Origin of the sequence: Novosphingobium sp. TCA1 (assembly GCF_009811895.1) — a bacterium.
GTDB lineage: Bacteria > Pseudomonadota > Alphaproteobacteria > Sphingomonadales > Sphingomonadaceae > Novosphingobium > Novosphingobium panipatense_A.
The window spans coordinates 54,165-103,973 of record NZ_BLJH01000021.1; the positions used below are offsets into that span (position 1 = coordinate 54,165).

Here is a 49,809-nt window from a genome sequence, read left to right on the forward strand (position 1 = left end):
TCGTAGATGTCCTGCGGGGATTTCGTCGTCATTTTCCCGAGACCCGTACATTGGGACGGCGCGCTAAAGACGCCGTCAATGGGAAGAAATCAGGAAAGGGTTACCACAGGATTAAAATTCGGACGAGACGGTTTCGCGGTGGCCGGTTTCGAACGGTTCGCCGAGCAGGGCAACCAGGCGCCGGGCCACGGTTTCCGGTGGCTTGACCGAAGCCGGTGCTTCGCCCGGATAGGCGCGGGCGCGCATGGCCGTGCGAGTGGCGCCGGGATTGACCACGGCGACGCGCACTTTCGAGGTGTTGCGCGTTTCCTCGGCATAGCAGTCGAGCAGCATGTCGCCGGCGGCCTTGGTGGCGGCATAGGCGCCCCAGAACGCGCGCGGCTTTTCCGCGACGGTGCTGGTCATGCCGATCACGCGCGCATTCTCGCTCTTGCGCAGCAGGCCGTCGAAATTGGCGATCAGGGCCTGGGTGGCGAGGACATTGGTGGTCAGCGCCTTGTTGAAGGCGCGCTGGTCGATATCGGCCACGCTGGTCAGCTCGGTCAGGATCGCCGCATTGACGACCAGGATATCGAGCTTGCCCCAGCGCTGCGACACGGCCGTGGCAAGGCGGGCGATGCCGTCCGGCTCGACCAGATCGACCGGCGCGATCGTGGCCGAACCGCCGGACTGGTAGATCTGGTCCTCGATCGCCTCTAGCGCCTTGGTGTCGCGTCCGGTCAGCAGGACATGGGCGCCCTCTGCGGCCAGGGCGATGGCGGTGGCCGCGCCGATGCCCCGGCTGGAACCGGTTACGAGCGCGACCTGACCTTCGAACGGCTTTGCGCCTGCACTTTCGTTCACGCTGCGTTGAGCTCCCCGGCGAAACGATCGGTGAAATCGGTCAGCTTGGTGGGGTACTCGCCGGAGAAGCAGGCGTCGCAGAACTGCGGGCGCTTGTTGTTGCGCTTTTCCTCGCCCACCGCGCGGTAGAGACCGTCGATGGAAACGAAGGCCAGGCTGTCGGCCTTGATGAAGTCCGCCATGGCCTGGATGTCCATGTTGGCGGCCAGCAGCTTCGAACGCTCGGGCGTATCGACGCCGTAGAAGCACGAATGCTCGGTCGGCGGGCTGGCGATGCGCATGTGTACTTCGGCAGCGCCTGCGTCGCGCATCATCTCGACGATCTTAAGCGAGGTGGTGCCGCGCACGATCGAATCGTCGATCAGGATGATGCGCTTGCCTTCCACGATGGCGCGGTTGGCGTTGTGCTTGCGCTTGACGTCCGCATGGCGGGCCGCGTCACCCGGCTGGATGAAGGTGCGGCCGACATAGTGCGAACGGATGATGCCGAGTTCGAAGGGAATGCCCGATTGCTGGGCGTAGCCGATGGCAGCGGGCACGCCGCTGTCGGGAACCGGGATCACCACGTCGGCATCGGCCGGCGCTTCCTTGGCCAGTTCCATGCCGATCTGCTTGCGCACGCCGTAGACCGAGCGACCGTCCATCACCGAGTCGGGACGGCTGAAGTAGACGTGCTCGAAGATGCAGGGGCGCGGCGCGGGATTGCCGAAGGGGCGGTGGCTGGAGATCGTGCCCTTGTGGTCGACCTGAACCATTTCGCCCGGCTCGATCGAGCGGATGAACTCGGCGCCGATCACGTCGAACGCCACGGTTTCCGAAGCGAACACGGTGGCGTCACCGATGCGGCCCATCACCAGCGGACGGATGCCCAGCGGATCGCGGCAGGCGATCATGCCTTCCGCGGTCATGCAGATCAGCGAGTAGGCGCCTTCCACCATGCGCAGCGCATCGACGAAACGGTCGAGCAGGGTGGGATAGCGGCTGGTGGCGACGAGGTGGATGATCACCTCGGTATCGGAGGTCGACTGGAAGATCGAACCCTTCGACACGAGATCGCGCTTCAGCGTCATCGCGTTGGAAATGTTGCCGTTGTGGGCGATCGAGAAGCCGCCGTCGGCAAGGTCCGCGAAGAGCGGCTGCACGTTGCGCAGGCCCGAGCCGCCGGTCGTCGCATAGCGGACGTGGCCGGAAGCCATGGTGCCGGGCAGGGTGTCCAGCTCACGCTGGGAGAACACCTGCGCCACATGGCCGAGGCCGCGGTAGGAGTGGAACTCCGATCCGCTGAAGCTGGTGATGCCCACGGCTTCCTGCCCGCGATGCTGCAGGGAGTGAAGCCCGGCCGCAGCGATATTCGCCGCGTCCTTGGAACCGATTACGCCGAAAACGCCGCACTCTTCGCGCAGCTTGTCCCCATCGGCGTCACGAAAGGGATGTGTCATGTTCATGGATGTCGTCCGGGCTGCCGTCGCGCCAAATCGCCCGCGCATTTGGAGCGTGTTGGCTCCAAATGCAAGGCCCGCGAGTGACGGCAGCCGCGAAACGAGGCGATAGCCCGCGCAGACTGCGGCGTTGCGCCTGTTCGATGACGGCCTGATGACGATCGCACGGGAGCCGAATCGCGCCTCGGGCGTTCATGCCTGCCCGTTCAACCTGTTCATTCTGGCGACACGCACCTTGCGCCATCAGCTTGCCAGCTTTCCGACATGTGCTTAATGCCGGGCACTCTGCCCGATCTCAGACGGACCCGTCGCTTGATCCTATCCCCTTTCGAATGGACCATCGCCAAGCGCTACATGCTGCCCGGAAAGGGCGAGCGCTTCATTGCCCTCGTTGCCGGCATAAGTCTGGTGGCGGTCATGCTGGGCGTCGCCGCGCTGGTGATCGTCATGAGCGTGATGAATGGCTTCCGCGCAGAACTGTTCGACAAGATCGTCGGGCTCAACGGCCATGCCATCATTCAGGCCTATGGCGGCCGTCTCGACGATTGGGAGAACGTGCTGAAGGATGTCCGCGCGACGCCGGGCGTCACCCATGCTTCGCCGCTGATCGAGCAGCCGTTGATGACCACCTTCAACGGCCGGGTCGAAGGCATCCTGGTGCGCGGCAATACGAATGAGGACCTCGCGCGGCTCAAGGACAAGGTGAAGGCCGGCAACCTGGGCGAGCTTGCGGTCGGCAGCGACAATGTGGCGATCGGATCGCAATTGGCGCAGAACCTCGGCGCGCAAGTGGGCGATACCATCACGGTGATCAATCCGCTCGGCCGCTCGACGCCCTTCGGCACCGTTCCGCGCCAGATCGCCTACCGGGTCGCCGCCATCTTCGAGATCGGCATCTACGATTATGACAAGGCCTATGTCGTCATGCCGGTGAAGGATGCGCAGACGCTCATGCTGACCGGCGACACCATCGGCATGATCGAGGTGACCACCAGCAATCCCGACAAGGTGGGCGAGATTCTCGCGCCGCTCGAACGCCAGCTAAAGGGTCGGGCCATCCTCACCGACTGGAAGACCATCAATGCCTCTTTGTTCGAGGCGCTGGCGGTCGAGCGGGTGGCAATGTTCGTGGTGCTCTCGATCATCGTGCTGGTCGCGGTGTTCAACATCCTCTCCTCGCTGATCATGCTGGTTCGGGCGAAGACGCGCGACATCGCGATCCTGCGCACGATGGGCGCGACGCGGCGCTCGCTGCTCAAGGTCTTCGTGACTACGGGCTTCTGCATTGGCGCCCTTGGCACGGTGGCAGGGGTCTTGCTGGGCATGGTGTTCCTCTACTTCCGCCAGCCCATCGTCCATTTCGTGGAGATCGTGACCGGCCAGAACCTCTGGGATCCCTCGATCCGCTTCCTGACCGAGCTGCCTTCGCGGCCCGATCCGGTGGAAATCGCGGTGATTTGCGTCATGGCCCTGATCTTCAGTTTCCTCGCCACGCTCTATCCCGCCTTCAAGGCGGCGAGCACCGATCCCGTGCAGGTGCTGCGCTATGAATGATCCAGTAGTTCGCCTCGACAAGCTGACCCGCAGCTTCGAGCAGGGCGGTGTCCGCATCGACGTGCTGCGCGGTGTCGATCTCAATGTGCAGCCCGGAGAGATCGTTGCGCTGCTGGGGCCTTCAGGTTCGGGCAAGTCGACCATGCTCCAGGCCATCGGCCTCCTCGAAGGCGGCTTCGGCGGTCGTATCGAGATTGCCGGTATCGATGCCTCGAAGCTCGGCAAGGACCGCCGCGCGGCGGTGCGGCGCGATCACATCGGCTTCGTCTACCAGTTCCACCACCTCCTGCCCGACTTCAACGCGATCGAGAACGTGGTGCTGCCGCAGCTCATCACCGGCAAGTCGCGCGAGGAATGCGAGGTCCGCGCGACCGAACTGCTGGGCGCGCTCGGCCTCGGCCAGCGGCTCGATCACCGGCCGAGCAAGCTGTCGGGGGGCGAGCAGCAGCGCGTGGCAGTTGCCCGCGCGCTTGCGAACAAGCCGCGGCTGGTCCTGGCCGACGAGCCGACCGGCAATCTCGACGAGAAGACCGCCGACAAGGTCTTCGCGCAGTTCCTTGAACTGGTACGCGGCCAGGGCAGTGCGGCGCTGGTGGCTACCCACAACGAGCGTCTGGCTGCGGCGATGGACCGCGTGGTAAGACTGCACGACGGGGTGCTGGCCTAAATAACGACCGGGGGAACATCGCCGGGTTCCGGCGCGTTTTACCAGTCGAGGCAAGACGCGCGAAAGGAGCAATATATGAGCGACTTTCCCACCACCATCCAAGGCATTCCGGCTGGCGAGAGCCCCGGATGGAACGACGGTGCGGAACTGCACAAGGCCGCCGACGGCGGCGGTCTTTTCAATGTGTTCAAGGCGATACGCCGCGACACGGTGGCCAACCTGATCCGTTATGTCATGCACCTGCCGGAAACGGAACAGGGCAACTATTCCGTTCAGAAGGACGGTGACAGGCTGCTGGAAATAGGGGACATACGCCGTCTTTATCGAAGGACGGACTTCCCCCATGGCGTCACCAGCTGATCCCCGGACAATTGCCGATTTCGAAGCCATAACACCCGGCGGCGAGGCGATAAGCCTCGCCGACCGGCTCGGCAAAGTTCTTCTGGTGGTCAACACCGCCAGCAAGTGCGGTTTCACGCCGCAATATGCGGGTCTCGAGGCGCTCTGGCAGAAATACCGCGCGCGCGGGTTCGAGGTGATCGCCTTCCCCTGCAACCAGTTCGGCGCACAGGAGCCGGGCTCGGCCGACGAGATCGCATCGTTCTGCGAGGTGAACTTCGGCCTCTCGTTCCCGCTCATGGGCAAAGTCGACGTAAATGGCGAACAGGCGCCGCCGCTCTGGTCATGGCTGAAGAGCGAGGCGCCGGGCGTGCTCGGCAGCAAGTCGGTGAAATGGAACTTCACCAAGTTCCTGATCGGCCGTGACGGCAAGGTCGTGCGTCGCTATGCCCCGACCGACAAGCCGGGGAACCTGGAAAAGGACATCGAGGCGCTGCTCTGAGCGGGCAGCGCCCGATGCCTGATTTCGCTCAGTAGTAGAACGCGCCGTAGATCACGTCCACCACGCGGCGATTGGTCCTCTGCACGAGCAGCAGATCGGGGCCGTAGCGCACCCAGTAATAGCCCGGCGGGGGCGGGCCTACCCCGATCATCGCATAGTCCTGGAACAGGTAGGGCGCCGACAGGAAGATCGCGGGCAGGATCATCCGCACCGTCCAGCGGCGATAGCTGTAGCCCCGCGGATAGCGATAGGCAGGCGCGCGCATCGGCCGGAAAGTGCTGGGCCGACCGGCGCCGGGACGATGAGGCTGGGTGACGACCGGCGGGCGCGAATTGCCGGGTTGTCCGGGGCGGTTGTTGTTGCCCGGCTGGCCCGGCCTGTTGCTGTTTCCAGGCCTGTCGTTGTTGCCCGGCCTGTCGTTGTTGCCCGGCCTGTCGTTGTTCCCGGGCTGCCCGGGCCTGTTGCTCTGGCCTGGCTGCCCCGGGCGATTGTCGTTCCCGGGGTGTCCGGGGGATGTCTGGTTGCCGCCGGGCCGGGTTGGCTGGGGTTGGGGGCGGTTGGCGCCCGAGCCGGCGTTGTTGCCGGGACCGGGCTGGGCGGATCCTCCCGAAGGCGGACGGGCCCCTTGGTTCTGCTGTCCGCCGGGGCGGTTCTGTTGAGCCATGGCGGCATATTCCAAAGGCAGAAGACCTTCGGGCGCCAGCAAAAGAGGAACGAGCGCTAGATAGGCGAACTTCATTCACACGTCTCCGTATCCGCCGGACTGGCATAAGACGAAAGCGCCAGGGAAGGCGCGGCTTGTGCATGAATTCAAGGGTTCTCGAAGATACCGGCAACCTGTGTCGGCAAGGACAGGAACGGGCGGACAATGGCGCGATTTCAGGTGCTTTTCAAGACTGTCGCCACGGCATGCGATGGGTCGCACTGGGCCGTCGCGCTGGGCCCTCGCACTGGGGCAACTTCCGCGACCGCCAATTTGGCGCTTTTCGGGAGATGGCGCCGTTTTGGAGCGGACGGCTTCCCTGTCCACCGGCTTATCCCCAGACCTGCCTTGATCCAAGGGTAGGGCAATGCCTAAATTCCGCCCATGCCCCATGCACCTTTCGTACCTCTGCGCATCTTTTCGAGTTTCACGATGCTGGACGGCGCGATCGACCCCAAGGCAGCGGCCAAGCTTGCCAGGGAGCGTCAGTTCCCCGCAGCCGCGATCTGCGATCGCAACGGTCTCTACGGCGCGCCCATGTATGCCCAGGCCTGCAAGGGCGCGGGCGTCCAGCCTATCGTCGGCACGTTCCTGGCGGTGGCCCGGCCGGGCGGCGCGGCGCAGGGACAGGACCTGCCGATCGACTGGCTCGCGCTGTTCGCCCAGAACGAGGCGGGCTGGCTCAACTTGTGCGATCTCGTCAGCCGCGCACATCTGGAGCGGCCGCTGGAACATGATCCGCACGTCTCCCTCGAATCGATCCGCGGCCATACCGACGGCCTGATCTGCCTGACCGGCGGCGGCGAGGGCGCGCTGGCCCGGCTCTATGCGGCAGGCAAGTTCGAAGCCGCCGAAAGCTATTGCGACAGCTTGCAGGCGCTGTTCGGCGACCGCCTCTATATCGAGATCACCCGTACCGGCGATCCGGTGGAGGACGAGAGCGAGGAAGACCTGATCGCGCTGGCTTATGCGCGCGATATTCCGCTGGTGGGCACCAACCCGGCGCAATATGCCGAGGCGAAGTTCCATGCGGCGCACGATGCCATGCTCTGCATCGCCAATTCCACGCAAGTCGATGCGCCGGAACGGCCGCGTTCGTCGTCGGAGCGCTGGGTCAAGCCGGTCGAGACGATGCAGGAACTCTTCGCGGACCTGCCCGAGGCGCTGGCCAATACGCTCGTCGTCGCGCAGCGCTGCGCCTACATGCCGCCCCGCCGCAAGCCGCTGCTGCCCAGCCTTGCCGGTGACCTTGAGGGCGAGGCGCGGATGCTGGCGGACAATTCGCGCGCCGGTCTCGCCCGCCGCCTCGCGCCGTATTGGCCGGAGGTGACGGAGGACGAACTCGATGCCGCCATGGCGCTGGAGGGCGAGGCACGGGAAGCCGCCTACAGGGATCTTGCCGAACGCGGCGTGACCGAGGATTTCCTCGACTATGCCCGGCGCCTCGATTTCGAGGTGCAGATCATCGCCGGCATGGGCTTCCCCGGCTACTTCCTGATCGTGGCCGACTTCATCAAGTGGGCCAAGGACAACGACATCCCGGTGGGGCCGGGCCGTGGTTCGGGCGCAGGCTCGCTGGTCGCCTGGGCGCTGACCATCACCGACCTCGATCCGCTCAAGCTGGGTCTGCTGTTCGAACGCTTCCTCAACCCGGAACGCGTCTCGATGCCCGACTTCGATATCGACTTCTGCGAAACGCGGCGCGGCGAAGTGATCCGTTACGTCCAGCGCAAGTACGGTCATGACCACGTCGCGCAGATCATCACGTTCGGCAAGATGAAGGCCCGCGCCGTGCTGCGCGACTGCGGGCGCATTCTGCAGATGGGCTACGGCCGCGTCGACGGGCTCTGCAAGATGGTGCCCAACCATCCGACCGACCCCTGGACGCTGACCGAGGCGCTGCACGGCCGCAAGAAGCACGGCGTCACCACCGATTCCCCGGTGGCCGAATTCCGCCGCGAATACGATGTCGACCACGAGGTGAAACGCCTTGTGGACCTTGCCGTGCAGCTGGAAGGCCTGCCGCGCAACTCCTCCACCCACGCGGCGGGCGTGGTCATCGGCGACCGTCCGCTGGCGCAGCTGGTGCCGCTCTACCGCGATCCGCGTTCCGACATGCCGGTGACGCAGTTCGACATGAAGTCGGTGGAAGACACCGGCCTCGTCAAATTCGACTTCCTCGGCCTGAAGACGCTGTCGGTGCTGAAGAAGGCCTGCGACCTGCTGGAGCGGCGCGGGATATCGATCAACCTCTCCACGCTCGCCTGGGACGATGCGGCGGTCTACGATCTGCTGAAGCGCGGCGATACGGTCGGCGTTTTTCAGCTGGAATCGGAAGGCATGCGCCGCACGCTGGCAGCGGTTAAGCCGACCAACTTCGGTGACATCATCGCGCTCGTCTCGCTCTACCGTCCGGGCCCGATGGACAACATTCCGCTGTTCGGCCGCCGCAAGAACGGGCTGGAATCCATCGAATACCCGCACGACAAGCTGGCTGGCATTCTGGGCGAGACTTACGGGATCTTCGTCTACCAGGAACAGGTCATGCAGGCCGCGCAGATCCTGGCCGGCTACTCGCTGGGTGACGCCGACCTTCTGCGCCGCGCCATGGGCAAGAAGGTCCAGGCGGAAATGGACAAGCAGCGCCAGCGCTTCGTCGATGGCTGCAAGGACGTTTCGGGCATCGATGCGGCCAAAGCCAACGAGCTGTTCGACTTGATCGACAAGTTCGCCGGGTACGGCTTCAACAAGTCGCACGCCGCCGCCTACGCCCTGCTCGCCTACCACACGGCGTGGTTCAAGGCACATTACCCGCACGAATTCTATGCCGCATCGATGTGCTTCGACATGCACCAGTCGGAAAAGCTGGCGATCTTCGTGGACGACGCGCGCCGCAACGGCATCCAGCTTGCTCCTCCCGACATCAACATGTCGGAAGCCGAGTTCTGCGTGGAGGAAACGCCGGACAGCCATGCCGTGCGCTATGCCCTCGCGGGGATCCGCAACGTCGGCGAAAAGGCCATGGAAGCGCTGGTTTCGGAGCGCGAGACCAATGGCAAGTTCGTCAGTCTGGACGATGTATTCCGCCGCGCTCCGGCCGGTTCGATGAACCGCCGCCAGCTCGAAAGCCTGGCAGCGGCAGGCGGGTTCGATGGGCTGGAGCCCAACCGCGCCAAAGTGCTGGCCAATGCCGATACCCTGTTGGCCGAGGCAGACCGCTCCTCGCGTGAGCGTAACTCGGACCAGAACAGCCTGTTCGGTGGCGACGATCATGTCGAGCAGGGCCTGCGTCTTGTCGAGGCCGAGTCGTGGAGCCGGACGGACAAGATGGCGAAGGAGCGGGAGACTTTCGGCTTCTACTTTGCCGCCCATCCGGTGGAACAGTACCGCGCAGTGGCTTCGGCCAATGGCGCCCGCACGTACTCCAGCCTCATGTCGGGCGGCGGGGCCGGACGCACCGGCGCGGTCATGGCGGCCATGGTCGAGAATGTGCAGAAACGTAAGACCAAGCGCGGCAAGGACTTCGTTATGGCCGATTTCTCGGACCAGTCGGGCAACTTTTCCGCCTCGTGCTTCGAGGAAAGTTTGGTCGAGAGTTTCGTGCGATGGTCGAAGGAGGACGCCTGCGTTCTGTTGACCGTGGAACTCGACAGTCCCAGCCCGGACGAGCCGCCCCGCGTGACGGTTCGCGGCGCGCGCCCGCTGAACGAAGTGAAGGCCGATGCGCGCATGTTCCTGTCGCTCGACATAGATCGGGTCGAGGCGGTGCAGGAACTGGCCATGCTGGTCCGGCCCGGTGCGCCCGGCTGCGGCGAAATCGTCGTGGCGCTGGATATCGGCGATGGACGCAAGCAGAAGGTGCGACTGGGGCGCGACTTTGCGCTGGACGGTGAATTTGCCGACCATCTGGAGAGTATTCCCGGCATCGCCAATGTCTCGCTGATCGCCCGGCGCGGCCCCGAAGGGCTTCGCCGCGCGGCCTGAGGAAGCGGTCCAGCAAACCGGCGCGAAGCGACTGCGCCCGGGCCTTGCGCGGTCCGTCGCGTCACGGCTTGCCATCCGCGCAAAACGGTCCATAAATTCCCGTAAAAGCGGGGAGATACCCGATGCTCGGGGCGATGCAGGAATGGGATCTGCGGGTGACGGGCTTGCTCGATCATGCCGCGCGTGAACATGGATCGCGCGAGATCGTGACGCAGTGGGCCGATGGCAGCCGCACTCGCACCGATTGGTCGGGTATCCGCCGCGATGCGCTGAAGATGGTGCAGGCCCTGCGAAGGCTGGATATCTATCCGGGAGACCGGGTGGCCACGCTGGCGATGAACCATGCCCGTCACCTTGCGGCCTGGTTCGGGGCTACGGGAGCCGGGGCTCAATCCGCGTCTTTTCGAAGAGCAACTCGTCTGGATCATCAACCATGCAGACGACCGCGTACTGCTCTACGACGCGGCGTTTCATCCGCTTGTCGAGCGGCTGCTGCCGCGTTGCCCCTCGGTTGCCCGGGCGATCTGCTTCGATTCCGGGGCATTCGCTTCCGGGTCATTCGGGGGCGGTTTCGACGACTGGATCGGCCGAGAGGATGGCGAGGCGCTCTGGACGCCCGGAGCGGAGCGCGAGGCCTGCATGCTCTGCTACACCAGCGGGACGACGGGCGATCCCAAGGGCGTGCTCTATTCGCATCGCTCCAATGTCCTTCACACCCTGGCGATGGTCGCGCCGTCCTGCCTCGATCTGGCGCCCCGTTCCTGCGTCCTGCCGGTCGTGCCGATGTTTCATGCCAACAACTGGGGCCTGCCTTGGGCGAGCGCGGCCGTGGGGGCGAAAATGGTCTGGAGCCAGACCAACGACCCGCAAGTGCTATGCGACCTCATGCGGGAAGAGGGCGTCTCTCACGTCGCGGGTGTGCCGACCGTCTGGTTCGCCCTGTTCTAGCACCTCGACCGGACGGGCGCGGCCATGCCGCCGATCCGACAGGCACTGTCGGGCGGCGCCGCCGTCCCTGCCAGCGTGGTCGAGCGCCTGATGCGCGCTGGGGTGCGCGTGGTCCAGGCCTGGGGCATGACGGAAACTTCGCCGATCGCCACCATGACTTACGAACCGGCCGATTGGGACGAGATGAGCTTCGAGGAGCAGGTGGCGGTAAAAAGCTTCCAGGGCCGCCCCGTCTACGGCAGCGAAGTTCGCGTCGTCGCGCTCGAAGGCGAAGCAGCGGATGACGGACCCGCCGCGTCCGGCGCCTTGCAGGTGCGCGGCGCCTGGACCGTTCGTCGCTACTTCGGCGCGGAAGAGGACTGCACCGACGGCGAGCAGTGGTTCGATACCGGCGACGTCGCCTCGCTCCTGCCGGACGGTTCCCTGCGCATTACCGATCGGACGAAGGACCTCATCAAATCCGGAGGGGAATGGATAAGCTCCGTCGAACTGGAGAACGCAGCCGTGGCGCATCCCGATGTGATGGAAGCCGCCGCGATCGGCATATTCCATCCGAAATGGGACGAACGGCCGCTGCTGGTCGTGGTCCGGCGGGAAGGCAGCGAACTGGGCGAGCGGGAACTGTTGGCGTTCCTGGCCGGGAAAGTCGCGCGATGGTGGCTGCCTGATGCCATCGAGTTCCTGGCGGACATTCCCCACACGGGCAGCGGAAAGATCAGCAAGAAAGACCTTCGCGACCGCTTCCGGGACTACCGGCTGCCGGTCTGAAGCGAGGTCACTCGGCACTGTCCTTGTGGACTCCGTTGGCGGCGTCTTGCGCGGCGTCGCCCACTTTGTCCGCCGCCGCGCCGACATTGTTGGCGGCTTCGGTGATGGCTTCGTCCTTCGCGGTTTCGCTCTGTGTGCCCTTGCTGAAGAGATAGATCCCGCCCGCCACGACGACCAACAGGATCAGCGCCATCACGATTCCCGTGGCGCCTCCCGAGGATCCGCGTTCGCGAATGATCGTGGTCGTGGTTGTCGGTGCTTCGGGTGCGCGCTCGCCGGGTTCATTTGCCATCACGACCTCCTGTCCTAGTTTATTGTTGGGCGCTTATCGTTAAGCATTTATCGTTCGGCAGGGAACGCGCCAGAATGCTTCCGGTTGCTGGACCGTATCAGCTTGTGACGCGGATCTGACCTGGCTCGGCAACGCGGACATGCACCTGATAGTAATATTTCTCCGTGGGTTTCCCATCGGCCATGAAGTTGATCCGCACTTGCTGGGCGACGCCCCGCACCAGAATTCGATGGCCGCGAAGTCGCTTGCGCACCTGGTCGGGATCGGCGGTGCCTACGAGGGCGAGTACGGCGGCAGGCGTCATGGCGACGGTCAGGCAGTTGCGATCGCGGTAATCGCGCTCGGAATTGAGATAGAACAGGCCATTCTGCTGTCCGACGCCGACCACCGGCATCTCGAATGTTCCGGCCACGCCTGCCTTGTCTCCGAGGTATGAGGCGTAAGTGACGGCTTCGACGGCGGAGAGACATCCCCGGTTGCAGGATGGCGGCTGGAAGGCGGGGGGCGGTGCGGCAGAGCGCATGGTCTGGATGTGAGAAGGGGCCGCAGGGGCAGCGACTTCTGCCAGAAAGGCCAGAGCTGCTAGCAACATGCGATCATTCTCCTCCTGCGTTTCGGATCAAGGCTATAGCAGTGACAATTGACCGTCCAGAGACGGCCGGCGGAAGCCGGAACAGTCCAGTGCGATGGCCGGCCGGGTAAATCCCATGCGTTTCATGGCCACCCGGAAGCGATGACGGAAGAGGTCCGCCCAGACGCCGCTCGGTCGCATGCGCGTGAAGAACCGGGGATCGTTGTCGCGCCCGCCGCGCATCGACTGGATCGTGGCCATGACCTTGCCCGCACGATCGGGGAAATGGGTCTCCAGCCACTCGCGAAACAGTGGAGCGACTTCGTGCGGCAGGCGGATCATGATCCATGTCGCGCGGTCGATGCCCTCGGCCTGCGCGGCGGCCAGGATCTCTTCGAGATAGGCGTCGGTTATCGAAGGAATGACCGGCGCAATCGAGACATGGGCCGGAACACCGGCCTGCGCGAGCCTGCCCAGGGCCGCGATGCGCTTGGCAGGTGCGGCGGCGCGGGGTTCGAGCAGGCGCGAGAGCTTCGGATCCATGCTCGTGACCGAGATGGCCACGGCAACGAGATTGTTGCGGGCCAGTTCCGAGATGAGGTCGATATCCCGGAGCACGCGATCCGACTTGGTGGTGATCGTCACCGGGTGCCGCGTTTCCAGGCAGACTTGCAGGATGCTGCGGGTGATCCGATAGCGGCCCTCGATGGGCTGATAGGGGTCGGTATTGGTGCCCATGGCTATGGTCGAGGCCCGGTAACTCGGCTTGGCGAGCGTCTCGCGCAGCAATCTGGCAGCGTCAGGCTTGGCGAAGAGCTTGGTTTCGAAATCCAGACCGGGCGAGAGATCGTGATAGGCATGGGTGGGGCGCGCGAAACAATAGATGCAGCCGTGCTCGCAGCCGCGATAGGCATTGATCGAACGGTCGAAGGGAATGTCCGGCGATGTGTTGAAGGACAGGATCGAGCGGGGATGTTCCTCGGTAACCGTGGTCGCCGGATGCCGGGCGGGCCCGTCGATCGTTTCCGCCGCGTCCAGCCAGTCTCCGTCCGTCTCCCGCTGGGGGAGATTGAAGCGGGTGCTGGCCCGGCCGCTGACGGCGCCTCTTCCCTTGTGGATTGCCATGCGAATCGTATGAACAAAAAGAGAACAAAATTCAAGCTGCGCGTTCGGCCAAGCGCTCTGGTTGATCTTGCCGATAGCAGGGCCTAGGCAAACCCGCACCGGGCCGGTCAGGCCGAGCGAAGGAGATCCGATGGCAGGCGCAGCGCGCAGGGTAGGGGCCGAAACGTCCGCAACGCGGGCGCGCATCGTCGAGGCGACCGTGGGATTGATCCGGGACGAAGGATATGCCGCTGCCAGCACCCGGCGCGTCGCGGCTCGGGCGGGGCTGAAGCCTTCGCTGGTTCACTACTATTTCCCGACGACCGACGACCTCCTGCTCGAAGTGTGCCGCCAGGGCGCGGCCGACAGCGACCGGATGATCGACGAGGCCCTGAATTCCGACGACCCGGTGCGGGCGCTCTGGGGCTTCTTCATCGATACCAGTCGTACGGCGATGTCGCTGGAATTCATGGCACTTGCCAATCATCGGCCTGCCGTCCGCGAAATGATGGCGGAACACAGCGCCGCCATGCGGCAGCGACAGGTCGATCTGCTTGGGCACTTGCTAGGCGACCGGATCAAGGCTGTTGAGGGCTTCGACCCGGCCGGCCTCTCGCTGATCCTGGCAGGGATAGGGCGCTGTCTGGTGATGGAAGAAGCACTTGGCGTGGAGGCCGGTCATGGCGAGGCCCGCGCCATTGTGGAATCGTGGCTTGATCGGTTGCTGCCCTCCGGCTGATCGACCAGGCAGCCCGGCTACCTGGCCGATGCGATTGATCGCTGCGGCAGTCCATGGTTCTTTGAACGCCTGTTCAGTTCGTGGTATTACTCTCCCTTGGACCGCTTGCGCGGCAGGCCATCAGACGGGAGAGTTCTAGAAATGTCGGTCGAAACCCAGACGAGGCTCAGGGCGGAAGAGATCAAGCCGAAAATCGGCAGCCGCGTCCTCAACAGCCGCGAGGAACTGCTGTCCGGTGACATCGCGGCAGAAATTCGCGAGCTGCTTGAGGCGCGGGGCGTTCTGGTTTTCCCGCAGGTGAACTTTACGGACGAGGAACAGGTCGCCTTCACCAAGACGCTCGGCACGTTCGCTCCCGAGCGCAAGGGCGGCGAGGAAGTGATCTCCAAGATCACCCTCGATGCCAAGGAAAACCCGATGGCCGCCGAGTACCTGAAGGGCTCGCTCTACTGGCATATCGATGGCACCCGCAACGACGTGCCGATCCTGGCTTCCCTGCTGTCCTGCCGGGTGCCGAGCCCGCGCGGCACGGGTAACACGGGCTTCGCGAACACTTACGCCGCCTTCGAGGAACTGCCGGCGGACAAGCAGGCCGAGTACGAGCAGTACCGCATGATCCACGGCCCCTGGGCCAGCCTGTTCTACTACGAGCCCGAGCCGAGCCTTGCCAAATTGCAGGGCTATGCGCAGATCGGCGAGCAGGAACTGCCCCTCGTGTGGAAGCACCAATCCGGCCGCAAGAGCTTGGTGATCGGCTGCACTTCGGCGCAAGTGGTCGGCAAGTCCGCGCTGGAGAGCGCGATGATCATCCATGGCCTGCGCGAATGGGCTACCGGACCGGAGTTCACCTATAGCCACGAATGGGAAGTGGGCGATCTGGTCATGTGGGACAATACCGGCACCATGCACCGGGCCGAGGCCTACGACCCGAACTGCGGCCGCATGATGCACCGCACGAAGCTCGAAGGCGAAGAGCCCTTCGAATAAGCGACGTTCCGCAAGGCGGCGTCGCCGCTTGAAGGGACAAGAAAAAACCCTCCGCCTGCGAAGGCGGAGGGTTTTTTGCACCCCGAGTTCGAAGACCCGGGGTTCGAGGCGAAGGGCTCAGGCCCAGGCAGCCATCTTGGTTTCGAGGTTCTTGACGATTTCCTCGAAGAACTGCTCGGTGGTCATCCAGTTCTGGTCCGGGCCGATCAGCAGCGCGAGATCCTTGGTCATCTTGCCGCTTTCGACGGTTTCGATGCAGACCTGCTCCAGCGTCTCGGCGAACTTCACCACTTCCGGGGTCTCGTCGAACTTGCCGCGATAGGCGATGCCGCGCGTCCAGGCGAAGATCGAGGCGATCGGGTTGGTCGAGGTCGCCTTGCCCTGCTGGTGCTGGCGGTAGTGACGGGTCACGGTGCCGTGGGCGGCTTCCGCTTCGACGGTCTTGCCGTCGGGCGAGAGCAGGACCGAGGTCATCAGGCCCAGCGAGCCGAAGCCCTGTGCAACGGTATCCGACTGCACGTCGCCGTCGTAGTTCTTGCAGGCCCAGACGAACTTGCCCGACCACTTGAGCGCCGAGGCGACCATGTCGTCGATCAGGCGGTGTTCGTAGACGATCTTGGCTTCGGCGAACTTTTCCTTGAAGCCTTCGGTGTCGAACACTTCCTGGAACAGATCCTTGAAGCGGCCGTCATAGGCCTTGAGGATGGTGTTCTTGGTCGAGAGGTAGACCGGCCAGCCCAGGTTGAGGCCGTAGTTGAACGAGGCGCGTGCGAAGTCGCGGATCGATTCGTCCAGGTTGTACATCGCCATGGCGACGCCCGGAGCCGGGAAGTCGAACACGTCGAGGTCGATCTTCTCGCCGCTCTCGCCGTCCCACACCAGGCGCAGCTTGCCGGGGCCGGGGATCAGGGTGTCGGTGGCCTTGTACTGGTCGCCGAAAGCGTGACGGCCGACGACGATCGGGTCGGTCCAGCCCGGAACCAGGCGGGGCACGTTCGAGATCACGATCGGCTCGCGGAACACGACGCCGCCCAGGATGTTGCGGATCGTGCCGTTGGGCGACTTCCACATCTTCTTGAGGCTGAATTCGGTGACGCGCGCTTCGTCGGGGGTGATGGTCGCGCACTTGACGGCAACGCCATGTTCCTTGGTGGCATTGGCGGCATCGACGGTGATCTGGTCGTTCGTCTCGTCACGCTTCTGGACCGAGAGATCGTAGTACTTGAGATCGATGTCCAGGTAGGGGAGGATCAGTCGTTCACGGATCCATTCCCAGATGATCCGCGTCATTTCATCGCCGTCCATCTCGACGATGGGATTCTTGACCTTGATTTTTGCCATTCCGAAAAACTCCCCTGGAGGTGAGAAATTGGGCGTCTCTTAGGCAGGCGGGGAGCGGCTGGCAAGGCGGGTTGCGGATAGGTCGCCCGCTTTGCGCGGAGGCGGAGTTGCGCCGCTTGCATGGTCATGCATGGGGGTTGGGCAGTTTGTGACCGGTTTGTATCGCTGTGCGACCAGGGGCGCGGGTTCAGCTGTTCCCGCAAGGAGGCGGAAAAGAGAAAACCCCGCTAAGCCAGAGGCTTGCGGGGTTCTCGAATGGTGGGCGTAGCAAGGATTGAACTTGCGACCCCTACGATGTCAACATAGTGCTCTACCACTGAGCTATACGCCCACACCATTCGGTCGGTCCGTTGCGGCTCCGTAGTGCCGCTCGGTGGAGTGGCCCTCTAACGGTGGTCCCGGGCCTTGGCAACCGGTTTTTTCAAAAAAGTTTCATCTGCCTGTCGACAGCTCTGTGGATAGCCGGAATCAGAGCTGCGCATGCTCGGAAAGACCGAAGACCCGCTGAACTTCCATAACGATATCACGCAGATGGAAGGGCTTGGACAAGACCTTGGCGTGCGGCGCCTCGCGGCTGGCGCGCAGGGAAACCGCAGCGAAGCCGGTGATGAACATGACCTTGGTCATCGGTGAAACTTCCGCGCAGCGCTGTGCCAGTTCGATTCCGTCCATCTCGGGCATGACGATATCAGAGAGCAGGAGGTCGAAATGCTGGCTTTCCAGGTAGGGCAGGGCTTCGGTGCCGCGATCGACAGCCAGCACGTCATAGCCCGCGTTTTCCAGCGCGCGGGCGAGATAGGTGCGCATGGCCTGATCGTCTTCGGCAAGCAGGATGCGGATCATCGCGTTTTCATATCCAGATTCGTGGCCAGTTTCTGCGAGCGGCGCATCGCTCGCCCGTTATGCGCCAAGGCTTAGCCCCTGTCTGGTTAAAATTCTCGTCTGGAATGTCCACTGACCGGGAACGGGACGCTTTGACAGCGCTTCGGGAAAGGGCCAGCCTGAGCGCCATGAGCGATCCCAAAGGCGAGAATGATTCGCAACAAGGTGCCGGAGGCCGTATTCCCGGCGCGGCCGGCATTCCGGCTTTCGTGCTCTCGGCGGCCGAACCTTCCGCAATTCCGATATTGATCGCAGCGCCGCACGCGGGGCGCGCCTATCCCTCGTCGCTGCTTCAGGGGATGCGGCACCCGGAAACGGTCGCGGTCAAGCTGGAGGATCGTTTCGTCGATCGCATCGCCAAAGGCGTTGCCCGGGCGACGGGCGCGCCCTTGCTCTATGCTCAGGCGCCGCGCGCGATGATCGATCTCAATCGCGCCCCGGACGACGTCGATTGGGAAATGTTCACCCGGGCGTCGCGCCCGGAGGGGTCGCGCGGCTTGCCGAGTCGTCGGGTACGCAGCGGGCTGGGTCTCATTCCGCGCCGCTTGCCCGGGATGGGTGAAATCTGGAGGGGGCGCCTGGAGCGCGCCGATCTCCAGGCGCGCGTAGATAATGTGCATGAGCCCTATCATACCGCTCTGGGCAAGGTCCTGGGGGATCTGCGGGAGCGCTGGGGAGCGGCGCTGCTGCTTGACCTGCATTCGATGCCGCCGCTGGTGCCGAGGCCGGGATGCGAGCCTGCACGCTTCGTGGTCGGGGATCGGTTCGGGGCAAGCTGCCACGGCAGCCTGATCGGCGCGGCCTTTTCGCATTTTGCCGAGCAGGGGTGGGAGGCGGCCCACAATCGTCCTTATGCAGGCGGCTACGTACTCGATCGGCACGGCGCGCCGAACGAATCGATCCACGCCCTGCAGTTGGAAATCGACCGTAGCTGCTATCTCGATTCGCGACTTGTCGAGCCGGGGCCGGGCATGGAGGCCATGATCGAACTGCTCTCGGGGCTGGTGCGTCGTCTGGCGACGGCGGTATGCGATCTTGCGCAGGACCGGGGCAGCAAGGTCTGGGCCCAGGCAGCGGAATAGTCCGCGTTTCGCAATGCTTTTTTGAGATCGCCCGCGAGAACTCAGGGCATTAAAAAACCACCTCGCGCGATGCGCGAGGTGGCCAAGGTTCAGGGAGGAGGTGCACGATGTGCACCAAACCCGACCGGGCCATGAGGGTAGCGCCGATCAGGTAGCCCTAACATAGCAAGCCTGATGGCACATTCAACCCCTAGAATGGGGCAAGCGAGATATGTTTTGCAAGCACGGGTTTGAATGGCGTCGCATAAAGGAGCGGAGGTGTGACAATTATGTCATAAACCTCCGCTCCGAGCCGGATCAGGCGGCGGGCAGGACCTGCGGGCCCTTGCCCTGCGAAACCTGGCGACCGAAGATTTCGCGCACGAGGTCGAGCGAGAAGAGGTGGGCGTAGATCAGCGGCAGCATGCCGTTCTGGTTCCACTGGCGCAGAACGTCGCCGCGCACTTCGCGCAGCTTGGTCTCGTCGACCATCTGGAAGCCGCGATAGGTGAAGGGCTGGCCGGTGCCGATGTCGATGTTCAGTTCGCCGTCCATCAGCAGGTTGTGCTTGGCCAGTTCCGCCATGAAGTTGGCGGTCTTGGTGCCGGCGATCTCGAAGTTCTCGCAGAACTTGAGCATGTTCGTGGTGGCTTCGGTGGGCTCGGTGCCGTCGAACAGCGCTTCGCCGTCTTCACCTTCGCCCACGAGATCGCTGGTGGGGTCGATGCAGAGCGAAAGTTCTTCGGCATCGGGGCGCAGGCGCGCCAGCATGAAGGGATAGCGGCGCGCATAGGCCGGGATGTAGACCGGCGTGTTCACGGTGCCGTCTTCGTCGACATAGACGTTCACGCCTTCGTTCATGCCCATCAGCACGAGCGGAACCGGGTTCTCGCCGGCCGTGAAGATGATCGGGAAATGGCGCTGGGCCTGCGGGAATTCCTCGACGGTCAGCGGGATCGAGTTCACGCCGACGAGCCAGGTCGCCTTGTCGGTCGAGCGGGTCTTCCAGGTGGTGTGCTGCTGCGAGTTGAGCGGCACGAGGTCCTTGTAGAACAGGGGCAGGGCAGGATTCTGCGGCGCGGTGGCCATTGCGATACTCTCCGCAAGACAGGAAATTTCGAAGGCGCCGCTTTAGGGGCTGCGCGAGGCGGGCGCAAGCGGCGCGCCCGCCGAAACGGGGATATCGGGCGAGTCGGGCTTGTCCAGCCCGCGCGGCCTGTCGATTTGCCGATCCGGCGCGCCTCAGGCCGCGCTCAGACCAGCTTTCCGGGGTTGAAAAGGCCCTGCGGATCGAGCGCCCGCTTGACCGTGCGCAGCACCGAAAGCGCGACGGGATCGCCCAGGCGAGCCAGTTCGTCCCTCTTGAGCTGGCCGATGCCGTGCTCTGCAGAGATCGAGCCGCCCCATTCGGTGACGAGGTCGTGGACGTAGCGGCTGATCGCCTTGCCTTCACCGGCCTGCCAGGCGGGGCCGTCGGTGACGCTGGGGGCGATCACGTGATAGTGGACATTGCCGTCCCCGAGGTGGCCGAAAGCGATGGCCTCGGTGCCGGGCCATTTCGCCTCGATCATGGGAATCGTGGTCTCCACGAAGTCCGGCATCTTTTCCACCGGCACGGAGATGTCATGCTGGACGGCAGGTCCGCGGGCGCGCTCCGCAGGCGAAATCGATTCGCGCAGCAGCCACATCGCCTCGGCCTGAGCCTCGCTCGTCGACATCGCGGCGTCCTCGACGAGTTCGTTCTCGAAAGCGTCGGCCATCATCGCCTCGCAACGATCGCGCAGCGTCGCCGCTGCGGAACTGTCCGCGACGACTTCGATAAGGACGTGCCAGGCGTGGCCCTCGGCGAGTGGTGCGCGGGTATCTGGAAGATGGTCGAGCACGGCTTCCAGACAGGCCTGCGGCAGGACTTCGAAGCCTTCCAGCGCATTGCAGACCGCCGCCTCGCAGTGCAGGAGCAGCTTGCGCGCGGTGCCAAGCGAGGGCACGCCCGCCCATACCACCACGCGCTCGGCTACGGCCGGGGACAGTGCCAGGGTCGCGGCCGTCACCACGCCCATCGTCCCTTCCGAACCGATCAGCAATTGCTTGAGGTCGAAGCCGCGATTGTCCTTCTTCAGCGGCGTCAGCATCGAGAAGACCTGACCGTCGGGCAATACCGCCTCCAGTCCCAGCACCAGCGCCCGCATGGAGCCGTGACGCAGGACCTGCGTTCCCCCGGCATTGGTCGAGATCAGCCCGCCGACCGTGGCCGAGCCCTTGCCGCCGAGCGAGAGCGGAAAGCGCAGCCCTTTCGCTTCCGCTGCCTCATGAAGCGTCTGGAGCACGACGCCCGCCTCGCAAGTGACCTGCCGGGCCTCGGTGTCGAGCGTACGAATCGCGTTCATCCGGCGCAGCGACAGCAAAATCGCCGCGCCGCTCGAATCGGGAGTCGCGCCGCCCGACATGCCGCTGTTGCCGCCCTGGGGGACGATCGGCACGCCATGCTTGGCACAGAGCCGCACGATAGCGGCCACTTCTTCGACATCGGCAGGGGAGGCAAGGGCGAGGGCGCGGCCGGTGTAGCGCCCGCGCCAGTCGGTCAGCCAGGGGGTGAGGAGGTCGGCGTCGGTGGTGAAACCGCGCGGGCCGAGCAGGTCGGCGGCTTCGGCGAGAAAGCTGTCGGTGTTCGTCATGGCGGCGATATGGCACAGGCGGAGAAAGGTTTCACCAGCGCTCTTTGCGGGGTATCGACCGGGACATGCGTCGTGCCGAGTTAAGCGCCGGTTCAAGGTCTTGCTCTAATTCGGCATGACGCGCGCGCCCGAGGACCGTTCCCTTTCATGAATCTCGCTTCCGTTCTGCTCTACCCCTTTGCGCTGCTGCTGCCCGCAGTCGGCTTGGGCGGCGGCTCGGGCGACGGCGGCCGTTCGAAGCATGAGGAACCCCGCGAACCGGTCGCCGTGCCAGGCGTTCAGGGCTATGCTTGGCCGGACGATTTTCCCGATTCGCCAAGCGCCTGGCCTTTCGCGGCGGAAGCTTTCGAACAGGTGGAGCCGGACAGCGCCTGGCAAGTGCGGATCGAGCAGCGCATGACGATTCGCATCAGCCCGCGCGCGCAGATGCCCGCGCCGCCGGACATGCTGATGGGCATGCCGGGGCGCGGCGACGATGCGCCGCGCTATTCGGAGCGCAAGATCGGCAAGTGCCTGCCCATGTCCGGGATCGCGGGGGTCCAACCCGATGGCCAGAGCCGATTGCTGCTGTTCATGCGCGACCGCCGCGTCGTCGGTGCCGATCTGGAGCGCGGATGCCGTGCGGGTGCGTTCTATTCCGGCTTCCTGCTGTCGCGCACCTCCGACGGGCAGCTTTGCGTGGACCGCGACGAACTTCTTTCGCGTAGCGGAACGACCTGCAAGCTGACGCGCATTCGCCAGCTGGTGGCGACCGGGCGTTAGGACAGGTCCGACGGGACCTGCATTTTGCATTTGCGCCGCGTCCTGCGGAGCCAATTGTGCTGCCTTGCGCGGATTTCCTTGACTTCTGCGCTATTTCCCGACTAGGCGGCGCGCAGGTGTACGATTGGCTTGCGCGCGGATCCCGTGATTCGATGTCCGCTGCCACGCCGCGACATAATCGAAGTACCCTGCATTCTCGCAAGATTCCTGCCTATGAGACCTGACTGTCTATGAACTTTGCCGATCTCGGCCTGTCTGACGAATTGCTGCAAGCGGTGGAAACTGCCGGCTACAGCGAGCCGACTCCCATCCAGGCGCAAGCGATTCCCCCGGTCCTGATGATGAAGGACCTCATCGGCATCGCCCAGACCGGTACCGGCAAGACGGCCAGCTTCGTGCTGCCGATGATCGACATTCTGGCCCACGGTCGGCGCCGCGCGCTGATGCCGCGCTCGCTGATTCTCGAACCGACGCGCGAACTCGCTGCTCAAGTCGCCGAGAATTTCGAGAAGTACGGCAAGAACCACGACCTCAAGATGGCGCTGCTGATCGGCGGCGTGCAGATGGGCGATCAGGTCAAGGCGCTTCAGGAAGGCGTGGACGTGCTGATCGCCACGCCGGGCCGCCTGATGGACCTGTTCGAGCGCGGCAAGATCCTGCTGACGGGCTGCGAACTGCTGGTCATCGACGAGGCGGACCGCATGCTCGACATGGGCTTCATCCCTGATATCGAGACGATCTGCTCCAAGCTGCCCACCAACCGGCAGACGCTGCTGTTCTCGGCAACGATGCCGCCGGTGATCAAGAAGCTGGCCGACCGGTTCCTGTCGAACCCCAAATATATCGAAGTGGCCCGCCCGGCGACGACGAACACCAACATCGTCCAGCACAAGGTCGCGGTGACTACGCGCAAGAAGCGCGAAGTGCTGCGTCACCTGCTGCGCAATGACGATGTGTCCACCGCGATCATCTTCGCCAACCGCAAGACCACTGTGCGCGAACTGGCCAAGAGCCTGAAGCGGCACGGCTTTGCCGCCGGTGAGATTCACGGCGACATGGACCAGCCCGCCCGCCTAGCCGAACTCCAGCGGTTCAAGGACGGATCGATCAATATCCTGGTCGCCTCCGACGTGGCGGCGCGCGGTCTCGATGTGAAAGGCGTGAGCCACGTCTTCAACTTCGACACCCCCTGGCACCCGGACGATTACGTCCACCGCATCGGCCGTACGGGCCGCGGCGGTGCTTCCGGCCGCGCCTTCACTTTCGTGGCGCCTGAAGATGCCGAGGCGATCGACAATGTCGAGAAGCTGACCGGCGGCAAGATTCCGGTCTATCAGATGCCTGCCGAAGAGGCCGCCCCGGCGCCGGCGCGCGAGGAAAAGCCACGCCGCGAAAAGCGTGAGCGTTCGCCCGCTCGCGAAGAACGTGCGCCCGTTCGTGAAGAGCGCGTCGCCGTTCGCGAGGATAGCACCCCGATCCGGGAAGAACGCGCTCCGCGCCGAGAAAGCCGCGGTGACGAACAGCGCCGCGAACGTCGCTCGGAAGGCAACCGCTCGCGTCGCCGTGAGCAGGAACCGGCGGATGACGGCTGGAACGGCCCGATCCCCGAATTCCTGCACGTTTCCGCGCTTGCATAAAAATACCGGCGCCTGAGAATCTGGCGCCTAAAACAGGCACCTGACAAGATCTGCAAGCGGCATTGGTTCGTCTGCCGACGTGCTCGATGGCGCTTGCCTCCCCCCGTCGGCCCGTGCGAGGTTGCCGCGACAGCTTCTCGGCAGCGGGGTTTCCATGAAGATCAGGCAGATACTGGCTCTTGCGGGCATGCTCACCAGCTCCTGCGCGGGCCTCGCGGAAAGCGGTTCGGAAGTCCGCGTGGAAAGCGGCCTGCTGCGCGGCACCATCGAAAACGATGTGGCAAGCTGGAAGGGCATTCCCTTTGCAGCGCCGCCTGTGGGGCCGCTGCGCTGGCGCGCACCGCAGCCTGCCGCGCATTGGGATGGCGTGCGCAGTGCCGCCGCTTACGGGCACGATTGCATGCAGAAGCCCTTCGACGGAGACGCAGCGCCGCTGGGCACGCCGCCTGCCGAAGATTGCCTCTACGCCAATGTCTGGCGCCCGGCCGAGCTGAAGGGCAAGCTGCCTGTCATCGTGTGGATCTACGGCGGCGGCTTCGTGAACGGCGGCGCGTCGCCTCCGACATATTCGGGTGCGGAACTGGCGCGCAAGGGCGCGGTGTTCTTCAGCTTCAACTACCGGGTCGGCCGTTTCGGCACTTTCGCCCATCCTGCGCTCACGCGCGCCGCCGAGGACGGCGGGCGCACCGGCAATTACGGCTACATGGACCAATTGGCCGCGCTGCGCTGGGTGAAGCGCAATATCGCCGCATTCGGCGGTGACCCGGACAACGTCACGATCATCGGCGAGAGCGCCGGGGGCATGTCGGTCCACAATCTGGTGACCTCGCCCGAAGCTGAAGGACTGTTCGACAAGGCGGTGGTCATGTCGGGCGGCAACGGCACCGCACTGGCCGGATCGGACCTGTCCTCGGCCGAAGCGATCGGTGTGCGCTTTGCCGAGGGCAAGGGAATCGCTCAGGACGATCCGCAGGCTCTGGAAAAGCTGCGGGGGCTTTCCGGCGAGCAGGTGGTAGACGGGCTCAATCTGGCCGCGCTCTTCGTGCCGGACGGCCAGCCCCGCACTTTCGCCAGCCCGTTCCCGGACGGCCGCGTGGCGGTGGACCAGCGCAAGGCTTACGAGGAAGGGCACTTCCACCACGTCCCGATGTTGATCGGCGCGACAAGCGACGATATCGGCGGGGTGAGCGGGGGGATGATCGCCGGGGCCAGGCAGATCGCCGGTCTCGTCGCCAGGGCCGGGGTCCCGGTCTACGAATACCGCTTTTCCTATGTGGCGACTTCGCTTGCGGGAGGCGGGAAGGGGGCGGGACATGCCACGGATATCCCCTTCTTCTTCGATACGCAGGCGGTGAAATATGGAGCCGCTACAAGCGCGCGTGACGATGCGATGGGGCGGACGATCAGCACCTACCTCGTGAATTTCGCCCGCAGCGGCAATCCCAACGGCGATTCGCTGCCCCAATGGCAGGCCCGGACGGGAGAAGGCGGCGATATCCTCGACTTCGCGCCGGATGGAACCGCGAAATATGGCGCGGATCCGTGGCTGGCCCGGATCAAGGCCGCCCCGCTCAAGTCAGGCCTTTGAAGCGCCGGTTCAGGCCGGTTTGACGAAGCTGTCGAGCACCCGCTTGCGCCCGGCCTGTTCGAATTCGATTTCCAGCTTGTTGCCTTCCTGCGAGACGACGGCACCGTAACCGAACTTCTCGTGGAACACCCGGCTGCCGATCTCGAGATCGGTACGCGGCTTGGCGGCGAAGCTGGCGGCGCTGCGGGTCGATTCGGCGATCTTGCGCGGGGCGGGATCGAATTCGCGGGCGGCGGCGCGCTGCCAGCCCGGGCCGCGCGTGACGGTGCGTGCGGGCTGGGCGCGGGCGACATCGGCGAAAGGATCGCCCATTTCCGACCACTGCGCGCGCCACAGCGAAGCGCCGCCCGACAGCGTGGTTTCGCTTTCGACGTGATCGTCCGGCAGTTCGGCAATGAAGCGCGAGGGGATGGAACTGGTCCATTGGCCGTAGATGCGGCGGTTGGCGGCATGAAGGATCGTACACTTGCGCCGTGCCCGCGTGATGGCAACGTAGGCGAGGCGGCGCTCCTCCTCCAGGCTGGCCAGGCCGCCTTCGTCCATGGCCCGCTGCGAGGGGAACACGCCTTCTTCCCAGCCCGGCAGGAAGACGTGATCGAATTCCAGCCCCTTGGCGGCGTGCATGGTCATGATCGTGACCTTTTCCTCGTCCGAGGCCGCGTCGTTATCCATGACGAGGCTGACGTGTTCGAGGAAATCGCCGAGGCCTTCGTATTCGTCCATGGCGCGGGCGAGTTCGACGAGGTTTTCCAGGCGACCGGATGCCTCCGGCGTCTTTTCGGCCTGAAGCGCGTCGGTGTAGCCGCTTTCGTCCAGAACGGTCCGCAGGAGGTCGGCCGGGTTCTCGGTGCCCGACAGGTCGCGCCAGCGGGCGAAATCGCGCATCAACGCCAGGAAGGTGTTGCGCGCGCGGGCGGGAAGCTCGTCGGTATCGGCGATCTCGATCGCGGCCATGGCCAGCGGAATGCCCCGGCGGCGGGCCAGCGTGTGGAGCGCTTCGAGAGCCTTGGCACCAAGCCCGCGCTTGGGGGCATTGTAGATGCGCTCGAAAGCGAGATCATCCGCAGGCTGGGCAATGACGCGCAGATAGGCGAGGGCGTCGCGGATTTCGGCGCGCTCGTAGAAACGGAAGCCGCCGACGATGCGGTATTTCATGCCGATCGAGATGAAGCGGTCTTCGAATTCGCGCGTCTGGTACTGGGCGCGCACGAGGATGGCGATCTGGTCGAGCGGGGCGCCCTCGCGTTCAAGCCGCTCGATCTCGTCACCGACGCGGCGGGCTTCCTCCGGGGCGTCCCAGACGCCGATGACGCGCACTTTGTCTCCGGCGTGACGCTCGGTCCAGAGCGTCTTGCCGAGGCGCTGCGTGTTCTCTCCGATCAGGCCCGAAGCGGCGGCTAGGATCTGGGGAGTGGAGCGATAGTTCTGCTCCAGCCTGATCACCTTGGCGCCCGGAAAATCCTTTTCGAACTTGAGGATATTGGCCACTTCCGCGCCGCGCCAGGAATAGATCGACTGGTCGTCGTCCCCCACTACGCAGATGTTCTTGCGCACTTGCGCGATGAGGCGCAGCCAGAGGTACTGGACCTGGTTGGTGTCCTGATATTCGTCCACCATCACGTATTTGAAGCGCTGCTGGTACTGTTCGAGCACCTCGCGGTTGGTGCGCAGGATGTTCAGCATGTGCAGCAGCAGATCGCCGAAATCGCAGGCGTTCACCGCTTTCAGGCGATCCTGGTAGAGCTGGTAGAACTTCTGGCCGCGCCCATTGGCGTAAGCCTCGTTCTCGCCCGCATCGAGATCGGCGGGATTGAGGCCGCGGTTCTTCCAGCGATCGATGCATCCGGCAAGCTGGCGCGCAGGCCAGCGCTTTTCGTCCAGTCCTTCGGCCTGGATGAGCTGCTTGAGCAGGCGGAGCTGATCGTCGGTATCGATGATGGTGTAGTTGGGCTGCAGCCCCACCAGTTCCGCATGACGGCGCAGCATCTTGGCGGCGATCGCATGGAACGTGCCGAGCCAGGGCATGCCTTCGACGGCGGGACCGATCAGATGCCCCACGCGTTCGCGCATCTCCCGCGCGGCCTTGTTGGTGAAAGTGACGCAGAGGATTTCGCTGGGCCAGGCGAGGCGGCTGCGGACCAGATGCGCAAGCCTGCGGGTGAGCGCCGCCGTCTTGCCCGTACCTGCACCGGCGAGCATCAGCACGGGGCCTTCGGTGGTCAGGACCGCTTCGCGCTGCGGCGGGTTCAGGCCCTCGATCAGGGGGTCGGAAGAAGCGTCGGGCATCGAGGGTTGCAGATCGTTCACCCGTGAACATCTAGGGAACGGAGTGTCGCGGCGCAAGGCCGGTTCGTCGCAGGGGTGGAACAATCCCCCGGCGCCGGGAGTCCGCCTGTCACGGAGAGGTTTCTCGCGAAGAACAACAAGAGCAAGAGGAGAACCAGAGATGCGCAGATATCTCCTTTCAGGCGCGGCGGCGCTGTCCGTGCTGAGCATGGCGAGCGTGATCCACGGCCAGAGCACCGTCGGCGATATGCCGGCTGCCCCCGAAGCGCCTCCACCACCGGCAACCCCGTCCGCACCGAGCGCAGGTATGGCAAAGCCGATCACGCCCTCGACGATGACGCCGGAGCAGAAGTCTACTTACGATACCTGGCCGCCCGAGCAGCGCGCCGACTACGATTCGTGGACGCCCGAATATCAGGCCTATTACTGGAGCCTCACCGCACCCCAACAGAAGGGTTATTGGGCGCTCACGCCCGATCAGCGCGGGCAGATCTACAAGATGACGCCGGAACAGCAGGCGATCGCGTGGAATTCGATCTCGCAGCAGATGGCAGGCAAGACGCCGACCACGCCTCCGGCACAGGCAAACCCTCCGGGTGAAGGCATGCCGACCACCGGCGTTCCCGATCCGCAATCGGCGGATCAGACGGTACGTCCGGCCATGCCGGCCGACCAGAACTATCAGGGAGGCCCATACAAGGGCGCCATGACGCCGCCTCCCGCGACGGCCATGAACAAGGACTATCCGGTCTGCAGCAAGACCGTGACCGATAACTGCCGCAATCGCGGCGGGAAATAGTCGGAAACAGGCCGGTCCCGGACTTTGCGGGACCGGCCTGCTTTTATTCTCCGGTGCGGCGCAGGATGTGCAGCCGTGCCTTGCCGACATCGCGCGTGGATTCGACCTCGAAGCCGCGAATCGCCACCGTCTCGGCCTTGGCGGTTTCGACGCTGACCCAGGTATGCTCGGCAATCCAACCCAGACGCGCTAGCTTGTCGACCGCCACCGCTCCGGCGCCCGTGTCATAGGGCGGGTCGAGCAGGACGAGGTCGAGCGGTTCGCGCGCGGCGCCGAGCGACAGCGCGGAAGCTGCGCGGACGTCGCTGCGGGACTGGGCGTGAAGATTGGCGATATTGCTGCGTATGGCGCGGATCGCCGCTGCGTCCTGATCCACGAAAAGGCAGTGGGCAGCCCCCCGTGAAAGTGCTTCCAGCCCCAGTGCGCCCGATCCTGCGAAGAGGTCGGCGACCTTCAGCCCCTCGAACGTGCCGAGGCGGCTTGCGAGCATGGAGAACAGGGTTTCGCGGGTGCGGTCGGCAGTAGGGCGGGTGGTATCGCCTTCCGGTGCCGCCAGCTTGCGGCCGCGCCACTCACCCGCGACGATACGTAATCCGGTCTTGCCGGGAGCCCCTTTCACGACTGGGCGTCCGGTAGGGTGCGGCGGAAGTTCTCGAGATCGCGCGGGGAGACTTCCACGGCCATGCCCTTGGGCAGGTCGAGCAGGCGGAACGGACCGTAGGAGACGCGGATCAGGCGGCTGACCTGAAGCCCGAGGTGTTCGAGCACGCGGCGCACTTCGCGGTTCTTGCCTTCGGTCAAGGTCATCTCGATCCACTGGTTGCGCCCGGTGCGGCGCTCCATGTTGGCGTCGATCTTGCCGTAGACCACGCCCTCGACCTCGATGCCTTCGATCAGGTCTTCGAGCTGGGCCTGGGTGATGTCGCCGAAAGTACGGGCGCGATAGGTGCGCGGCACGCCGGTGGCGGGAAGCTCAAGCTGGCGCTTGAACTCGCCGTCGTTGGTCAGGAGCAGGAGCCCCTCGGTATTGAGGTCGAGACGGCCGATCGGCATGACGCGGCCGCTGCCTTCGGTCAGGGCGTTGCGCAAGGCGGTGTAGATCGTGGGGCGCCCGGCCGGATCACGTTCGGCGGTCAGCAGGCCCGAGGGCTTGTGGAAAATGAAAAGGCGGGTCTCTTCCGCATCGCGGACCGGGTTGCCGTCCACGGTCACGCCCCTGAGGTTGGGGAGCACGGTGGATGGCGTCTCGATCACCTCTTCACCCAGCTTGACCCGGCCTTCGATGATCAGGCGCTCGGCTTCTCGGCGGCTGGCGATGCCTGCGCGGGCCAGCAGCTTGGCGATGCGTTCGCCCTCGCGCACCGGCATGCCGGGGGTCTTGGGCGTGGGCGCTGCGGCCTGTGGGGCAGGACGGGGGGGCTTGCGGCGGGGGCGTTCGCTGTCGAAGCGTGCGGAATCCGATTGGCGCGGTCCACGCGGCGCATAAGCACTACCGCGAGTATTGCCGCGCGATTCCTGTTCGCCGAATCGTGCGCCGGTGCTGCGGCGCGGCGCGCCGTCTCGCGTAGCGCCGGCCGCACGGGCGGGGCGCTCGCCCCGTGTCGGGGCACCGTCGCGCGATGGCCGTTCGTCACGGAACGGCCGATCGCCGCGTGCAGGGCGTTCGGTGCGGGAAGGGCGATCATCGCGCAAGCGGCGCTCGTCGCGGACCGGGCGCTCGTTACGGCCGAAGAGCTTTTCGTCACGGCCGCTGCGGCCGCCGCGTGCCGGGCGTTCGTCCCGCGCCGCACGCGTATCGCGCGCGTCCCGTGCGGGGCCGTCGCGATAGGCACGTCCCCGACCGCCTTCTTCCCGCCCTGAATCACCCCGACCGGCGCCGCGCCGGGCTCCGGTACCTGAACTGGAGCGCGAAGGGCCACGGGAGGAGCCGCCATCGCGGGAAGAGCCGCCACGCTTCGGGCCGCCGGATTTGAAAGGAGGTTTGGACATTCGCCCGCCCATACCTGTTGATCGCCGCTTCATCCAGCCTTCCCTTGCGCCAAGGCGGCGTTAGGGTGCGCCAACTTGGCATATTCGTGTGTCGGAGCCGGAGACTACTGCGTGGACGCCCAAAGTATCGAACAACGTCGCGGCGTCTGGGATGCGATCAAACCCTATTTCGAGAAGGAATCGCTCGCCTCCTTCGCGCTCGGCCTGTCCTCTGGCTTTCCCTATGCGATGATCGGCGCCACGCTGACCACACGCCTGGCGCAGGACGGGATCGACAAAAAGACCGTCACCGCCTTCACGCTGGCGTTCCTTGTCTACAACCTCAAGGTGTTCTGGGCCTGGATCATCGACGGCGTACGCCTGCCGGTGCTGGGCAACATGGGCCAGCGCGTCTCGTGGATGATGGTCTGCGGCCTCTTCGTGATCGCGGCGGTGCTGAACCTTGCCTTCGTCGATCCCGCCGCCGACATTTCCGCGACCGTGATCGCCGCCGTGCTGGTGGGCGTGGCGGGTGCCAGCTTCGATATCGTGATCGACGCCTATCGCATCGAGACGCTCAAGCCTTACCAACTCGGCACCGGATCGGGCATGAGCCAGTACGGCTGGCGCATCGGTTCGGCGGGGGCGGGCGCACTGGCGCTGGTGATCTCTGCCCGCCACGGCTGGAGCGCCGGCTATGCGGCCTGTGCCTTCTTCGCGCTACCCGCGATGCTCACCGCGATGCTGCTGGGCGAACCGGAGCGCCGCAAGGTCGTGGTCGAGAAGCGCGGCGTGGTGGAAGTGTGGAATTCCATCGCCGGGCCTTTCGCCGAGTTCTTCCGCCGCAACGGTGCGGTGCTCGTGCTGACGTTCATTCTCGTTCACAAGATCGGCGACACGCTGGCCAACCTGACGTTCCGCCTGCTGTTCGACGACCTCAAGTTCTCGAACGACGAAATCGCGCTCTATGACGTCGGTCTCGGTTTCTGGGCCTATCTGATCGGCGTGTTCATCGGCGGCGTGGCTTTCGCGAAGATGGGGCTCAAGCGTTCGGTGCTGATCTCGCTGATTCTGATGGGAGCCTCAAACCTCAGCTTCGCGGCGCTGGCGGCGGCCGGGCACAGCAACTGGGGCATGGCGGGCGCGATCGGTTTCGAGAATATCGCTTCGGGCTATGGCGGCGTTGTCGTGATCGCCTATTTCTCGGCGCTCTGCGACTTGCGCTACACCGCCGCGCAGTATGCGCTGATTTCGGCGGCGGCCAGCGTGGTCGGGCGTCTGCTCACCGGCACCACCGCAGGCGCGCTGATCGAGGCGATGGGTTATGTGAACTTCTACCTGCTGACCACCGTCGCAGCCCTGCCGGGCATCGTGCTGTTCTGGTGGATGTGCCGGACCGGGCTCGTGGATCAGGCGATGGGCACGGCGGCCGAGGACACGGCGGAGCTGGAGGCGGATCAGCCTTCCTGATGCGCTGGCATCACTCCGGTATTTCCCCGTTCGCCTCCAGCACGACGCCGGACAGATAGAGCGATCCGGCGATCAGCACTGGCAGTCCGTCGTCGGGCAGGGCCGCCAGAGCCGCTTCCACGGTCGCTGCGGCAAGGGCCGAGGGCCCGAAGCCTGCCCGGCCATGGCACTCGTGACCGGGCACCGGCACTGCGTGGATGCTGGCGATGCTCTCCGCCAGAGGGGCGGTGAGGGCGCGGGGATCCTTGTTCGCGAGCATGCCGATCACGAGGTGAAGCCGCTGCCCCGCGAAATGGCGGGCGATGGCGAGACCGGCATCGGGATTGTGCCCCCCGTCCAGCCAGACCGCGCGCGCGCCTGCGTGGCGGGTCAGGGGACCTGCCGAAAGGCGCTGGAGGCGGGCAGGCCAATGTGCGGTGCGAATGCCTTCGGCCATGGCCTCGGGAGAGACCGCAACGCGGTCCTGATGGCGCAGGATGGCGACCGCCAGTGCGGCGTTCTCGGCCTGATGGGTGCCGGGCAGGCTGGGCAGCGGCAGGGCGAGTTCGCCGTGGCGGTCGGAATATTCGATCACGTCACCGACAGCCGCGTCCCAGTCGCGCCCGCGCATGTGCAGGGGTGCCCCTGCGGTGAGCGCCGCGCGCTCGATTTCCAGCACGGCGCTCTCGGGATAGGAGAGCGTCACGACCGGCGCAGGTCCGCGCACGATGCCCGCCTTCTCGAAAGCGATGCGGGCCAGCGGATCTTCGGGCGCGCCCTGTTCGGGGCGCAGCAGGAAGGCCTCGTGGTCGATGCCGAGGGTGACGATGCCGCAGGCCGCGGGATGGTCGATCACATTGGTCGCGTCGAGCCTGCCGCCGAGGCCCACTTCGATCACGCAGGCGTCTGCCGGTTCGCGCGCAAAGGCCAGGAAGATCGCCGCCGTCGTCACTTCGAAGAAGCTGGGGCCGAGAGCCTCGCCCGCGTCTAGAACTTCGCGCAGCAGGTCGGCCAGCATCGCGTCGGAGATCAGCTTGCCGCCCAGGCGGATACGCTCGTTGTAGCGCACCAGATGCGGCTTGGTGGCGGAATGGACCTTGAGGCCTTGAGCTTCCAGCATGAAGCGCAAGTATGTGCAGGTTGATCCCTTGCCGTTGGTTCCGGCGACATGGAAAGTCGGCGGCAGGCGCCTGTGGGGATCGCCGAGCCGTTCGAGCAGCGCGTGGATCGTCTCCAGGCCGAGGCGGCCCTGCGGGATCGAGAGCGCGGCAAGGCGGTCAAGCTGGGCCTGAACGCGCGGGTCTTCGGAAGTGGCGAAGTCTTTCATGGCACCGTCTGAAAAAGCACATCGCGGCAAGCCTTGGCGGCTGCCGCGATGTACGGATTGCTGCGTCGTCATGCTTTGCGCAATGACGAAATTTGGGACGAATTTGAAGTCTCAGCGTTCGGCGTGAACCGCCTCGGCCAGCGCTGCGGTCAGCGCGCGCAAATGGTCCGGGGCATTGGTGCCGTGCTGCTTGACCAGATCGACCAGCGCGGAGCCGACGACCACGCCGTCCGCGACCTTGGCGATCTCGCTGGCCTGCTCGGGGGTGCGCACGCCGAAGCCGACGGCGACGGGGATCGAACTGGCCGCCTTGAGCTTCGCCACCGCGTCTTCGATCGAGCCTTGCGCCGCCTGCTGCATCCCGGTCACGCCTGCAACCGATACGTAGTAGAGGAAGCCCGACGACCCTTCGAGCACGGCCGGAAGGCGCGCGGCATCGGTGGTGGGGGTGGCAAGGCGGATCAGCGAGACGTCGTTCGCGCGCAGGGCCGGACCGAGTTCGGCATCTTCCTCGGGCGGGATGTCGACGCAGATCACGCCGTCCACTCCGGCTTTGGCGCATTCGTCTGCGAACCAGTCCGCACCGCGCGCGATCATCGGGTTGGCATAGCCCATCAGCACCAGCGGAACCTGCGGATGACGGGCGCGAAACTCGCTCGCCATGCCGAAAATGTCGGCGGTCCTGGTACCCGCGTCGAGGCTGCGGATGTTCGCTTCCTGGATCGCCGGGCCGTCGGCCATGGGATCGGTGAAGGGCATGCCGAGTTCGATCACGTCGGCGCCGCCTTCGACCAGCGCGTCGAGATTGGCGGCCGTGTCGCCGTCACCCCCGGTGATGAAGCAGACGAGCGCCGGGCCTTTTGCGAATGCGGTTTCGAAGCGGGTCATTGGTTTAAAGCTCCACGCCCAGCGCTTCGGCGACGGTGAAGATGTCCTTGTCGCCGCGGCCCGAGACGTTGACGACGAGGAGCTTGTCCTCGTCCATCTCCGCCGTCAGCTGCGGCAGCGCGGCCAGCGCGTGCGCGCTTTCGAGCGCCGGGATGATGCCTTCCAGTTCGCAGCAGAGCTGGAACGCTTCGAGCGCCTGGGTATCGGTGATCGGCACGTAGTTCACGCGGCCGCTCTCGTGCAGCCAGGAGTGCTCTGGCCCGAGGCCCGGATAGTCGAGACCGGCCGAGATCGAGTGCGCCTCGGTGATCTGGCCGTCCTCGTCCTGCAGCAGGTAGGTCTTGTTGCCGTGCAGGATGCCGGGCTTGCCGCCGGTGAGCGAGGCGGCGTGCTTGTCGGTGTCGATGCCGTGGCCCGCAGCCTCGATGCCGGTCATCTGGACTTCGGCATCGTCGAGGAAGGGGTGGAACAGGCCGATCGCGTTCGATCCGCCGCCCACGGCCGCCACCAGCATGTCGGGCAGGCGGCCTTCCTTCTCCAGCATCTGCTCGCGGGTTTCCTTGCCGATGATCGACTGGAAATCGCGCACCAGTTCCGGGTAGGGGTGCGGGCCGGCGGCAGTGCCGATAATGTAGAAGGTGTCGTGGACGTTCGCGACCCAGTGGCGCAGCGCGTCGTTCATCGAATCCTTCAGCGACTGCGATCCGCTTTCGCAGGAGACGACTTCGGCGCCCAGCAGCTTCATGCGGAACACGTTGGGCTTCTGGCGCTCGATGTCCTTGGCGCCCATGAAGATCTTGCAGGGCAGGCCGAAGCGCGCCGCAACGGTCGCCGTGGCGACGCCGTGCTGGCCCGCGCCGGTTTCGGCGATGATCTTGGTCTTGCCCATGCGGATGGCGAGCAGGATCTGGCCGATGCAATTGTTGATCTTGTGCGCGCCGGTGTGGTTCAGCTCTTCGCGCTTGAAGTAGATCTTCGGGCCTTTTCCGGCGGGAGCCTTGGCGCGGAAATAGTCGGTCATGCGCGGTGCGAAGTAGAGCGGGCTCGGGCGGCCCACGAAGTCCTTCATCAGCGCGTCGAATTCCGCCCAGAACGCGGGATCCTGCTGTGCCTTGCGGTATTCCTTCTCGAGATCGAGGATCAGCGGCATCAGCGTTTCGGCGACGTAGCGCCCGCCGAACTGGCCGAAGTGGCCGGTTTCGTCGGGGAGCGTGCGGAAACTGTTCACGGGCGTCGGTGCGGTCATGATCCGGGCGATTGGCAGAGCACAGCGATCAAGTCCAGCGCCTAACATGCCTTGGGATCGGCAAGTCTGTTTTCAATTGCAAACCTTGCAACAGGCATACCTGCATTGGCAAGATAATGTCTGTAAGTGGCAGTTTCATGACGATTTTGGGCAACTAACAAATTTTCCGTTCATCTGAGCGAAAGGTTTGCAGGAGCAGCGGGGCGGTCCCCGGTGAGGGCCGGGGAACGTACTGGAGTAAATAATATGCGTATTGCACTCGTTTCGCTCGCCGCGGTTGCTGCCGTGGCCGCCGCCACCCCCGCTCTCGCCAACGAAGCGCGCGTCGAAGCCCGCACCGGCATCATCTGGGACGGTAGCGACAGCGAAGCAGTTGCAGGCGTCGCAGTCGGTTACGACTACGACCTGGGCAACAAGTTCTTCGTGGGCGTCGAAGGTTCGGCCGACAAGGTCCTGACCGACAACACCCGCGTTTCGTGGGGCGTCGGCGGCCGCGCCGGCTTCAAGGTCACCCCGACCACCAAGCTCTATGCCAACTCGACCTGGCAGTCGAAGTTCAGCAAGTACGGCAACAGCGCCGTTGCTGTCGGCGGCGGCGTCGAGCAGGCTCTGAACGACCGCTTCTACGGCAAGGTCGAGTACAAGCACCTGCTGGTCGGCGACAACACCCCCGACGCAGACGTTGGTCTGATCGGCGTTGGCGTGAAGTTCTGATCCGTTTTCCGGCCTGACGCAGCTACCGAGTTCGTCAGGCCGGAGCCCGGACAAGGAATCCGCTCCCAGCAGGGAGCGTAAGCCAGGGAAGGGCGGTCTATGAGGGGCCGCCCTTTCTTGTTGTATAGCGCCGCAGAAGCGTCAGGCAGCCTCTCCGGCTGCGGTTACCGCCCGCGCGAAAGCGGCGATGCGATCGAGATCCTTGACGCCGGGCGCGCGCTCCACGCCCGACGAGGTGTCGACCAGCGGCGTTCCGGTCAATCGAACCGCTTCGGCGACGTTCTCGGGCGTCAATCCACCGGCAAGCCCCCAGGCGATCGGCCCCTTCCAGTTCGCCACGAGTTTCCAGTCGAAGCTGAGGCCCATGCCGCCGGGCAGGCTGCCCTTGGGCGTCTTGGCATCGAACAGCACCAGATCGACCGCGCCTGCATAAGTGCCAGCTCTGGCGACGTCCTCCGCCGTGGCGACGGACAGGGCCTTCCACACGGCTATGCCGAACCGCGCACGAAGCTGCGCCGCCCGCTCCGGGCTTTCGCTGCCATGGAGTTGCAGCGCATCGAGGCGCGCGCTCATGACGGCCTGCGCGATCGTCTCGTCATCGGCATCGACGAACAGGCCCACCTTGCCGATACGCCCCTGGGCGCGGTCGGAGAGCGATGCGGCCTGAGCCGGAGTGACGTTGCGGGGGCTTTTCGGAAAGAACACGAACCCGGCATGCGCCGCTCGCGCGCGAATCGCGGCTTCGAGCGCCTCGCCCGTGCTGATCCCGCAGATCTTGATCGCCGCTGTTGGCATGTCGTTTTTCCAGCCTAGATTGCGATCCCGAACACAGGCCCGAGGACCGTCGATGAACCGCCAGATGTTGAACCGAATCGGCCGCCTTCTAGTGCCATTTGCCGCTGCGGCAATGCTGGCGGGCTGCGGCGTGAAGGAGTCCTTCAAGGACGCCGAGGTCGAAGTGGGCAAGTTCCATCAGGCGCTGGACGCTGGAGACTTGCGGGCGATCTGGAAGCAGGCCGATCCGGCCCTGCGGCAGGGAGCGCAGCGGGCCGCACTGGAAAAAGTGCTGGATGCCGTGCATCGCAAGCTTGGCAAGGTGAAGCAGACGAAGCAGGTCGGCTGGAACGCGAATGCCACGACCGAGGGCACTTTCGTCACCCTGACCTATCAGACCACTTTCGAGCGGGGTTCGGGCGCCGAGCAGTTCGTCTACCGCAAGGGCGACGGCGGCAAGATCGCCCTTACCGGTTACAATATCGAATCGCAGGACATGATGCTCAACTAGGCCGGATCGCGCTCCATCATCTCAAGCGCGATCCGGTCCGAGGTCTGGACTATCAGGGCGCCAGTTCGAACTGCACCGTGACGTTGACGTTGGTTTCCAGTTCCCCGGCCGCGACGGGCGGGGCGGAAGCGAGCGAATCCATCGCGGCCTTGGCGCGGTACATGACCGGCGCAGGGGCATAGCCGCCGCTTTCGCTGATCGAGACGATGCGCGCAACGCGCATTCCGGCAGCCCCGGCATAGAGGTCCGCGCGGGCGCGCGCTTCCTTGATCGCGGCCACGCGGGCCTCGTTCTGGGCGGCGTCGGGCTGGGACAGCGAGAAATTCGGGCCGTTGACCTGATTCGCACCCGCCTTGACGAGGGCATCGATCACCTTGCCCATGTCGTCCAGCTTGCGCTGGCGGACGCTGACGGTGTTGGCGGCCTCATAGCCGACGATCTCACGCGGGGCATCGACATAGCTGCCGTCGGGCTGGCGCTTGGGCTGGGCATAGACCGGGTTGACGCTGAGGTTGCTGGTCTGGATGTCCTTGTCGGCCACGCCCGCGCGCTTCAGCGAGGCGATGACTTGGTTCATGCGCGTGGAATTGGCGTTCAGCGCCTCGCTGGCACTGGCCCCTTGCGTGGTGACGCCGGCCGAAAAGCCCGCCATGTCGGGGGTGCGGGTCGAGGACCCTTGCGCGCTCACGGTCAGCAGCGTGTGGCCTGCTGCGATGGCGGGAACCAGTCCGGCGTCCTGCGCCAGGGCGGGCACGGCCACGGCCGAGGCGATCGCGGCAGTGGTAACGGCAAGCAGGTTCAGGGATTTCATGAGGTCGCACTCGCCATTCGGCCATCCATTGGCCGGATCAACGATCTGGAGGGTGGGAGGTTGCCCGGCGCTGAACCGTGCATTTTGCGCCGTGAAAGGTTAAGGGGGTGAGGCAACCGTCGTCCCGGACTTGATCCGGGACCGCTGCCAAATCTTTAGGCGCAAGTTCGCGGGCAAAGGCGCGGCTCGGCCAGCGGTCCCGGATCAAGTCCGGGACGACGTTATTCTTAAGCCTACAGCGTCGCTTCGATCGCGCGGGCGGCGGCGAGCGGGTCTTCGGCGCGGCTGATGGGGCGGCCGATTACCAGCACGCTGGCACCGGCATCGCGGGCCGCGCGCGGGGTCATGATGCGCTTCTGGTCGCCGTTGCCGCCAGTATCGGGGCGCAGGCCGGGGACCACGAAGAAGCCGTCCTTCCACTGCTGATGTACGGCACCGACTTCATGGCCGGAGCAGACGATGCCGTCGAGACCGGCGGAATGGGCCAGGTCGGCAAGGCGCAGTGCCTGTTCGTGCGGCTCGGCATTCACGCCGATGGCATTGAGATCGCCGCCGTCGAGGCTGGTGAGCACGGTGACGGCCACGACCTTGGTGTTCTCTCCGGCTGCCGCCTTGGCGTCTTCCATCATGGCGCGGCCACCGGCCGCATGGATGGTGACGATCGCCGGTTCCAGCACGTGGATGGCCTGCATGGCCCCGGCCACGGTGTTGGGGATGTCGTGCAGCTTCAGGTCGAGGAAGATCGGCAGGCCCAGCTTGTGCAGCTCGTGGACGCCGTGATGGCCGTGCGCGCAGAAGAATTCGAGGCCCAGCTTGATCCCGCCGATATGCCCGGAAACCTTTCGGGCCAGCGCCTCGGCGGCGTCGAGCCGGGGCAGGTCGAGGGCGAGATAGACGGGATTGCTGTTCATGGTCTCAAAGTTCCGGCGAAGGTTCGGGATTGGAAAGGGGTGTCGAAAGCGGCGCTTCGGGCGCGGCGGAAGGCACGCTGTTGGCGCGAAGCGAGTTTTCCAGGCTGGCGATACGGCGCTGAAGCCGCCAGCGCACGGCACGAAGGTAGAGCCAGACCGGCGCCATGCCGAGACCGAAGAAGACGAGCGCAACGACGCCTACCGGCCATTCGAAGTGCACGTAGTTGGCATCGTCGAGCGGCCAGAAGTTCACCGGCACTTTCGTCCAGTTCATGGCGATGAAGGCTACCAGGATCGCCGTGATCGCGATCCACACCACGGTGCGGACAATGTTCATGTACCCTCCGGCAGTTCCTGCACAACGGGCCGTGCAGCAAGACCTCGCAATCGCGTTTGATGCTAAGCGCGATTGCGAGGCATGGGAAGTGTCGGAAAGGGGCTTAGTTCCCGAAAACGCGAGCGAAGATCGTGTCGACCTGCTTGAAGTGGTAATCGAGGTTGAACTTCTCCTCGATCACTTCGACCGGCAGCGCGGCAGTGACTTCCTCGTCGGCCTTGAGCAGTTCGAGCAGCGAGAGCTGGCCGTCCGATTCCCAGACCTTCATCGCATTGCGCTGTACCAGACGGTACGACTGGTCGCGGGTCAGGCCGGCCTGCGTCAGCGCCAGCAGCACGCGCTGCGAGTGGACGAGGCCGCCCATGCGGTCGAGGTTCTTCTGCATGCGCTCGGGGTAGACGAGCAGCTTGTCGACCACGCCGGTCAGGCGGGCGAGCGCGAAATCGAGCGTGATCGTCGCGTCCGGGCCGATGAAGCGTTCGACCGAGGAGTGCGAGATATCGCGCTCATGCCACAGCGCCACGTTCTCCATCGCCGGGGTGACGGACGAGCGGACGACGCGGGCAAGGCCGGTCAGGTTCTCGGTCAGCACCGGGTTGCGCTTGTGCGGCATGGCCGACGAGCCCTTCTGGCCTGGCGAGAAATATTCTTCGGCCTCAAGCACTTCGGTGCGCTGCAGGTGGCGTACTTCGATGGCGAGGCGCTCGATCGAGCTGGCGATCACGCCCAGCACCGCGAAGAACATGGCGTGACGGTCGCGCGGGATCACCTGCGTGGAGACCGGCTCCACTTCCAGGCCCATCTTGTCGGCGACGTACTGTTCCACCGCCGGATCGACATTGGCGAAAGTGCCGACAGCGCCCGAGATCGCACAGGTGGCGACTTCTTCGCGGGCGGCGATCAGGCGCTTCCTGCAGCGCGTAAATTCGGCATAGGCTTCGGCCATCTTCAGGCCGAAAGTCACCGGCTCGGCGTGGATGCCGTGGCTGCGGCCGATGGTCGGGGTGTACTTGTGCTCTTCGGCGCGGCGCTTGATCGCGGCGAGCAGGGCATCAAGGTCTTCCAGCAGGATGTCGGCAGCCTTCACCAGCTGGACGTTCAGCGTGGTATCCAACACGTCGGAGCTGGTCATGCCCTGGTGCATGAAACGCGCTTCGGGGCCAACCTGCTGGGCAACCCAGTCGAGGAAGGCAATGACGTCGTGCTTGGTAACGGCTTCGATGGCGTCGATCGCGGCGACGTCGATTTTCGGGTTCTTGGCCCACCAGTCCCAGAGCGCCTGTCCGGCGCTGGCGGGGACGGTGCCCATTTCGCCCATCTTCACGGCGGCGTGCGCCTCGATTTCGAACCAGATGCGGTAGCGCGCTTCGGGTTCCCAGATCGCGGTCATTGCGGGGCGGGCGTAACGGGGGACCATGTTCGACTCCTTGGTAACCTGACTCGACCGGCTTGATCTGGCCTGTTGGCCCGAGCCGCTACGGCGGGCTTGCGACAAAGGCAAGGGTGCGCAAGGCAGGCAGGCGGAAAGATTCCGCGTGCGGGGGCGTTTGTTCCCGGCGGTTTCGCCCGGTTCCGGCGCCGTGGAGGCTATCGGCGCCGCGCCGGCGTACGATTGCAAAAACCGGAAATCTCGGCATGCCCTGCTGTGAGGTTTCTGGCGAGAGATGTTGAAGATGAAGGCTTTTTCGAAAAGGGAGGAGCCTTTCCGCAGCCGAAGCGCTATGCCTTATCACGCTATCATGCGGCACCTTGTCGATGACGAAAGGACCAGCGATGCGACGCGCGCTCACCATAGTTCTGGCTATTCCGTTGCTGCTCGGCCCTTTAACCGAGCGGGCCTCGGCTCAGGAAACCGGCGTGCCGCACATCAGCGTGCAGGATATCAAGCTGGAGGACTTCGGCTCCAATCTCGAACGCTTTCCCTATCCCTGGAAAGTGGAGAGCATGGACCTGAAGCTCGGGGCCGAAGAAGCGGCCATGGCCTACATGGACGTGCTGCCGGACAAGCCCAACGGGCACGCCGTGGTGCTGCTGCACGGCAAGAATTTCTGCGGCGCCACCTGGGAGGATACCGCCCGCACCCTGCTATCGGCGGGCTATCGCGTGCTGATCCCCGACCAGCTCGGTTTCTGCAAGTCGTCCAAGCCCGCCTCCGCGCAGTACAGTTTCGCGATGATGGCCGATGCCACGCACCGGCTGATGGAGAAGGTCGGCCTGGAGAAGGCGATCGTGCTCGGCCATTCCACCGGCGGCATGCTCGGCCTGCGTTTCGCGCTTATGTTCCCGCAATCGGTTGAAAGGCTGGTGCTGGTCAATCCGCTGGGGCTGGTCGATCGCATGGCTGAGGGTGTGCCTTATATCCCGTTGGAGAAGCTGCTGGCCGCCGAGCGGGTGAAGGGATACGCCGAGATGCGGCAGTATCAGCTCGACACTTACTATCACGGAGACTGGAACCCGCGCTACGATCGCTGGGTGAAGATGCTGGCCGGGCAATATGCGGCGGCGGACCAGGATGCGGCCGAACTGGCGCAGGCCAAGACTTCCGAGATGATCCTGACGCAGCCGGTTTCCTACGAATTCGGCAATCTCAAGGTGCCGGTCACGCTGATGATCGGCATGCGCGACACGACCGTCTTCGGCAAGGGACAGGCTCCTGCCGAACTGCGCGCCAAGCTCAAGCCGATCCCCCAAGTCGCGGTCCAGGCAGCGGCGGCTATGCCCTCGGCGCGGATCATCGAATTTCCCGACTACGGCCATTCGCCGCAGGTCGAGGGCCGGAAGTGTTTGGCGCGAAGCTGCTGGAAACCCTGTCGTCGCCCGCGCCCTGACGACCCCCAAACGCTTCAGCGCCCGAGCGCCAGGGTTCCCGGAATTGGACGGCAGGCGTCCTTGCGCGTTTCCGATGCTTTCCAGCGCAGTTCGTAAGTGACGAGGAAACCGTCGTGATCGGATAACTGCGGGCTGCCGGGGCTGCCGTCGAACAGCGCTTCGACGCGGATCGGGCGGATCTGTACGCGGTCTCCGGGCCAGTAGAACTGGAGATCCTGCGTATCCATCCAGGGCTCGTCGCCGTCCCAGGACATGCGCACGTCGCAGCCGGACGCCGGGGTGGCGCAGATGCGGTGAACCAGATCGAGCGATTGATAGCGCGAGAAGTTGCCCCAGCGCTCTTCCGAATGGCGCATGTTGAAATCGCCCCCGAACACGACCGGCGTGGCGTCGTCATGGGTGCGGTCGATGAACTCGGACGCCTCCAGCGCCTGTCGTTCATGCGCGGCAAGGTTGCGCGCGGCCGGGGCGCCCGAGGCGCCGCGCGAGTTCATATGGGTGTCGTAGATGTCGATCAGCGAGGGCACGCCCGGAACGTCGAGCCGGGCGAGCGCGATGCCCTTGTTGGACAGGCAGTCGAAACCCGCGCAGGACTTGCGGCCATAGGCGCGGCGGGCGGTGTCGACGATGGCATAGCGCGAGGCGATGGCCAGGCCGCTGCCGTAGACATGGACGCCGATCTCGCCGCGTTTCAGGCTGGAGTTTCCGGGCAGCTTGTCTTTGGTCGATCCGCGTGCGCGGGTGGTTCGCCTGGGGCCGGAATCGATGGCGGGATAGCCGCTGGAGAGGACCGCGCGCTTGGCGGCATCGCTGAACATCTCCTGGAACAGCACGACATCGGGCGCCGTACCTGCCGCGCGCATGGCGGCAAGGTGCTTGCCGATCTGCTCCAGCGAGGGCGCGCGGCCGCTGCGGGCGGGCCAGGAAAGGCCCTCTATGTTGAAGGTCAGCACCGAAAGCGTCGTTGCCGCCATTCCTCCGTCGGGAGATAGGGTGACTTTCGGGGGCAGCGTGGCGCTGCATGCCACTTCCGCGGAGGGCGGCGCCATGGTGTTGCACCCGCTTGCAAGCAGGACAGCACCCAAAGCGGACATGCGCAGGCGTAACGCGCCTCTGACTGTCATCTACCCTCGCTTCCCTGCCTCAGGATCACTTGCCATGGTGGCCATGGACCTTGCGAAGGATAGGCCTCGCGCGCTGGTAAGTCGATGATCCCGAAGGATGGTTCAATTCAGGGGCTGTTGAAGTGCAGGGGCCAGTCGAAATCGATGCGGATCTCGCCGGAGATCGAACCGTCCGGGTGGAAACTGCGCTCCGCGATCAGGCCGGTGCCGTCGCGGCGAACGGCGATGACCGTACTGCAACGGGTGCCGTAGAGCGGATCGCGGATGAATACCGGGGCAAAGCGGGCTTCCGGGCCACTTTCGCCAGCAGGCAGGGCAGGCGCGGCTCCAGGCGTTTCCGATCTCAAGGCGTCGAGCAGGGAGGCCGGTTCGCCGTCGGACTCGTACAGCCAAGCTGAAACGGCGGCCTCGACCTGCCGGGTCTTGGGCCAGGGCAGATCGAAGCCGCCATTGGAAAGGCCGTGGATCCCGGCGGCAAGCGGACGCGATTCACACTGCGGGTGATTGGTAAGGAACCGGGCGTTACCGGCGGACACTTCGATGAGGTTGAACGGGTTCATCGTGTCGATCGGCTCGGGCTCTCGGCCAAGCAGCAGATCGGTGACGAGTTTCCCGCGCGAGGGGCGGCCGGGAACCGAACCCTCGGGCGTGCGGTAATTGGTGACGAGCACCATGCGCGCGGCCTGGGTGACGCCCAGCCAGGTGCCGCCGCCCAGCAGGTCGCGCCCGGCGATCACGCCGCTGCCGTCCTGCCAGAAGGCCAGCGGCGCGGTGGGGCGGGCGTGGAACTCGTCGCGATTGCCCGCGACCACGAGCGGCCAGTGGGCGTGAGCCTGCCAGGCGACGGCGGCGACGCACATCGTCAGATCAGCCCTTTCGCGCGAAGGCTGACATGGCCTTCGCGCCCGATGATGACGTGATCGTGGACCGAGATGCCCAGCAGCCTTCCCGCTTCGGCGATGCGGTTGGTGATCTCGATGTCGGCGCGGCTGGGCTGCGGCGAACCGGAGGGATGGTTGTGGACGAGGATCAGGGCGGTGGCCCCGATGTCGAGCGCGCGGCGAATCACCTCGCGCGGGTGGATCGCGGCCTCGTCGATCGATCCGTCGCCCACCAGATCGTCCAGGATCAGCATGTTCTTGGAATTCGCATAAAAAGAGGTTATGCAAACTCTCCGACTTGGACCTTCAAGTCGCAGTTTTCTGCGCTTTTCACCCACGCAATTTGCGCGTGAGCTGTGTCCAATCCGTTTGGTAGGCCATCCATTGCGGACGGTCAGGTTTGTCTGGGGTAGGGCGTATCTGGGTGGGCCTGCGGCCACAGACCTGACAGCGCAAGTGGAGATGCGCGATGCTAGTTGTCGTGTTCCAACCACGGCATAGGTAATATCGGCAGACCTTCGCTGCGTCGAGAACGCCTTTATGGTCGCAGTTAGAGCAGATAACCAGCAGGTTGGCGTCACGTCGCGCGAACTCCGTTAGGTCTTTGAGGCTGATGTTGGCGCCCATCCATCAGAACATGCTTAGCTGGTCAGGATCAGGGACGTCCGGATAGCCGGTCAATCGTTCCACGATGGTGTTAGCAAGCTCTGTGGCTGCTTTGGCGCGCATACGCTCATCCGGCATCGTGAGGCCCACACGCGCCCACGCTGGGGCGTTCAACAGAGCCTCTGAAAGCAATGCCGGATCGGCTGGGAGGTGGAGGGAATCGGTCATGAGCCAATTGTAGAACGAATGGTGAACAAATGGCAACGGGGATTGCCCCCCCCCCAATCACGTCAAAGCGTCGCGCCTAATCGCTCCATTACCTCACCTGCCGTTTCCGGCTGCGTGCCCCAATCGAACAGTCCGTCATGCGTCACGACAGGCGCAACGATCTGGACCGCCGCCGCAGGACCACCAGCTTCAAATCTCCTTGGGTCCATGGACTGATATAGCTTCTCTGTTTCTTTGATCTTGTGGCGCGGCGAGATGATCGCTCCCGCCAGAGCGGCGACGCTACAATCCTTGTCTACGTGGACGAGGTGAGTTGCGGCCATGTTCCCCTCCGCTGCACGATACTGCCCGAGTTCTTCGCTCAGGACGCTCGTAAGCCTCGCATACTGATCCTTGTTGATGCTCTCGGTCAGGGGGAAGATGATGGTGATTGTCTTCTCACCCTTACGGCTCAGGCTGTCCATGAGAAGATGCGCGTAGCCGAGTTCGGTGGCTCTGATGTGAAGGTCACTGGCTACCTGAGCCAAGTCCTTACCCCTGTATTCTAGGACTGCGGCGGTGGCCGCTATCCAGTTCTCTTTGGTGTTGTTCGATCCTTTGCCCTTCCATTCACTGAACGACCAAGCGGCAGGTTCGTTAGTGAAAGTAGACATATGCTTGAGTAGGCCGAGCAGGTGCGCTTCGATGTCCCAATGCCTGTTCTCTTCGTCCGGCATGAAGACGCCTTTATAGGTGTCCTCGTTGGAGTAGGATCGTGGGTTCACGTTGAAGCGCGTGAGCGTGATTGTCATTAGAATTTCTCCCTTTTGAACGGACAAGAGTTTTCCGTCTTGTCACTCTGTAATTATCGGCTTTGGGAGATTAGGGGCTCAAACGGGCTCAAACGGCCTGACATGACAATTTGATAGATAGGAGATGACAAACTCATCTCGTGCCGGTCTTGGCCTTGTTAAGACATTCGAAGGCTGCGAACTCAACGCCTACCTTTGCCCTGCTGGCGTTTGGACGATTGGCTGGGGCCGCACCACCAATGTAAAGCGCGGAGACACCTGCACCCAGGCCCAGGCTGATGCTTGGCTAGTCGCGGAATACGACGCGTTTGAGGCGAAGGTGCGTTCGCTTGTTAAGGTGCCTCTTACCACCAATCAGCTGGGGGCTCTCGTGTCGTTCGCTTACAACGTGGGCGTGGGTGCGCTGGGCTCCTCCACGCTCCTGCGATTGCTCAACGCAGGGGATTACGCTGGTGCCGCTGCACAGTTTGGTCGCTGGAACAAAGCTGCTGGCAGGGTGCTCGCAGGGCTTACAAAGAGGCGTGCCGCTGAAGCTGCGCTGTTCGTGAGGTCCTGATGGCCGGGTTCCGAAATTCCTTCGAAGCGCGCTGCGCTAGGGGCTACTCACTTCATCGCGAAGCAGGGTCCAAAGCGGTAGCCTCTGGCAGTCCTTACCATGTTTGGAACGGCACGATCTGAACTCAAGATCGTGCCATCCTATTCGGTCGCTCACTCAAGAACGCTATCGATCAGCGCATAAGCCTGCTCAGGTGGAACAGCGTGTTCATTCTTTTCATGGCTGGGGAAGATGCCTCGGGCCGCATTCTCCGCGATCATCAAGCCTCGTTCCAAAGCGCGATGCGTCAGCGTGCGTAGGTTTTCTCGATCTTCTGCGCTCTCGTTTTCGCCAACACGAGCACTGTAGGTTGAACTGATCTCGGCAATCGCGCCCACTTCATGTAGCTTCGCCTCAGGAATTTGCGACCTGACCACAAGGCATTTCATATATCCAAATAGGCTGTTGAGGTCTTTCTTTCCCTCTTTTACTGGGTATTTTGCAGCTGGTCTCGGCTTTTCTTTCACATCATCTTCATATGCTGAGAGTAGAAAGCCGACGTGGTCTAGTATCTGGCTTTTCGTCAACCCAAGCGGTATCGACATAATCGCGGTAGTAGGCTTTCCCTGCTGGCTCCATCTACCCTCAATAAACTCGCTTACCCTGTTAGCCACTACGTTCAGGGGATCGGCGTATTCCTCCGACAGAACGCCGATGGGAAATACAGTGAGCCTGACACCTTCGTTGCCAAGGAATTCGAGGCCGCGCTCCTTCCACCACGTTTCAAATTCGATTCCCCGCACGTCACCAAGATCATCAAACACGGCGAGGACTGCCTCAAAATCGGATGGTAATCGATCTTGTTCGCTCAATTCCCCGGCGCGGTGACGCCGGGCGAGTTCGTAGCTGGGACTTACTTTCAGAAACTCGAACCACATGATCTGGAAGGCAAGGTCGTTCGCTTCCGTCCAGCGATCCTCGGTCTGATACAGTCGGCTCTTTTTCGCAGTTTTTTCGGTCATCGGGTTAACTCGTTGCGTCCGGAACGATCTTGTCAATCACGCCTCAGGCGAACCTCCGACTACCAATTCTTCATCAGGAAGCAACGACGCTTCGCTGAAAAAGGAAAGGTAGAAATACATGACTGACAATATCGTAGCAGCTTCTGAACCTGCGACCACCGAGGGCACGGACGCTACCGAGAATACCGTTGTCGAACTCACCACAACCGCTCTTGATGAGCAGGCGAAGATCGCAAGTGCCGCCGTCAAGATGTTCGACTTGGAAGGCAAGGCAGCCGATCTCCGCGCCCGCGTAACTTATCGGGTCTGGCTGTATCTTCACACTCACGGCGCGAACAACGTAGATGCTCATGGGAAGGCAAATGGCTACTCATCGACTTCGACCAAGTATCCGCGCCACGTCGCCGTCCAGTTTGTGCTTGGCTTGAACATCTTCGATAACACGACTGATGCGGTCCAGAAGGAACGCACCAACAAGGTCCGTCCGTTCCTGCTCTGTGAAGCCTACATGGACCGCGTTGACGATCAGCACGACTTCGTGGCGATGGGCGAAGACAAGTTCATCGAGTTCTACAAATCGGTAGGTCAGCAGTCGGGGATGGAGAAGCTGTTGAAGCAGCTTCAACGTCCAGACGAGGTTGAAGCCGAGGGTGATCCGCAGGCCGACAGAGTGATCGATGAGGCGCTGGAAAGTGCGGCGGTGCAGACGATCAAGAGCAATGCCCTTTCCGGTGTAGCGATGGGCAAGCCCATGATGTGCATCGTTCGTCACGATGGCGACAACATCGTGTTCCTGCCGCTGCCCAATGCTGCGCCATCTGTGATTGCTGACATGGCCGCGTATCGTTCAGATGGCATGGAGGCTGTCTCTGATACTGCGCTGTTCTGGCATCAGGTTGCCACGGTTGCCCCGGCAATCATTCCTGACATCGAGACGAGCAACGAACCCGTTGAGCCGCTTGCGGACGACGACCAGCCCAACGCCTCTACCCCGATGCTTCCGGCCTATGCAGTATATCTGCTTGATGGACGCACCTTCTCGGTCGCCAATGCGCGCATGGACGACACCCGTGTCCTGACCATCGAGCCGCATAAGGAAGTCGATACCTTGGCGAGCGCAGGCGTTCCGCGCTTTATGGACAAGCGGACGCGGAACACCATGTTCGAGCGGCTTGCGAAGCCCACCGTCTGCGCGGGTTACGGCGAGGAAGGTCGCATCACGTCCAAAAGCAACGACGGTCGCCTGCGTGTTCAACTGCACCACAAGACCCGCGCTCTGAATGGACAGCTTGCTTTTCCGAAGCTGACGGAGTTCGGCACGAACTGGACCCATCGCGTCAGCGCCGATTTCAAAGCATCGGCGGTTGCTTCGCTCGACCGGGTAGCAGTCGGCAAGCTGGACAAAGAGTTCATGACTGTGCTCGCCAAGAAGCGCCGTCAGGACAAGGAAGTCACTGTGACGATCCGCAATGGCAAAATCGGCTTCAAGCACGACAAAGGCCAGACGGTCATCTTCGACTGCGAGACGACCGGCGACGTGGAGGCGCGTGTCATGGCAAGTGATCTCCTGACCTGCTTGCCCTCTCTGGCGCCCGTGGATGCTGATGGCGGCTTGTCGGTCGAGGTCGATGAGAACGGCATGTTGGTGCTGTCGGTGTGCAGCAAGGTCGCGACGTTCCGTGCCCACATCCAGACGCTCGAAAGCGGACGCGACACCCGCAACCGCAAGCTGCTCAAGCGAGTGAAGGCCGAACCGAAGGCCGACAACACTCAAGCGGATGCCGTCACCGAAAGCCTGGCCGCCTGATCCTCACGCCCCGCGATAGGCGCAGCCGTCGCGGGGCCACCCCGGAGAAATCACATGACCATCGACTATCGGGCGCGCCAGCAAGGCCGCGCCGTTTATCTCATCGCGGGCCAGACGCGCTCGCACACCATGCCCCTCAAGCCTGCCGCAAACGTTCGTGGTGGCATCCTCCCAACCGGCATATCGTCGCCGGCTGATCTGGATTTCCTAGATCCCGCAAACCCGTTCTTCGTCACCGATCGCGCGCTGTTCTCCTACGGCCAGTTCATCGGATCTTCGACGCCGGAAGGGATTTTCCGCCGTCGCCCCGGCGTGACGATCCTTGGCGACAGCGGCGGCTACCAGCTTATCGGCAATGCCTCGCTCTGGCAGAGCAACGCTACTCGGGCGAATGCTCTGGCGTGGCTTGAAGCGAATACCGATGAGGCCATGACGCTCGACATTCCGACGCGGGCCATCGGCAACAATCCCTTGTTCCCTGACTTCAACGCCTGTCTCGGCACCACCTTGGCGAACAATCGTAAGCGCGCATTTCGTAGCACGCCGTTTCCGGATGCGGTGCGGCCATCATAGTTGACG

At 64.1% G+C, this 49,809-nt stretch carries 46 protein-coding genes, 1 tRNA gene and 2 pseudogenes (1 of these 49 cut by a window edge); 20 read left to right on the forward strand and 29 right to left on the reverse strand.

The window, feature by feature from the left end; genetic code table 11:
* The 3 genes from NTCA1_RS20500 to purF form a co-directional block, all read right to left on the reverse strand.
* Nucleotides 1-32, reverse strand: the beginning of a protein-coding gene (locus tag NTCA1_RS20500) for a PilZ domain-containing protein (RefSeq protein ID WP_159831656.1). Its footprint begins 307 nt before the window's first position; only the first 32 of its 339 coding nucleotides appear in the window; it begins with the start codon at nt 30-32; its stop codon lies beyond the left edge, outside the window.
* Between the two features lie 79 nt (nt 33-111).
* Nucleotides 112-843 carry an SDR family NAD(P)-dependent oxidoreductase gene (locus tag NTCA1_RS20505; RefSeq protein ID WP_159831657.1) on the reverse strand — a complete coding sequence of 244 codons (732 nt, stop codon included), beginning with the start codon at nt 841-843 and terminating at the stop codon, nt 112-114.
* Nucleotides 840-2,288: an amidophosphoribosyltransferase gene (gene purF / locus NTCA1_RS20510; RefSeq protein ID WP_086493948.1), complete on the reverse strand. Its 1,449-nt coding sequence runs from the start codon at nt 2,286-2,288 to the stop codon at nt 840-842. Before purF ends, NTCA1_RS20505 begins: the two co-directional genes overlap by 4 nt.
* A 306-nt stretch (nt 2,289-2,594) precedes the next feature.
* On the opposite strand from purF, the gene NTCA1_RS20515 reads away from it, so the two are divergent.
* The 4 genes from NTCA1_RS20515 to NTCA1_RS20530 all read left to right on the forward strand — a co-directional run bounded on the left by NTCA1_RS20515 (nt 2,595) and on the right by NTCA1_RS20530 (nt 5,344).
* Entirely contained in the window at nt 2,595-3,836 is a 1,242-nt protein-coding gene (locus NTCA1_RS20515) for a lipoprotein-releasing ABC transporter permease subunit (protein ID WP_086493958.1), read from the forward strand.
* Nucleotides 3,829-4,503 carry an ABC transporter ATP-binding protein gene (locus NTCA1_RS20520; RefSeq protein WP_086493947.1) on the forward strand — a complete coding sequence of 225 codons (675 nt, stop codon included), beginning with the start codon at nt 3,829-3,831 and terminating at the stop codon, nt 4,501-4,503. Before NTCA1_RS20515 ends, NTCA1_RS20520 begins: the two co-directional genes overlap by 8 nt.
* A 75-nt stretch (nt 4,504-4,578) precedes the next feature.
* Complete coding sequence (locus NTCA1_RS20525; protein WP_086493946.1) at nt 4,579-4,863, forward strand: hypothetical protein; 285 nt, start codon at nt 4,579-4,581, stop codon at nt 4,861-4,863.
* A complete protein-coding gene (locus NTCA1_RS20530; RefSeq protein ID WP_159831658.1) occupies nt 4,847-5,344 on the forward strand; it encodes a glutathione peroxidase in 498 nt (165 codons plus the stop codon). The genes NTCA1_RS20525 and NTCA1_RS20530 overlap by 17 nt, the downstream gene beginning before the upstream one ends.
* A 28-nt stretch (nt 5,345-5,372) precedes the next feature.
* Here NTCA1_RS20530 and NTCA1_RS28785 read toward each other — a convergent pair whose 3' ends face one another.
* Nucleotides 5,373-6,083 (reverse strand): RcnB family protein, encoded by a 711-nt coding sequence (locus NTCA1_RS28785; RefSeq protein WP_236549489.1) that lies wholly within the window; start codon nt 6,081-6,083, stop codon nt 5,373-5,375.
* Between the two features lie 348 nt (nt 6,084-6,431).
* Here NTCA1_RS28785 and dnaE point away from each other — a divergent pair, with 348 nt between their 5' ends.
* Together dnaE and NTCA1_RS20545 are read left to right on the forward strand one after the other, a co-directional pair.
* Complete coding sequence (dnaE, locus tag NTCA1_RS20540; RefSeq protein ID WP_159831659.1) at nt 6,432-10,031, forward strand: DNA polymerase III subunit alpha; 3,600 nt, start codon at nt 6,432-6,434, stop codon at nt 10,029-10,031.
* 122 nt (nt 10,032-10,153) lie between these two features.
* Nucleotides 10,154-11,747 (forward strand): annotated as a pseudogene (locus tag NTCA1_RS20545) (long-chain fatty acid--CoA ligase).
* A 7-nt stretch (nt 11,748-11,754) separates the two neighbouring features.
* Here NTCA1_RS20545 and NTCA1_RS20550 read toward each other — a convergent pair.
* The 3 genes from NTCA1_RS20550 to NTCA1_RS20560 form a co-directional block, all read right to left on the reverse strand.
* Nucleotides 11,755-12,039, reverse strand: a complete 285-nt coding sequence (locus NTCA1_RS20550; protein ID WP_086493942.1) for a hypothetical protein — start codon at nt 12,037-12,039, stop codon at nt 11,755-11,757.
* 97 nt (nt 12,040-12,136) lie between these two features.
* On the reverse strand, nt 12,137-12,631 hold the full coding sequence (locus NTCA1_RS20555) for a hypothetical protein (protein ID WP_159831660.1): 495 nt from the start codon (nt 12,629-12,631) through the stop codon (nt 12,137-12,139).
* Between the two features lie 33 nt (nt 12,632-12,664).
* A complete protein-coding gene (locus tag NTCA1_RS20560; RefSeq protein WP_159831661.1) occupies nt 12,665-13,735 on the reverse strand; it encodes a PA0069 family radical SAM protein in 1,071 nt (356 codons plus the stop codon).
* A gap of 130 nt (nt 13,736-13,865) precedes the next feature.
* On the opposite strand from NTCA1_RS20560, the gene NTCA1_RS20565 reads away from it, so the two are divergent.
* A complete protein-coding gene (locus tag NTCA1_RS20565) occupies nt 13,866-14,453 on the forward strand; it encodes a TetR/AcrR family transcriptional regulator (protein WP_086493939.1) in 588 nt (195 codons plus the stop codon).
* A gap of 141 nt (nt 14,454-14,594) precedes the next feature.
* Complete coding sequence (locus NTCA1_RS20570) at nt 14,595-15,440, forward strand: TauD/TfdA family dioxygenase (protein WP_159831662.1); 846 nt, start codon at nt 14,595-14,597, stop codon at nt 15,438-15,440.
* 117 nt (nt 15,441-15,557) lie between these two features.
* On the opposite strand, the gene NTCA1_RS20575 is transcribed toward NTCA1_RS20570, so the two are convergent.
* The 3 genes from NTCA1_RS20575 to cpdR all read right to left on the reverse strand — a co-directional run bounded on the left by NTCA1_RS20575 (nt 15,558) and on the right by cpdR (nt 17,624).
* The gene (locus tag NTCA1_RS20575) at nt 15,558-16,781 is read right to left on the reverse strand and encodes an NADP-dependent isocitrate dehydrogenase (RefSeq protein ID WP_086493937.1); all 1,224 of its coding nucleotides are present in this window, start codon (nt 16,779-16,781) and stop codon (nt 15,558-15,560) included.
* Between the two features lie 256 nt (nt 16,782-17,037).
* Nucleotides 17,038-17,112, reverse strand: a tRNA-Val gene (locus NTCA1_RS20580).
* Nucleotides 17,113-17,249: 137 nt separating this feature from the next.
* Nucleotides 17,250-17,624: a cell cycle two-component system response regulator CpdR gene (gene cpdR / locus NTCA1_RS20585; RefSeq protein WP_086493936.1), complete on the reverse strand. Its 375-nt coding sequence runs from the start codon at nt 17,622-17,624 to the stop codon at nt 17,250-17,252.
* A gap of 167 nt (nt 17,625-17,791) precedes the next feature.
* Here cpdR and NTCA1_RS20590 point away from each other — a divergent pair, with 167 nt between their 5' ends.
* Nucleotides 17,792-18,745, forward strand: a complete 954-nt coding sequence (locus NTCA1_RS20590; protein ID WP_159831663.1) for an N-formylglutamate amidohydrolase — start codon at nt 17,792-17,794, stop codon at nt 18,743-18,745.
* Nucleotides 18,746-19,042: 297 nt separating this feature from the next.
* Here NTCA1_RS20590 and NTCA1_RS20595 read toward each other — a convergent pair whose 3' ends face one another.
* Nucleotides 19,043-19,813 (reverse strand): SapC family protein, encoded by a 771-nt coding sequence (locus NTCA1_RS20595; RefSeq protein WP_086493934.1) that lies wholly within the window; start codon nt 19,811-19,813, stop codon nt 19,043-19,045.
* A 164-nt stretch (nt 19,814-19,977) separates the two neighbouring features.
* Nucleotides 19,978-21,399: an FAD-binding oxidoreductase gene (locus tag NTCA1_RS20600; protein ID WP_159831664.1), complete on the reverse strand. Its 1,422-nt coding sequence runs from the start codon at nt 21,397-21,399 to the stop codon at nt 19,978-19,980.
* 147 nt (nt 21,400-21,546) lie between these two features.
* Here NTCA1_RS20600 and NTCA1_RS20605 point away from each other — a divergent pair, with 147 nt between their 5' ends.
* The 3 genes from NTCA1_RS20605 to NTCA1_RS20615 all read left to right on the forward strand — a co-directional run bounded on the left by NTCA1_RS20605 (nt 21,547) and on the right by NTCA1_RS20615 (nt 25,386).
* Complete coding sequence (locus NTCA1_RS20605; RefSeq protein ID WP_159831665.1) at nt 21,547-22,161, forward strand: hypothetical protein; 615 nt, start codon at nt 21,547-21,549, stop codon at nt 22,159-22,161.
* Between the two features lie 230 nt (nt 22,162-22,391).
* Nucleotides 22,392-23,798: a DEAD/DEAH box helicase gene (locus NTCA1_RS20610; RefSeq protein WP_159831666.1), complete on the forward strand. Its 1,407-nt coding sequence runs from the start codon at nt 22,392-22,394 to the stop codon at nt 23,796-23,798.
* 154 nt (nt 23,799-23,952) lie between these two features.
* On the forward strand, nt 23,953-25,386 hold the full coding sequence (locus NTCA1_RS20615) for a carboxylesterase/lipase family protein (RefSeq protein ID WP_159831667.1): 1,434 nt from the start codon (nt 23,953-23,955) through the stop codon (nt 25,384-25,386).
* Nucleotides 25,387-25,395: 9 nt separating this feature from the next.
* Here NTCA1_RS20615 and NTCA1_RS20620 read toward each other — a convergent pair whose 3' ends face one another.
* Nucleotides 25,396-27,672 carry an ATP-dependent helicase gene (locus NTCA1_RS20620; RefSeq protein WP_159831685.1) on the reverse strand — a complete coding sequence of 759 codons (2,277 nt, stop codon included), beginning with the start codon at nt 27,670-27,672 and terminating at the stop codon, nt 25,396-25,398.
* A 160-nt stretch (nt 27,673-27,832) separates the two neighbouring features.
* Here NTCA1_RS20620 and NTCA1_RS20625 point away from each other — a divergent pair, with 160 nt between their 5' ends.
* On the forward strand, nt 27,833-28,471 hold the full coding sequence (locus tag NTCA1_RS20625) for a hypothetical protein (RefSeq protein WP_159831668.1): 639 nt from the start codon (nt 27,833-27,835) through the stop codon (nt 28,469-28,471).
* 43 nt (nt 28,472-28,514) lie between these two features.
* On the opposite strand, the gene rsmD is transcribed toward NTCA1_RS20625, so the two are convergent.
* Both rsmD and NTCA1_RS20635 read right to left on the reverse strand, forming a co-directional pair.
* Nucleotides 28,515-29,090, reverse strand: coding sequence for a 16S rRNA (guanine(966)-N(2))-methyltransferase RsmD (gene rsmD / locus NTCA1_RS20630; RefSeq protein ID WP_159831669.1), 576 nt, complete (start codon nt 29,088-29,090; stop codon nt 28,515-28,517).
* Nucleotides 29,087-30,460, reverse strand: a complete 1,374-nt coding sequence (locus NTCA1_RS20635) for a pseudouridine synthase (protein ID WP_201282553.1) — start codon at nt 30,458-30,460, stop codon at nt 29,087-29,089. Before NTCA1_RS20635 ends, rsmD begins: the two co-directional genes overlap by 4 nt.
* Nucleotides 30,461-30,571: 111 nt before the next feature.
* Here NTCA1_RS20635 and NTCA1_RS20640 point away from each other — a divergent pair, with 111 nt between their 5' ends.
* Nucleotides 30,572-31,909: an MFS transporter gene (locus NTCA1_RS20640; protein WP_159831670.1), complete on the forward strand. Its 1,338-nt coding sequence runs from the start codon at nt 30,572-30,574 to the stop codon at nt 31,907-31,909.
* A 10-nt stretch (nt 31,910-31,919) separates the two neighbouring features.
* Here the strand turns inward: NTCA1_RS20640 and NTCA1_RS20645 are convergent, their stop codons facing one another.
* From NTCA1_RS20645 to trpB, 3 genes are all read right to left on the reverse strand, one after another.
* On the reverse strand, nt 31,920-33,215 hold the full coding sequence (locus NTCA1_RS20645) for a folylpolyglutamate synthase/dihydrofolate synthase family protein (protein ID WP_159831671.1): 1,296 nt from the start codon (nt 33,213-33,215) through the stop codon (nt 31,920-31,922).
* A gap of 111 nt (nt 33,216-33,326) precedes the next feature.
* Complete coding sequence (gene trpA, locus NTCA1_RS20650) at nt 33,327-34,103, reverse strand: tryptophan synthase subunit alpha (RefSeq protein ID WP_159831672.1); 777 nt, start codon at nt 34,101-34,103, stop codon at nt 33,327-33,329.
* A 4-nt stretch (nt 34,104-34,107) separates the two neighbouring features.
* Nucleotides 34,108-35,349, reverse strand: a complete 1,242-nt coding sequence (gene trpB / locus NTCA1_RS20655; RefSeq protein WP_159831673.1) for a tryptophan synthase subunit beta — start codon at nt 35,347-35,349, stop codon at nt 34,108-34,110.
* Between the two features lie 246 nt (nt 35,350-35,595).
* Here trpB and NTCA1_RS20660 point away from each other — a divergent pair, with 246 nt between their 5' ends.
* Nucleotides 35,596-36,063, forward strand: coding sequence for an outer membrane protein (locus tag NTCA1_RS20660; RefSeq protein ID WP_159831674.1), 468 nt, complete (start codon nt 35,596-35,598; stop codon nt 36,061-36,063).
* 141 nt (nt 36,064-36,204) lie between these two features.
* Here NTCA1_RS20660 and NTCA1_RS20665 read toward each other — a convergent pair whose 3' ends face one another.
* Entirely contained in the window at nt 36,205-36,858 is a 654-nt protein-coding gene (locus NTCA1_RS20665; protein WP_086493438.1) for a phosphoribosylanthranilate isomerase, read from the reverse strand.
* A gap of 64 nt (nt 36,859-36,922) precedes the next feature.
* On the opposite strand from NTCA1_RS20665, the gene NTCA1_RS20670 reads away from it, so the two are divergent.
* Nucleotides 36,923-37,348, forward strand: coding sequence for a DUF4019 domain-containing protein (locus tag NTCA1_RS20670; RefSeq protein WP_236549490.1), 426 nt, complete (start codon nt 36,923-36,925; stop codon nt 37,346-37,348).
* 52 nt (nt 37,349-37,400) lie between these two features.
* Here the strand turns inward: NTCA1_RS20670 and NTCA1_RS20675 are convergent, their stop codons facing one another.
* From NTCA1_RS20675 to purB, 4 genes are all read right to left on the reverse strand, one after another.
* Nucleotides 37,401-38,159, reverse strand: coding sequence for an SIMPL domain-containing protein (locus NTCA1_RS20675; protein WP_133084361.1), 759 nt, complete (start codon nt 38,157-38,159; stop codon nt 37,401-37,403).
* A 233-nt stretch (nt 38,160-38,392) separates the two neighbouring features.
* Complete coding sequence (gene pyrF, locus NTCA1_RS20680; protein ID WP_086493435.1) at nt 38,393-39,070, reverse strand: orotidine-5'-phosphate decarboxylase; 678 nt, start codon at nt 39,068-39,070, stop codon at nt 38,393-38,395.
* A gap of 4 nt (nt 39,071-39,074) precedes the next feature.
* Nucleotides 39,075-39,407: a LapA family protein gene (locus NTCA1_RS20685; protein ID WP_086493434.1), complete on the reverse strand. Its 333-nt coding sequence runs from the start codon at nt 39,405-39,407 to the stop codon at nt 39,075-39,077.
* 103 nt (nt 39,408-39,510) lie between these two features.
* Nucleotides 39,511-40,824 carry an adenylosuccinate lyase gene (gene purB / locus NTCA1_RS20690; protein WP_159831675.1) on the reverse strand — a complete coding sequence of 438 codons (1,314 nt, stop codon included), beginning with the start codon at nt 40,822-40,824 and terminating at the stop codon, nt 39,511-39,513.
* 440 nt (nt 40,825-41,264) lie between these two features.
* On the opposite strand from purB, the gene NTCA1_RS20695 reads away from it, so the two are divergent.
* Entirely contained in the window at nt 41,265-42,332 is a 1,068-nt protein-coding gene (locus tag NTCA1_RS20695) for an alpha/beta fold hydrolase (RefSeq protein ID WP_159831676.1), read from the forward strand.
* On the opposite strand, the gene NTCA1_RS20700 is transcribed toward NTCA1_RS20695, so the two are convergent.
* From NTCA1_RS20700 to NTCA1_RS20715, 5 genes and pseudogenes are all read right to left on the reverse strand, one after another.
* Nucleotides 42,251-43,285, reverse strand: a complete 1,035-nt coding sequence (locus NTCA1_RS20700) for an endonuclease/exonuclease/phosphatase family protein (protein WP_236549491.1) — start codon at nt 43,283-43,285, stop codon at nt 42,251-42,253. The two genes, NTCA1_RS20695 and NTCA1_RS20700, sit on opposite strands and share 82 nt — an antisense overlap.
* Nucleotides 43,286-43,467: 182 nt before the next feature.
* Nucleotides 43,468-44,220, reverse strand: a complete 753-nt coding sequence (locus NTCA1_RS20705) for an NRDE family protein (RefSeq protein WP_159831677.1) — start codon at nt 44,218-44,220, stop codon at nt 43,468-43,470.
* A 2-nt stretch (nt 44,221-44,222) separates the two neighbouring features.
* Nucleotides 44,223-44,513, reverse strand: a pseudogene (locus tag NTCA1_RS20710) (RadC family protein); the annotation flags it as partial.
* Nucleotides 44,514-44,871: 358 nt separating this feature from the next.
* Entirely contained in the window at nt 44,872-45,075 is a 204-nt protein-coding gene (locus NTCA1_RS29085) for a DUF6771 family protein (protein ID WP_306439310.1), read from the reverse strand.
* A 62-nt stretch (nt 45,076-45,137) separates the two neighbouring features.
* Nucleotides 45,138-45,866, reverse strand: a complete 729-nt coding sequence (locus tag NTCA1_RS20715; RefSeq protein WP_159831678.1) for a hypothetical protein — start codon at nt 45,864-45,866, stop codon at nt 45,138-45,140.
* Between the two features lie 124 nt (nt 45,867-45,990).
* On the opposite strand from NTCA1_RS20715, the gene NTCA1_RS20720 reads away from it, so the two are divergent.
* Nucleotides 45,991-46,422, forward strand: a complete 432-nt coding sequence (locus NTCA1_RS20720; RefSeq protein WP_159831679.1) for a lysozyme — start codon at nt 45,991-45,993, stop codon at nt 46,420-46,422.
* Between the two features lie 152 nt (nt 46,423-46,574).
* On the opposite strand, the gene NTCA1_RS20725 is transcribed toward NTCA1_RS20720, so the two are convergent.
* Nucleotides 46,575-47,423 (reverse strand): hypothetical protein, encoded by an 849-nt coding sequence (locus tag NTCA1_RS20725; RefSeq protein ID WP_159831680.1) that lies wholly within the window; start codon nt 47,421-47,423, stop codon nt 46,575-46,577.
* 118 nt (nt 47,424-47,541) lie between these two features.
* Between NTCA1_RS20725 and NTCA1_RS20730 the strand changes: the two genes are divergently transcribed.
* Nucleotides 47,542-49,230 (forward strand): hypothetical protein, encoded by a 1,689-nt coding sequence (locus NTCA1_RS20730; RefSeq protein ID WP_159831681.1) that lies wholly within the window; start codon nt 47,542-47,544, stop codon nt 49,228-49,230.
* A gap of 54 nt (nt 49,231-49,284) precedes the next feature.
* Nucleotides 49,285-49,803 (forward strand): hypothetical protein, encoded by a 519-nt coding sequence (locus tag NTCA1_RS20735; protein WP_159831682.1) that lies wholly within the window; start codon nt 49,285-49,287, stop codon nt 49,801-49,803.
* The last annotated feature ends 6 nt before the right edge of the window (nt 49,804-49,809 follow it).

What these genes read in the sequence shown, in the direction of transcription:
- NTCA1_RS20610 (WP_159831666.1), top strand. Translation starts at nt 22,392, where the DNA reads ATGAACTTTGCCGATCTCGGCCTGTCTGACGAATTGCTGCAAGCGGTG.
- cpdR (WP_086493936.1), bottom strand. Translation starts at nt 17,624, where the DNA reads ATGATCCGCATCCTGCTTGCCGAAGACGATCAGGCCATGCGCACCTAT.
- NTCA1_RS20625 (WP_159831668.1), top strand. Translation starts at nt 27,833, where the DNA reads ATGCGCAGATATCTCCTTTCAGGCGCGGCGGCGCTGTCCGTGCTGAGC.
- NTCA1_RS20675 (WP_133084361.1), bottom strand. Translation starts at nt 38,159, where the DNA reads ATGAAATCCCTGAACCTGCTTGCCGTTACCACTGCCGCGATCGCCTCG.
- NTCA1_RS20720 (WP_159831679.1), top strand. Translation starts at nt 45,991, where the DNA reads ATGACAAACTCATCTCGTGCCGGTCTTGGCCTTGTTAAGACATTCGAA.
- NTCA1_RS28785 (WP_236549489.1), bottom strand. Translation starts at nt 6,083, where the DNA reads ATGAAGTTCGCCTATCTAGCGCTCGTTCCTCTTTTGCTGGCGCCCGAA.
- NTCA1_RS20550 (WP_086493942.1), bottom strand. Translation starts at nt 12,039, where the DNA reads ATGGCAAATGAACCCGGCGAGCGCGCACCCGAAGCACCGACAACCACG.
- NTCA1_RS29085 (WP_306439310.1), bottom strand. Translation starts at nt 45,075, where the DNA reads ATGACCGATTCCCTCCACCTCCCAGCCGATCCGGCATTGCTTTCAGAG.
- NTCA1_RS20590 (WP_159831663.1), top strand. Translation starts at nt 17,792, where the DNA reads ATGAGCGATCCCAAAGGCGAGAATGATTCGCAACAAGGTGCCGGAGGC.
- NTCA1_RS20555 (WP_159831660.1), bottom strand. Translation starts at nt 12,631, where the DNA reads ATGTTGCTAGCAGCTCTGGCCTTTCTGGCAGAAGTCGCTGCCCCTGCG.
- NTCA1_RS20735 (WP_159831682.1), top strand. Translation starts at nt 49,285, where the DNA reads ATGACCATCGACTATCGGGCGCGCCAGCAAGGCCGCGCCGTTTATCTC.
- NTCA1_RS20525 (WP_086493946.1), top strand. Translation starts at nt 4,579, where the DNA reads ATGAGCGACTTTCCCACCACCATCCAAGGCATTCCGGCTGGCGAGAGC.
- NTCA1_RS20520 (WP_086493947.1), top strand. Translation starts at nt 3,829, where the DNA reads ATGAATGATCCAGTAGTTCGCCTCGACAAGCTGACCCGCAGCTTCGAG.
- trpA (WP_159831672.1), bottom strand. Translation starts at nt 34,103, where the DNA reads ATGACCCGCTTCGAAACCGCATTCGCAAAAGGCCCGGCGCTCGTCTGC.
- NTCA1_RS20660 (WP_159831674.1), top strand. Translation starts at nt 35,596, where the DNA reads ATGCGTATTGCACTCGTTTCGCTCGCCGCGGTTGCTGCCGTGGCCGCC.
- NTCA1_RS20565 (WP_086493939.1), top strand. Translation starts at nt 13,866, where the DNA reads ATGGCAGGCGCAGCGCGCAGGGTAGGGGCCGAAACGTCCGCAACGCGG.
- NTCA1_RS20620 (WP_159831685.1), bottom strand. Translation starts at nt 27,672, where the DNA reads ATGCCCGACGCTTCTTCCGACCCCCTGATCGAGGGCCTGAACCCGCCG.
- purB (WP_159831675.1), bottom strand. Translation starts at nt 40,824, where the DNA reads ATGGTCCCCCGTTACGCCCGCCCCGCAATGACCGCGATCTGGGAACCC.
- trpB (WP_159831673.1), bottom strand. Translation starts at nt 35,349, where the DNA reads ATGACCGCACCGACGCCCGTGAACAGTTTCCGCACGCTCCCCGACGAA.
- NTCA1_RS20615 (WP_159831667.1), top strand. Translation starts at nt 23,953, where the DNA reads ATGAAGATCAGGCAGATACTGGCTCTTGCGGGCATGCTCACCAGCTCC.
- NTCA1_RS20685 (WP_086493434.1), bottom strand. Translation starts at nt 39,407, where the DNA reads ATGAACATTGTCCGCACCGTGGTGTGGATCGCGATCACGGCGATCCTG.
- NTCA1_RS20670 (WP_236549490.1), top strand. Translation starts at nt 36,923, where the DNA reads ATGTTGAACCGAATCGGCCGCCTTCTAGTGCCATTTGCCGCTGCGGCA.
- NTCA1_RS20605 (WP_159831665.1), top strand. Translation starts at nt 21,547, where the DNA reads ATGAATCTCGCTTCCGTTCTGCTCTACCCCTTTGCGCTGCTGCTGCCC.
- NTCA1_RS20530 (WP_159831658.1), top strand. Translation starts at nt 4,847, where the DNA reads ATGGCGTCACCAGCTGATCCCCGGACAATTGCCGATTTCGAAGCCATA.
- NTCA1_RS20715 (WP_159831678.1), bottom strand. Translation starts at nt 45,866, where the DNA reads ATGACAATCACGCTCACGCGCTTCAACGTGAACCCACGATCCTACTCC.
- NTCA1_RS20595 (WP_086493934.1), bottom strand. Translation starts at nt 19,813, where the DNA reads ATGGCCACCGCGCCGCAGAATCCTGCCCTGCCCCTGTTCTACAAGGAC.
- NTCA1_RS20700 (WP_236549491.1), bottom strand. Translation starts at nt 43,285, where the DNA reads ATGGCGCCGCCCTCCGCGGAAGTGGCATGCAGCGCCACGCTGCCCCCG.
- NTCA1_RS20600 (WP_159831664.1), bottom strand. Translation starts at nt 21,399, where the DNA reads ATGACGAACACCGACAGCTTTCTCGCCGAAGCCGCCGACCTGCTCGGC.
- NTCA1_RS20575 (WP_086493937.1), bottom strand. Translation starts at nt 16,781, where the DNA reads ATGGCAAAAATCAAGGTCAAGAATCCCATCGTCGAGATGGACGGCGAT.
- dnaE (WP_159831659.1), top strand. Translation starts at nt 6,432, where the DNA reads ATGCCCCATGCACCTTTCGTACCTCTGCGCATCTTTTCGAGTTTCACG.
- NTCA1_RS20665 (WP_086493438.1), bottom strand. Translation starts at nt 36,858, where the DNA reads ATGCCAACAGCGGCGATCAAGATCTGCGGGATCAGCACGGGCGAGGCG.
- NTCA1_RS20705 (WP_159831677.1), bottom strand. Translation starts at nt 44,220, where the DNA reads ATGTGCGTCGCCGCCGTCGCCTGGCAGGCTCACGCCCACTGGCCGCTC.
- pyrF (WP_086493435.1), bottom strand. Translation starts at nt 39,070, where the DNA reads ATGAACAGCAATCCCGTCTATCTCGCCCTCGACCTGCCCCGGCTCGAC.
- NTCA1_RS20725 (WP_159831680.1), bottom strand. Translation starts at nt 47,423, where the DNA reads ATGACCGAAAAAACTGCGAAAAAGAGCCGACTGTATCAGACCGAGGAT.
- NTCA1_RS20560 (WP_159831661.1), bottom strand. Translation starts at nt 13,735, where the DNA reads ATGGCAATCCACAAGGGAAGAGGCGCCGTCAGCGGCCGGGCCAGCACC.
- NTCA1_RS20635 (WP_201282553.1), bottom strand. Translation starts at nt 30,460, where the DNA reads ATGTCCAAACCTCCTTTCAAATCCGGCGGCCCGAAGCGTGGCGGCTCT.
- NTCA1_RS20730 (WP_159831681.1), top strand. Translation starts at nt 47,542, where the DNA reads ATGACTGACAATATCGTAGCAGCTTCTGAACCTGCGACCACCGAGGGC.
- purF (WP_086493948.1), bottom strand. Translation starts at nt 2,288, where the DNA reads ATGAACATGACACATCCCTTTCGTGACGCCGATGGGGACAAGCTGCGC.
- NTCA1_RS20645 (WP_159831671.1), bottom strand. Translation starts at nt 33,215, where the DNA reads ATGAAAGACTTCGCCACTTCCGAAGACCCGCGCGTTCAGGCCCAGCTT.
- NTCA1_RS20570 (WP_159831662.1), top strand. Translation starts at nt 14,595, where the DNA reads ATGTCGGTCGAAACCCAGACGAGGCTCAGGGCGGAAGAGATCAAGCCG.